The sequence below is a fragment of the Cryobacterium gelidum genome, from assembly GCF_004403985.1.
Lineage (GTDB): Bacteria > Actinomycetota > Actinomycetes > Actinomycetales > Microbacteriaceae > Cryobacterium > Cryobacterium gelidum.
This window is the reverse complement of sequence record NZ_SOHL01000003.1, coordinates 515,918-573,588: the sequence shown is the minus strand read 5'-3', so window position 1 is coordinate 573,588 and position 57,671 is coordinate 515,918. Positions and strand designations below refer to the sequence as shown.

Annotated in this window: 51 protein-coding genes and 1 riboswitch (2 of these 52 running past the window's edge); of the genes, 31 read left to right on the top strand and 20 right to left on the bottom strand. The window is 64.8% G+C overall.

Annotated features, from left to right (window positions below; translation table 11 throughout):
* On the top strand, positions 1-863 hold the 3' portion of the coding sequence (locus E3T50_RS02805; RefSeq protein WP_134550428.1) for an SDR family oxidoreductase. It extends 253 nt beyond the left edge of the window; the window shows 863 of its 1,116 coding nt (coding positions 254-1,116); its start codon lies off the left edge, out of view; it ends in the stop codon at positions 861-863.
* Positions 864-988: 125 nt separating this feature from the next.
* On the opposite strand, the gene E3T50_RS02800 is transcribed toward E3T50_RS02805, so the two are convergent.
* A complete protein-coding gene (locus E3T50_RS02800; protein WP_241990710.1) occupies positions 989-2,254 on the bottom strand; it encodes an MFS transporter in 1,266 nt (421 codons plus the stop codon).
* Between the two features lie 109 nt (positions 2,255-2,363).
* Here E3T50_RS02800 and E3T50_RS02795 point away from each other — a divergent pair, with 109 nt between their 5' ends.
* Positions 2,364-4,028, top strand: a complete 1,665-nt coding sequence (locus E3T50_RS02795) for an ABC-F family ATP-binding cassette domain-containing protein (protein WP_134550427.1) — start codon at positions 2,364-2,366, stop codon at positions 4,026-4,028.
* A 19-nt stretch (positions 4,029-4,047) separates the two neighbouring features.
* Here the strand turns inward: E3T50_RS02795 and E3T50_RS02790 are convergent, their stop codons facing one another.
* Complete coding sequence (locus E3T50_RS02790) at positions 4,048-4,419, bottom strand: LysR family transcriptional regulator (protein ID WP_134550426.1); 372 nt, start codon at positions 4,417-4,419, stop codon at positions 4,048-4,050.
* Between the two features lie 143 nt (positions 4,420-4,562).
* On the opposite strand from E3T50_RS02790, the gene E3T50_RS02785 reads away from it, so the two are divergent.
* From E3T50_RS02785 to gcvP, 5 genes are all read left to right on the top strand, one after another.
* Complete coding sequence (locus tag E3T50_RS02785) at positions 4,563-5,165, top strand: LON peptidase substrate-binding domain-containing protein (protein ID WP_134550425.1); 603 nt, start codon at positions 4,563-4,565, stop codon at positions 5,163-5,165.
* Between the two features lie 83 nt (positions 5,166-5,248).
* Positions 5,249-5,875, top strand: a complete 627-nt coding sequence (locus E3T50_RS02780; RefSeq protein ID WP_174844713.1) for a DNA-3-methyladenine glycosylase I — start codon at positions 5,249-5,251, stop codon at positions 5,873-5,875.
* A 219-nt stretch (positions 5,876-6,094) separates the two neighbouring features.
* A riboswitch (glycine riboswitch) is annotated at positions 6,095-6,190 on the top strand.
* A 184-nt stretch (positions 6,191-6,374) separates the two neighbouring features.
* Positions 6,375-7,523 carry a glycine cleavage system aminomethyltransferase GcvT gene (gcvT, locus tag E3T50_RS02775; protein WP_134550423.1) on the top strand — a complete coding sequence of 383 codons (1,149 nt, stop codon included), beginning with the start codon at positions 6,375-6,377 and terminating at the stop codon, positions 7,521-7,523.
* Between the two features lie 53 nt (positions 7,524-7,576).
* Positions 7,577-7,948 (top strand): glycine cleavage system protein GcvH, encoded by a 372-nt coding sequence (gcvH, locus tag E3T50_RS02770; RefSeq protein ID WP_134550422.1) that lies wholly within the window; start codon positions 7,577-7,579, stop codon positions 7,946-7,948.
* Between the two features lie 8 nt (positions 7,949-7,956).
* Entirely contained in the window at positions 7,957-10,857 is a 2,901-nt protein-coding gene (gene gcvP, locus E3T50_RS02765) for an aminomethyl-transferring glycine dehydrogenase (protein ID WP_134550421.1), read from the top strand.
* Positions 10,858-10,875: 18 nt separating this feature from the next.
* On the opposite strand, the gene E3T50_RS02760 is transcribed toward gcvP, so the two are convergent.
* Positions 10,876-11,667 carry a CPBP family intramembrane glutamic endopeptidase gene (locus tag E3T50_RS02760; RefSeq protein WP_134550420.1) on the bottom strand — a complete coding sequence of 264 codons (792 nt, stop codon included), beginning with the start codon at positions 11,665-11,667 and terminating at the stop codon, positions 10,876-10,878.
* A 325-nt stretch (positions 11,668-11,992) separates the two neighbouring features.
* Here E3T50_RS02760 and E3T50_RS02755 point away from each other — a divergent pair, with 325 nt between their 5' ends.
* The 7 genes from E3T50_RS02755 (at position 11,993) to E3T50_RS02725 (ending at position 22,223) form a co-directional block, all read left to right on the top strand.
* Positions 11,993-13,654: a peptide ABC transporter substrate-binding protein gene (locus tag E3T50_RS02755; protein ID WP_134550419.1), complete on the top strand. Its 1,662-nt coding sequence runs from the start codon at positions 11,993-11,995 to the stop codon at positions 13,652-13,654.
* A gap of 140 nt (positions 13,655-13,794) precedes the next feature.
* Positions 13,795-14,724, top strand: a complete 930-nt coding sequence (locus E3T50_RS02750; protein ID WP_134464132.1) for an ABC transporter permease — start codon at positions 13,795-13,797, stop codon at positions 14,722-14,724.
* Complete coding sequence (locus tag E3T50_RS02745; RefSeq protein ID WP_134550418.1) at positions 14,714-15,667, top strand: ABC transporter permease; 954 nt, start codon at positions 14,714-14,716, stop codon at positions 15,665-15,667. The genes E3T50_RS02750 and E3T50_RS02745 overlap by 11 nt, the downstream gene beginning before the upstream one ends.
* Positions 15,664-17,412: an ABC transporter ATP-binding protein gene (locus tag E3T50_RS02740; protein WP_134550417.1), complete on the top strand. Its 1,749-nt coding sequence runs from the start codon at positions 15,664-15,666 to the stop codon at positions 17,410-17,412. Before E3T50_RS02745 ends, E3T50_RS02740 begins: the two co-directional genes overlap by 4 nt.
* Positions 17,413-17,739: 327 nt before the next feature.
* Positions 17,740-19,527: an ABC transporter family substrate-binding protein gene (locus E3T50_RS02735; RefSeq protein ID WP_134550416.1), complete on the top strand. Its 1,788-nt coding sequence runs from the start codon at positions 17,740-17,742 to the stop codon at positions 19,525-19,527.
* A 116-nt stretch (positions 19,528-19,643) separates the two neighbouring features.
* Complete coding sequence (locus E3T50_RS02730) at positions 19,644-21,176, top strand: ABC transporter permease (RefSeq protein ID WP_134550415.1); 1,533 nt, start codon at positions 19,644-19,646, stop codon at positions 21,174-21,176.
* Positions 21,177-22,223: an ABC transporter permease gene (locus E3T50_RS02725; protein WP_134550414.1), complete on the top strand. Its 1,047-nt coding sequence runs from the start codon at positions 21,177-21,179 to the stop codon at positions 22,221-22,223.
* A gap of 29 nt (positions 22,224-22,252) precedes the next feature.
* On the opposite strand, the gene E3T50_RS02720 is transcribed toward E3T50_RS02725, so the two are convergent.
* A complete protein-coding gene (locus tag E3T50_RS02720; protein ID WP_134550413.1) occupies positions 22,253-22,861 on the bottom strand; it encodes a PH domain-containing protein in 609 nt (202 codons plus the stop codon).
* 68 nt (positions 22,862-22,929) lie between these two features.
* On the opposite strand from E3T50_RS02720, the gene E3T50_RS02715 reads away from it, so the two are divergent.
* The 3 genes from E3T50_RS02715 (at position 22,930) to E3T50_RS02705 (ending at position 27,330) form a co-directional block, all read left to right on the top strand.
* Positions 22,930-24,717 carry a dipeptide ABC transporter ATP-binding protein gene (locus tag E3T50_RS02715; protein ID WP_134550412.1) on the top strand — a complete coding sequence of 596 codons (1,788 nt, stop codon included), beginning with the start codon at positions 22,930-22,932 and terminating at the stop codon, positions 24,715-24,717.
* A 133-nt stretch (positions 24,718-24,850) separates the two neighbouring features.
* Complete coding sequence (gene typA, locus E3T50_RS02710) at positions 24,851-26,761, top strand: translational GTPase TypA (protein WP_134464116.1); 1,911 nt, start codon at positions 24,851-24,853, stop codon at positions 26,759-26,761.
* Positions 26,762-26,865: 104 nt separating this feature from the next.
* Positions 26,866-27,330 carry a hypothetical protein gene (locus tag E3T50_RS02705; protein WP_134550411.1) on the top strand — a complete coding sequence of 155 codons (465 nt, stop codon included), beginning with the start codon at positions 26,866-26,868 and terminating at the stop codon, positions 27,328-27,330.
* Here E3T50_RS02705 and efeB read toward each other — a convergent pair.
* From efeB to efeU, 3 genes are read right to left on the bottom strand one after another with little or no spacing between them, the layout of a single operon-like run.
* Positions 27,327-28,634, bottom strand: a complete 1,308-nt coding sequence (gene efeB / locus E3T50_RS02700) for an iron uptake transporter deferrochelatase/peroxidase subunit (RefSeq protein WP_134550494.1) — start codon at positions 28,632-28,634, stop codon at positions 27,327-27,329. The genes E3T50_RS02705 and efeB overlap by 4 nt on opposite strands.
* A gap of 8 nt (positions 28,635-28,642) precedes the next feature.
* A complete protein-coding gene (gene efeO / locus E3T50_RS02695; protein ID WP_134550410.1) occupies positions 28,643-29,827 on the bottom strand; it encodes an iron uptake system protein EfeO in 1,185 nt (394 codons plus the stop codon).
* Positions 29,828-29,855: 28 nt separating this feature from the next.
* The gene (efeU, locus tag E3T50_RS02690) at positions 29,856-30,725 is read right to left on the bottom strand and encodes an iron uptake transporter permease EfeU (protein ID WP_134550409.1); all 870 of its coding nucleotides are present in this window, start codon (positions 30,723-30,725) and stop codon (positions 29,856-29,858) included.
* 156 nt (positions 30,726-30,881) lie between these two features.
* Between efeU and E3T50_RS02685 the strand changes: the two genes are divergently transcribed.
* The 4 genes from E3T50_RS02685 (at position 30,882) to E3T50_RS02670 (ending at position 34,888) form a co-directional block, all read left to right on the top strand.
* Positions 30,882-31,847 carry a PIG-L deacetylase family protein gene (locus tag E3T50_RS02685; protein WP_241990709.1) on the top strand — a complete coding sequence of 322 codons (966 nt, stop codon included), beginning with the start codon at positions 30,882-30,884 and terminating at the stop codon, positions 31,845-31,847.
* A gap of 86 nt (positions 31,848-31,933) precedes the next feature.
* Entirely contained in the window at positions 31,934-32,257 is a 324-nt protein-coding gene (gene fdxA / locus E3T50_RS02680; protein WP_134464104.1) for a ferredoxin, read from the top strand.
* Between the two features lie 9 nt (positions 32,258-32,266).
* The gene (gene dapC, locus E3T50_RS02675) at positions 32,267-33,367 is read left to right on the top strand and encodes a succinyldiaminopimelate transaminase (protein ID WP_277612654.1); all 1,101 of its coding nucleotides are present in this window, start codon (positions 32,267-32,269) and stop codon (positions 33,365-33,367) included.
* Positions 33,368-33,601: 234 nt separating this feature from the next.
* Positions 33,602-34,888, top strand: a complete 1,287-nt coding sequence (locus E3T50_RS02670) for a citrate synthase (RefSeq protein WP_134550491.1) — start codon at positions 33,602-33,604, stop codon at positions 34,886-34,888.
* A gap of 153 nt (positions 34,889-35,041) precedes the next feature.
* Here the strand turns inward: E3T50_RS02670 and E3T50_RS02665 are convergent, their stop codons facing one another.
* The gene (locus E3T50_RS02665) at positions 35,042-35,770 is read right to left on the bottom strand and encodes a PKD domain-containing protein (protein ID WP_134550408.1); all 729 of its coding nucleotides are present in this window, start codon (positions 35,768-35,770) and stop codon (positions 35,042-35,044) included.
* Positions 35,771-35,898: 128 nt separating this feature from the next.
* A complete protein-coding gene (locus tag E3T50_RS02660; protein ID WP_134550407.1) occupies positions 35,899-36,417 on the bottom strand; it encodes a hypothetical protein in 519 nt (172 codons plus the stop codon).
* A 419-nt stretch (positions 36,418-36,836) separates the two neighbouring features.
* On the opposite strand from E3T50_RS02660, the gene E3T50_RS02655 reads away from it, so the two are divergent.
* Entirely contained in the window at positions 36,837-38,417 is a 1,581-nt protein-coding gene (locus tag E3T50_RS02655; protein ID WP_134550406.1) for an HNH endonuclease signature motif containing protein, read from the top strand.
* A 129-nt stretch (positions 38,418-38,546) separates the two neighbouring features.
* Here the strand turns inward: E3T50_RS02655 and E3T50_RS02650 are convergent, their stop codons facing one another.
* Both E3T50_RS02650 and dapD read right to left on the bottom strand, forming a co-directional pair.
* Positions 38,547-41,186, bottom strand: a complete 2,640-nt coding sequence (locus E3T50_RS02650) for a penicillin acylase family protein (protein WP_134550405.1) — start codon at positions 41,184-41,186, stop codon at positions 38,547-38,549.
* A 95-nt stretch (positions 41,187-41,281) separates the two neighbouring features.
* On the bottom strand, positions 41,282-42,268 hold the full coding sequence (gene dapD, locus E3T50_RS02645) for a 2,3,4,5-tetrahydropyridine-2,6-dicarboxylate N-succinyltransferase (RefSeq protein WP_134550404.1): 987 nt from the start codon (positions 42,266-42,268) through the stop codon (positions 41,282-41,284).
* A 17-nt stretch (positions 42,269-42,285) separates the two neighbouring features.
* Here dapD and dapE point away from each other — a divergent pair, with 17 nt between their 5' ends.
* From dapE to E3T50_RS02630, 3 genes are all read left to right on the top strand, one after another.
* Positions 42,286-43,407 (top strand): succinyl-diaminopimelate desuccinylase, encoded by a 1,122-nt coding sequence (dapE, locus tag E3T50_RS02640; RefSeq protein ID WP_241990708.1) that lies wholly within the window; start codon positions 42,286-42,288, stop codon positions 43,405-43,407.
* A gap of 23 nt (positions 43,408-43,430) precedes the next feature.
* On the top strand, positions 43,431-44,651 hold the full coding sequence (locus tag E3T50_RS02635) for a hypothetical protein (RefSeq protein WP_241990707.1): 1,221 nt from the start codon (positions 43,431-43,433) through the stop codon (positions 44,649-44,651).
* 104 nt (positions 44,652-44,755) lie between these two features.
* Positions 44,756-44,932, top strand: a complete 177-nt coding sequence (locus tag E3T50_RS02630) for a DUF3117 domain-containing protein (protein WP_134464092.1) — start codon at positions 44,756-44,758, stop codon at positions 44,930-44,932.
* Between the two features lie 73 nt (positions 44,933-45,005).
* Here E3T50_RS02630 and E3T50_RS02625 read toward each other — a convergent pair whose 3' ends face one another.
* Positions 45,006-45,638, bottom strand: a complete 633-nt coding sequence (locus E3T50_RS02625; protein WP_134550403.1) for an O-methyltransferase — start codon at positions 45,636-45,638, stop codon at positions 45,006-45,008.
* Between the two features lie 87 nt (positions 45,639-45,725).
* Here E3T50_RS02625 and E3T50_RS02620 point away from each other — a divergent pair, with 87 nt between their 5' ends.
* Complete coding sequence (locus E3T50_RS02620) at positions 45,726-46,115, top strand: sec-independent translocase (protein ID WP_134550402.1); 390 nt, start codon at positions 45,726-45,728, stop codon at positions 46,113-46,115.
* Positions 46,116-46,149: 34 nt separating this feature from the next.
* Positions 46,150-46,971 (top strand): polyphosphate kinase 2, encoded by an 822-nt coding sequence (gene ppk2 / locus E3T50_RS02615; protein ID WP_134550401.1) that lies wholly within the window; start codon positions 46,150-46,152, stop codon positions 46,969-46,971.
* Positions 46,972-46,974: 3 nt separating this feature from the next.
* Here the strand turns inward: ppk2 and E3T50_RS02610 are convergent, their stop codons facing one another.
* Genes E3T50_RS02610 through E3T50_RS02600 form a run of 3 tightly spaced genes read right to left on the bottom strand, consistent with a single transcriptional unit; the run spans position 46,975 to position 50,013 of the window.
* Positions 46,975-48,132, bottom strand: a complete 1,158-nt coding sequence (locus E3T50_RS02610; protein ID WP_134550400.1) for an Mrp/NBP35 family ATP-binding protein — start codon at positions 48,130-48,132, stop codon at positions 46,975-46,977.
* On the bottom strand, positions 48,129-48,695 hold the full coding sequence (locus tag E3T50_RS02605; protein ID WP_134550399.1) for a DUF1003 domain-containing protein: 567 nt from the start codon (positions 48,693-48,695) through the stop codon (positions 48,129-48,131). The genes E3T50_RS02610 and E3T50_RS02605 overlap by 4 nt, the downstream gene beginning before the upstream one ends.
* Entirely contained in the window at positions 48,682-50,013 is a 1,332-nt protein-coding gene (locus tag E3T50_RS02600) for a magnesium transporter MgtE N-terminal domain-containing protein (protein WP_134550398.1), read from the bottom strand. The genes E3T50_RS02605 and E3T50_RS02600 overlap by 14 nt, the downstream gene beginning before the upstream one ends.
* Before the next feature lie 95 nt (positions 50,014-50,108).
* Here E3T50_RS02600 and E3T50_RS02595 point away from each other — a divergent pair, with 95 nt between their 5' ends.
* Positions 50,109-50,639 carry a YflT domain-containing protein gene (locus E3T50_RS02595; protein ID WP_134550397.1) on the top strand — a complete coding sequence of 177 codons (531 nt, stop codon included), beginning with the start codon at positions 50,109-50,111 and terminating at the stop codon, positions 50,637-50,639.
* 16 nt (positions 50,640-50,655) lie between these two features.
* On the opposite strand, the gene E3T50_RS02590 is transcribed toward E3T50_RS02595, so the two are convergent.
* Both E3T50_RS02590 and E3T50_RS02585 read right to left on the bottom strand, forming a co-directional pair.
* Positions 50,656-52,200 carry an aminopeptidase P family protein gene (locus E3T50_RS02590; protein WP_134550396.1) on the bottom strand — a complete coding sequence of 515 codons (1,545 nt, stop codon included), beginning with the start codon at positions 52,198-52,200 and terminating at the stop codon, positions 50,656-50,658.
* Positions 52,201-52,270: 70 nt separating this feature from the next.
* A complete protein-coding gene (locus E3T50_RS02585; RefSeq protein WP_134550395.1) occupies positions 52,271-53,308 on the bottom strand; it encodes an endonuclease/exonuclease/phosphatase family protein in 1,038 nt (345 codons plus the stop codon).
* A gap of 97 nt (positions 53,309-53,405) precedes the next feature.
* Between E3T50_RS02585 and E3T50_RS02580 the strand changes: the two genes are divergently transcribed.
* Positions 53,406-54,275: a PHP domain-containing protein gene (locus E3T50_RS02580; protein WP_134550394.1), complete on the top strand. Its 870-nt coding sequence runs from the start codon at positions 53,406-53,408 to the stop codon at positions 54,273-54,275.
* Positions 54,276-54,465: 190 nt separating this feature from the next.
* Here the strand turns inward: E3T50_RS02580 and E3T50_RS02575 are convergent, their stop codons facing one another.
* Positions 54,466-56,046 (bottom strand): DEAD/DEAH box helicase, encoded by a 1,581-nt coding sequence (locus E3T50_RS02575; protein ID WP_134550393.1) that lies wholly within the window; start codon positions 56,044-56,046, stop codon positions 54,466-54,468.
* A gap of 145 nt (positions 56,047-56,191) precedes the next feature.
* Here E3T50_RS02575 and E3T50_RS02570 point away from each other — a divergent pair, with 145 nt between their 5' ends.
* Complete coding sequence (locus E3T50_RS02570; protein WP_241990706.1) at positions 56,192-56,908, top strand: ferritin-like fold-containing protein; 717 nt, start codon at positions 56,192-56,194, stop codon at positions 56,906-56,908.
* A 28-nt stretch (positions 56,909-56,936) separates the two neighbouring features.
* Here E3T50_RS02570 and E3T50_RS02565 read toward each other — a convergent pair whose 3' ends face one another.
* Together E3T50_RS02565 and E3T50_RS02560 are read right to left on the bottom strand one after the other, a co-directional pair.
* On the bottom strand, positions 56,937-57,239 hold the full coding sequence (locus E3T50_RS02565) for a hypothetical protein (protein WP_134550392.1): 303 nt from the start codon (positions 57,237-57,239) through the stop codon (positions 56,937-56,939).
* Between the two features lie 6 nt (positions 57,240-57,245).
* On the bottom strand, positions 57,246-57,470 hold the full coding sequence (locus E3T50_RS02560) for a DUF3107 domain-containing protein (protein WP_092108379.1): 225 nt from the start codon (positions 57,468-57,470) through the stop codon (positions 57,246-57,248).
* A 95-nt stretch (positions 57,471-57,565) separates the two neighbouring features.
* Here E3T50_RS02560 and E3T50_RS02555 point away from each other — a divergent pair, with 95 nt between their 5' ends.
* Positions 57,566-57,671: the beginning of an ATP-dependent helicase gene (locus E3T50_RS02555; RefSeq protein ID WP_134550391.1), read on the top strand. 3,272 nt of this gene lie beyond the right edge of the window; only the first 106 of its 3,378 coding nucleotides appear in the window; its start codon is at positions 57,566-57,568; its stop codon lies beyond the right edge, outside the window.

Here is a 57,671-nt window from a genome sequence, read left to right as displayed (position 1 = left end):
CCGACAACATCGCGGTGAACGCGGGAATGCTCCGCGACCTTCTCGCTGCTCTGGCGCATACCAAGGTCGAGCACGTTGCACTCCTGACCGGCCTCAAGCATTACCTGGGACCGTTCGAGGCATATGCGGCCGGTGAAATGGCCGACACCCCCTTTCAGGAGGAAGAACCGCGGCTGCCCGTCAACAATTTCTATTACGCGCAGGAAGACGAACTCTGGGCGGCCGCAAGCCGCCAGGGATTTGCCTGGTCGGTGCACCGCGCCCACACGGTGATCGGGTACGCCGTCGGAAACGCCATGAACATGGGCCTCACCCTGGCCGTTCAGGCCACCATTTGCCGTGAACTCGACCGCCCGTTTGTTTTCCCCGGTTCAGAAATGCAGTGGAACGGCCTGACCGATATGACGGATGCCGACCAGCTCGCCGACCACATGGTGTGGGCAAGCACAACGCCCGGCGTCGAAAATGAGGCCTACAACATCGTCAACGGCGACGTGTTTCGGTGGCGGTCCATGTGGCCGCGCATCGCGGCTTACTTTGGTGTGACCCCGGAGGGTTTCAGCGGCGCGCCGCGGCCCCTGGACCTGCAAATGGTGGCCGCTGATGTCGTGTGGCGGTCGATCGCCGATAAATATGACCTTATTGAGCCCGACAGCGCACGCCTGGCGTCATGGTGGCACACCGACGGTGACCTCGGTCGCAATATCGAAGTCCTGACCGACATGAGCAAGAGCCGGGAAGCCGGTTTTCCTGGCTACCGACGTACGGACCGAGCCTTCACCGACCTGTTTGACCGTCTTCGCCGCGAACACCTCATTCCGGGCGCGACGCAGCAAATCGAACCGGCGAAGCGACAGGCTTAGGCTCCCATGAGGGTCCCCATTTCGCGATGGGCGACTTCGCCGGCGACTATTGTCACCGCCGAACAATGCCAGGATGCGCATCTATCGCAACGTTCGGTTTTCGAATTGTTCGGGTGTCAGCCCGGTCAGCGCGCGTGCGTGACGCGCCCCCGACCGACCGACCAGACCACCACGACCGCGACGAGCGCCATGGCAGCGAGGCCGAGCCCGGAGTAGCCGGCCAGAGCCAGTATCGGCCCCGCGAGCGCGCCGCCGAGCGCACCGGCCGCGTTCATGGAGAGGTCAGAGAATCCCTGCAGCGAGGATTGATCTTCTATCTCGACGGCCTCCGAGACGAGCGCCGAACCGGCCACAACGGATGCCGACCAGCCCAGTCCCAGAAAGACCAGGCTCACGGTCATTGTGGCCTGGGATCCGTCGCTGAACCAGGCCACGGTGAGCGCGACCAACAGGAGGACCTGACCGCCGAGAACCACCGGCAGGCGACCGAGCCGGTCGGAGAGTGCGCCGAATACGGGGGACACGGCGTACATGCCAGCCACGTGCAGGCTGATGGTCAGCCCGATGATGGTGAGCGAGGCGCCGTGGTCGCGAAGGTGTACCGGCGCCATCGACATCAGGGCCACCATGGTGGCGTGGCTGAGGGCAATGACCGCCACGGCATACCGGGCCGCCGCATTGCTCCTCAGAATCACCAGGCCGCCGCTGGCTCGGCGGATGCCCGCGCTCGCCGTGCGCGCCGCCAGAGCGGTCAGCAGGGGGTCGGGTCGAAGCCCGAGCGCGTAGACGAACGCGGCGGTGATCGTGGCGGCGAGCGAAAATGCGAAGGCCCCGGTCATCGCCGGCAGTCCGAGGGCGGCGCCGAGCACCTCGCCCGGGCCGAACAGGTTCGGGCCGAGCACAGCGCCGATGGTCGTCGACCAGACGACAATCGACAGGTCGCGGGCGCGAAAGCGTGAGGAGGCGAGGTCGGTGGCCGCGAACCGGGCTTGCAGGTTCGTGGCCGATCCGACACCGAGCAGCATCAGGGCGAGCAGCAGTAGGGCGAAATTGTCGGCCGAGACCGAAGTAATTGCGAGCACGGCGCCGGTGCCGGCCACGAACGAACCAGCGGCAAGTGACACGCGACGCCCGTTCGCCTGTGCCAGGCGGGCGAGCGGCACGGCGACGATCGCGGCCCCGAGGGTGCTCATGGTCGCGGCCATGCCCGACCAGGCGCTCGATCCCGACAGCGCTGCGGCAAGCAGCGCGCCCAGCGACAGGGTCGCTCCCATGCCGATCCCGCCGAGGATCTGCCCGGTGATGAGCACGCGCACAACGCGCTTTTGGAGTTCTGTGTGCCGCACCGGCGCCTGCGGTACAGGCATCGGCGCGGAGGTGTCGTCGTTCATCGTCTAGATCCCCTGGTTAAGGCCTCGGCAGGCCACTGCTGCACCGCCTGAGGCTCACTCTACCGAGCAGCAGGCACGGACCCCGTGCAGTCAATGAGACCATGGAGTAATGACCGGAACACTCGTGGCCAGGGGCCTGGCTGGTGGCTACGCGCACCGCACCCTTTTTGAATCGCTCGATCTCACCGTCACCCCCGGCGACGTTATCGGTGTCGTCGGTGCGAACGGGGCGGGCAAATCCACGCTGCTCAACCTTCTCGCCGGCCTGGGTGTCCCGCAAGCCGGAACCATCACCCGCAGCCCAGCGGATGCCTTCGTCGGCGCTCTCCCGCAGGAGCACGAACGAGTTCCCGGCGAGACCATCGCCGGTTACATTGCCCGGCGCACGGGCTGCGCCGAAGCAACCCGCGAAATGGATACCGCGGCATCCGCTCTCGGAGATGCACTGCCGCACCCAGGGGCACTCGACCCGGCCGAAACCTACTCGACCGCGCTCGAGCGCTGGCTGGCCAGCGGCGCTGCCGACCTCGATGAGCGGCTGCCCGTCGTTCTCGCCGACCTCGGCCTCGCGCTCGGCACCACACTCACCGCCGACAGCCTGATGACGGCGCTCTCCGGAGGCCAGGCCGCGCGCGTCGGGCTCGCTGCCCTGCTGCTCTCCCGCTTCGACATCGTGCTGCTCGACGAGCCCACCAACGACCTCGACCTCGACGGACTCGAACGACTCGAAGCCTTCGTCAGGGGCCTCCGCGGCGGCGTCGTGCTAGTCAGCCACGATCGCGAGTTTCTCGCCCGCTGCGTGACCCGGGTGCTTGAACTCGACCTCGCCCAGGGCTCCAATCGGGTGTTCGGCGGCGGCTACGACTCCTACCTCGAGGAACGCGAAACGGCCAGGCGGCACAATCGGGAGAACTACGACGAGTTCGCCGCCAAGAAGGCCGACCTCGTCGGCCGGGCCAGAACCCAGCGGGAATGGTCGAGTCAGGGCGTGCGCAACGCCATGAAAAAGGCACCAGACAACGACAAGATCCGGCGCAAAGCCTCGGCCGAATCGAGCGAGAAGCAGGCGCAAAAGGTGCGCCAGATGGAAAGCCGCATCGCCCGCCTCGACGAAGTCGACGAGCCCCGCAAGGAGTGGCAGCTCGAATTCACCATCGGGTCAGCCCCACGCTCGAGCGCTGTCGTGGCCACACTGAGCAACGCCGAGTTTCGGCAGGGCGACTTCGTGCTCGGGCCCGTGTCGCTGCAGGTCAACGGCGGCGAACGAATCGGCATCACCGGTCCCAACGGCGCTGGCAAGTCCACCCTGCTGCGCGCCCTGCTCGGTCGTCAAAAAGCGGATGTCGGCAGCGCGCACCTGGGCGCCAGCGTCTCGATCGGAGAAATCGACCAGGCCCGGGCACTTCTGGCGGGCGGGCGGCCCCTGGCCGCAAGTTTCGAGCTGCTCGTTCCCGAGCTTTCTCCCGCCGAGGTGCGCACGCTCCTGGCCAAGTTCGGACTCAAAGCCGATCAGGTAAACCGCCCGGTCGACGGGCTGTCGCCGGGGGAGCGCACCCGGGCCGGACTGGCCCTGCTTCAGGCACGCGGAGTCAACCTGCTCGTGCTCGACGAACCCACCAACCACCTCGACCTTGCCGCTATCGAACAGCTCGAACAGGCGCTCGCCTCCTACGAGGGCACGCTGCTGCTCGTCACCCACGACCGGCGGATGCTCGACAATGTGCACACCGACCGGCACTGGAACGTCGATGCCGGCCAGGTCACCGAGCTCTAGACGCCTGTTTGCAGACCACTCAGCGCGACTGGCGCTTCTTGCCGAGTTTGGGCTGGCCCTTGACCGCGGGAGCGCGGCCCTTGCCTTTATTAGCCTTGGCCTTGCCGCCGCCCGGCCCGCCGCCGGACTTACCGGCACCGCCGCCGGACTGCGGGCCGCGCCCGGTGGCCTGTGCCAGCTCGAGGCGCGCGTCGGCCAGAAAGGCAACGCCGATCTCGGTGAGCGTCGTGCTCTCGGCGGAACGGTCGAACAGGGCGTACCCGAGTTCGGCCTCGACCTGCTTCACCGATGCGCTGAGAGTGTCCCTGGAGACGCCGAGCGCCAGCGCGGCGCGGGCAAAATCGGAAGCCTCAGCGGCGGCCACGAAGTGCCCAAGCAGGGTGATGTCCACGAACAGCCTCTCGTCGGTTTGCGCGGGTTAACCGCTAGACCTTCTAGGCTACGCGTCGAAAACGCCACCACCCACCGAAAACAGCCACCGGCAACACGCGGCGGGGGCTTGGCGCGACGCCGCCGACGTGCTTCGCTGGGTGCATGACGACGATGCCGATGTTCCCCCTGGGATCCGTGCTGTTCCCCTATATGCCTTTGCAACTGCGGGTGTTTGAGGAACGGTACCTCGTCATGCTCGCGCGCGTGCTCGATTCCCCGCCGGCCGAGTTCGGTATCGTGCTGATCGAGCGTGGCCAGGAGGTCGGCGGCGGTGAACGTCGGTTCAGTATCGGCACCGTCGCCCGGATCACCCAACTTGAAGCGCCCGAAAGCTACCTGGGCCTGGTCGTTCAGGGCGAGCGCAGAATCGAGGTGACCGAGTGGATGCCGGAAGACCCGCATCCGCTTGCCACCGTGCGCGAGCTGCCCGACCTGGAATGGGACGACTCCCTGCTGCCCCGCCGGGAACAGGCGGAACGACTCGTGCGTCGCACCCTGTCGCTGGCGAGTGAATTCGCCAACCAGGAGTGGTCGCCCGATGTGGCGCTCTCCGACAATCCCACCGCGGCCGCCTGGCAGCTCGCCGCGATCGCCCCGGTCGGGCCAATCGACCAGATCGCGCTCCTGCGCTCCGACTCGATGGCTGCCCTGCTCGACAACATTATCGAGCTGACCGAGGCTGCGGGTGAGTCTTTGGCCTGGTGAGCAGTTGACTGTGCCGCCGAAAATAACCACCCATGCACGGCTCGGCGACGAACGTCTGCGCGGGCCGGTGTCTAATGGTGCGTATGGAACAACTGCCAGCCTCCGGCGCGATCATCGGTGCCGACGGCCTCACCCGCCCCGCCTGGGCCTCCGTCGACCCGATGTTGCGTGACTACTACGACACGGAGTGGGGCGTGCCCGTGCGCGATGAGCACGGCCTGTTCGAGCGGATCAGCCTCGAGGCATTCCAATCCGGGCTGTCCTGGGCGATCATTTTGCGCAAGCGCCCCGCGTTTCGCGCCGCCTTCGCCGACTTCGACCCCGAGCGGGTCGCCGCCTTCGATGAGGACGATGTTGCCCGGCTGCTGGATGACGAGAAAATCATACGAAACCGCCTCAAGATTCGCGCCACGATCACGAACGCGCGGGCCACTGTCGCCCTCCGCGACAGCGGCGGCCTGGTCGGATTCGTCTGGTCCTTCCAACCGGATGCCACGCCCGCGCCGCTGACACAGTCCGACGTGCCAACCCGCTCTGCGGCATCCGTCGCACTGTCGAAAGCACTGAAGGAAGCCGGCTTCGTCTTCGTTGGACCGACCACGATGTTCGCCCTCATGGAAGCGATCGGCATCATCGACACCCACCTCGTCGACAGCCATCGGCGTGGATCTTCGGGGGTGTGGAGCCAGGCTCCGCGGCATCTCAGCTGAACACCGGCCCGTAGGTGCCGACGATGATCCAGATGAGCAGGTTTGTGTCCATGATTCTGCCGGCTCTTTGCAAAAACAGAGACAATTATCAAACTCCTGCTTCACGAAACATTCAACGAACGCCCAGCTGGCCTGGAGGGTGGACGTGCGTGGGGAAGAAACAGTCCAAGCGGAGCGCTAGGCTGATCGCAGAACGGCGATAACTGAACATCGGGTCATATGGACGATGCGGGAGAGTTCGACGCGAAGGCGTGCGAACACCGAAGGAGCAATCCTCCCCGACAATCTCTCAGGTACTCGTACCGCATCGAACTGACCACTCTGAAAAGTAGATTGGGCACGCTCTGCGTGTTTCACAGTCTCGCCCACGGTGAAAGTCAGTGCGTCCGCGCTGGTGAAGCTCTCAGGCACGAGCGACAGAGGGGGAGTTCCCACGAGGCTCAATCGAGCCTTGCACACAAGCGGCCGCACCTGTACGGCCCTGTCACCCGGAGAACTCATGACCTCGGCCGATTCCAGCACTCCCGCTACCACCGAGCGGTTCTCGCCGCTGCACCAGGCGCACGTCGACGCCGGTGCGAGCTTCACCGATTTCGCCGGCTGGCAGATGCCGGTGCGGTACTCGAGCGATCTCGCCGAGCACCACGCCGTGCGCACCGAAGCCGGTCTGTTCGACCTGTCGCATATGGCCGAGATTCTGGTCGAGGGTCCGGATGCCGCCGCCTACCTCGACTTTGCGCTGGCGGGCAAGCTCTCGGTCATCGAACTGTGGCAGGCGAAGTACAGCCTGCTCCTCGTCGAGGACGGCGGCATCATCGACGACCTCGTCGTCTACCGCCTGGGCGATACGAAGTTTCTCGTTGTCGCCAATGCCGGCAATCGGTTCGCTGCCTTCGACGCGCTGCGCGCCCGGGCGGACGGCTTCACTGTCAGCGTCGTCGACCAGAGCGACGATTACGCCCTCATCGCCGTGCAGGGCCCGAACGCCCTCGCCATTCTTGACAACACCGAGGGCCTGACCGACCTCGGCACCGACCTGCACTTCATGAAGTACTACCGCATCACGGGCGGCTCCTTCCGCGGCCAGCCGCTGCTGGTCGCCCGCACCGGGTACACCGGCGAAGACGGGTTCGAGTTGTACCTCGCGGCCGCGCGAGCCCGAGAGCTGTGGGACGCACTCACGAGCGCCGGCGCGGATAAAGGTCTCGTTCCGGCCGGTCTCGCCAGTCGCGACACCCTCCGGCTCGAAGCTGGCATGCCACTCTACGGCCACGAGCTCACCCTGAACACCTTCCCGGCGCAGGCGGGCCTCGGCCGGGTGGTCAACCTGGGCAAGGAGAACGACTTCGTCGGCCGCGCCGCGAGCGAGGCGGGGCCGGAGGCGGGGGCATCCGTTTTGGTGGGACTGATTGCCACCGGCAAGCGTGCCGGGCGTGCCGGCTACGAGATCTTCCGCAGCATCGATGCAGAGACCCGGGACGGCGTGATCACGAGCGGCGCCCTATCGCCGACCCTCGGCTACCCGATCGCCATGGCCTACGTCACTCCCGACCTCGCTCGCCTCGGCACCGAGGTCTACGTCGACGTGCGGGGCACCCGCATCCCCGCCACCGTCACCTCGCTGCCGTTCTATAAGCGCGTCAAATAGCTCGGCTTTGTCGAAATAGCCCTGAATCCGTTCACCCTGCGAAAGGCAACACCATGACAGACACATCGAAACTGCACTACACCGCCGAGCATGAGTGGATTCTGGTCGACGGCAGCATCGCGACCGTCGGCATCACCGCCTATGCCGCTGAGAAGCTCGGCGACGTGGTCTTCGTCGAACTGCCCGAGGTGGGCAGCACGGTCGCCGGCGGCACGGTCGTCGGTGAGATCGAGTCGACCAAGTCGGTCGGCGAACTGTTTGCGCCGGTCAACGGCACCGTCACCGCCACCAATGACCAGGTGGTCGAGAGCCCGGAGCTCGTCAATAGTGATCCGTTTGGTGAGGGCTGGCTGATCAAGGTTGAATTCGAGACCCTCCCTACGTTGCTCAGCTTTGCCGAGTATTCCGCTTTGATCGGGGAGTGACGCCCACAATGACCCAGGCTTTCGCGCAGCGTCACATCGGAACGGATGTTGACGCCCAGTCCCACATGCTCGCCACGCTCGGCTACGACTCCGTGGACGACCTTGTCTCCGCCGCCATGCCGGCCTCGATTCACGCAGATCTGTTTCGGCAGGACGGCGACAGCGCCCTCCCGCCCGTTGCGACCGAGAACGAGGCCGTCGCCGAACTGCGCGCCCTGGCCAGCCGCAACACGGTCAAACGCTCCATGATCGGTCTCGGCTACTACGACACGTTCACGCCCGCCGTGATCAAACGCAACGTGTTCGAAAACCCCAGCTGGTACACGGCCTATACGCCTTACCAGCCCGAGATCTCGCAGGGCCGGCTCGAAGCCCTCATCAACTTTCAGACCATGATTGCCGATCTCACCGGTCTGACCACGGCCAACGCGTCGATGCTCGACGAGTCGACGGCGGTCGTTGAGGCCATGCTGCTCGCCCTGCGCGCCTCGAAGTCAGGCTCGCGACGATTCATCGTCGATACGGATGCCTTCCCGCAGACCCACGCGCTGCTCGACAATCGCGCCGCCGCGCTCGGTATCGAGCTCGTCCAGGTCGCGCTCAGCGAGCAGACCACGGCCGAAGATCTCGGCGATTATTTCGGCGTCTTCGTGCAGTACCCGTCGGCTTCCGGTCGCATCTGGAACCCGCAAGCGGTCATCGATCTTGCGCACGAGCGTAAGGCGCTCGCCGTGGTAGCCGCCGACCTGCTGGCTCTCACCCTGCTCAAGTCGCCCGGCGACCTCGGCGCCGATGTCGCCGTCGGCACGAGCCAACGCTTCGGCGTGCCGATGGGCTTCGGCGGACCACATGCCGGCTACATGGCCGTGCGCAAGGGTCTCGAACGCCAGCTGCCCGGCCGCCTCGTCGGTGTCAGCGTCGATGCCACCGGACATCCGGCCTACCGCCTTGCCCTGCAGGTGCGTGAACAGCACATTCGCCGTGACAAGGCCACCTCGAACATCTGTACCGCCCAGGTGCTGCTCGCCGTCATGGCCGGCATGTATGCCGTCTATCACGGGCCGAACGGCCTGAGAGCGATCGCCGAACAGGTGCACGAACGAGCAGGGGCCCTCGTTGCCGCCCTGCGCGCGATCGACGTCGAAGTGATCAACGACACGTTCTTCGACACGATCTCGGCCTCCGTCCCGACCAAGGCGGCCGAGATCGTGGCGAAGGCCGCCTTGAGCGGATACAACCTGCGCCAGGTCGACGCGACCACCATCAGCATTTCGGTCGATGAGACCACGACGCTCGCCGACCTGTCGTTCGTCGTCGGTGCGTTCGGCGGCCGGAGCGCGTTCGGGCACGTTGACTTTGACGCCGTGCAGGCCGGACTGCCGACCGACCTCGATCGCGAGAGCACGTTTCTCACCCACCCGGTGTTCAACACGCACCGCTCTGAGACCAGCATGATGCGTTACCTCAAGCGCCTCGCCGACTACGACTATGCGCTTGACCGGGGCATGATCCCGCTCGGCTCCTGCACCATGAAGCTCAACGCGGCGAGCGAAATGGAGGCCGTCAGCTGGCCCGAATTCGCCGGTATCCACCCCTTCGCTCCCGCGGCGGATGTCGAGGGCTACCTGCATCTCGTGCGTCAGCTCGAAACCTGGCTGAGTGATGTCACCGGCTATGACTCCGTCTCGCTGCAGCCCAACGCCGGCAGCCAGGGGGAACTGGCCGGTCTCCTAGCCATCCGCGGGTATCACCTGTCCAACGGGCAGACCGACCGCACGGTCTGCCTGATCCCGTCGAGCGCGCACGGCACCAACGCGGCATCCGCTGTCCTGGCCGGCATGCGCGTCGTCGTCGTGGCCTGCGACGAGCTCGGCAACGTCGACCTGGCGGATCTGCACGCCAAGATCGCCGAGCATGCCGACAACCTCGCCGCGCTCATGATCACCTACCCCTCGACCCACGGGGTCTACGAGCACGAGGTCGCCACCATTTGCGAGGCCGTGCACGCCGCCGGCGGGCAGGTCTACGTCGACGGTGCCAACCTCAATGCGCTGCTCGGGTTCGCCCGCTATGGCGATTTCGGCGGCGATGTCTCCCACCTGAACCTGCACAAGACCTTCTGTATCCCGCACGGCGGCGGTGGGCCCGGTGTCGGCCCGGTCGCAGCCAAGGCACACCTCGCACCGTTCCTGCCCGGGCATCCGCTCGCCCAGAGCGACGAGCACTACCTGCTCGGCAACGCGGGAGCCACCGCGACCGTCGTGCACGCCGGCGGACCGGTCTCGGCGGCGCCCTATGGTAGCCCGAGCATCCTGCCCATCTCGTGGGCGTACGTGCGCATGATGGGAAACGACGGCCTCAAGCAGGCCACCGGGGCAGCCGTGCTCGCCGCCAACTATGTCGCGAAACGCCTCGAAGACAGCTACCCGTTGCTCTACTCGGGCGAGAGCGGCCTGGTCGCACACGAGTGCATCCTCGACCTGCGACCGCTCACCGCGGCCACCGGCGTGACCGTCGACGACGTGGCCAAACGCCTCGTCGACTACGGCTTCCACTCGCCGACCATGAGCTTTCCGGTCGCCGGCACGCTCATGGTCGAACCCACCGAGAGCGAAGACCTCGGCGAAATCGACCGTTTCATCGACGCCATGATCGCGATCAAGGCCGAAGCGGATGCCGTAGCCGCCGGCCGCTGGCCCGCCGACGACAACCCGTTGCACAACGCTCCGCACACCGCGCAGTCGGTGATCGAGGGGGAGTGGGAGCACCCGTACGACCGGGCCACAGCGGTCTATCCTCTCGCGAGCCTGGTGCGGGGCAAGTACTGGCCACCGGTGCGCCGCATCGACAACGCCTACGGCGACCGTAACCTGGTCTGCGCCTGCCCACCGCCCGAAGCATTCGAGTAGGAGCTCGCCACCGCCACGTTAGCTGGCCGGGGCAAGCAGCCCCGGCCACCAGGCCAGCGCGAGCGGGTAGCCGACGAACGAGAGAATGTCGAGCAGCCAGTGGGTCACCACGAGCGGCATGGTGCGCCCCCACCGGGTGTAGCACCAACCGAACACGACGCCCATGGCGACGTTACCGAAGAACGGCCCAACGCCCTGGTACAGGTGATAGCTGCCGCGCAGTGTGGCCGAACTCAGGATGATGATCCAGGGTGACCAACCAAGCTTACGCAGGCGGGTGAACAGGTAGCCGACCACGATGATTTCCTCGACCAGCGCGGCCTTCAGCGCGGCTAAGACCAGAATCGGTATGGTCCACCAGAACGTGTCGAGCGGCGAGGGCACCACAGCCACGGTGAAACCCAACGCGCGCCCCGCCAGGTACAGCGCAAGGCCCGGAATTCCGATGATCAGCAGCAGTCCGAACCCGCCCAGCACATCCTTATCCGGTCGGGTCAGGTCGAAGCCAAGTCGGGTGAACGGGTTCTGCCCGGGCCGCCAGAGCAGGAACATCACCAGAGCCACCGCTGCGAGCCCGAACGCAATGCCGAGAAACTGGTAGGTGAAGTCGAGCCACTCGCGCGGCGACTGCGAGCCGTTCAGCGTCGCCGACTGATCGACGAGCGGCGTCGTATCGGTCAGCCTTGCCACGATCGAGACGATCGAGTACACCGCCGACGCCCCGAGCGACAGGGCGAGAACAATGCCGATCTCCCAATAGTTCCGGGAACGGTCGAGCCGGGAACGAGGCAACAGGGATGCTTGCGGCATGGCTCTATCCTGCCACCCCGTCATCCCCCGGCGTCCGCTTCACGATCACAGAGGGTGCACCACCTTTTCGGGGTCACCCCGCAGCATATGTGCAAAAGCAGACTCCTTGACGCTCAATAGTTGCCGAATAGATTGCGCGTCGATAACATTCTTCGCCCCATTACCCATTCTGGGCATATAACAAACTAGGGTCGTAGCAACCCCCCCAATCTTGAGTTGGTTCCTTTGCGGCCAAAATTGGGTTGACTCTACTGGCGCGCGACACGATCAAGAGCCGTGTCGGGCCCCCTTTTGTGCATTGGAGCAAAAATTGAAAATCAGGAGAATGGGCATTGTCGCCATCGCTCTCGCGTCTACCGGAGCTCTCGCGCTCTCGGGCTGCGCCGGTGGGAACGCCGGGCCCGCGGTCAGTGACAGCGCCATCATCACGGTGAACGGCAACGAGCCCCAGAATTCGCTGATCCCGACTAACACGACAGAGACCGGTGGCGGCAAGATCGTCACCTCGATCTTCGCCGGACTCGTCTCGTACACGGCAACCGGTGCAATCGAGAACGAGGTCGCAAAGTCGATCGAGTCCGACGACGCCACCACCTGGACGGTCACCCTCGAAGACGGCTGGACCTTTACCAACGATGAGCCCGTCACGGCGTCTTCCTTCGTCGACGCGTGGAACTACGGCGCACTGTACGAAAACGCACAGAGCACGTCGTACTTCTTCGACGACATCGTCGGTTATTCCGACGTGCAGAACACCAAGGATGACCCCACCGGGGCCGTCGATGAGAACGGCGACGTGCTGCAGGTCCCTGACCCACTCACCCCGTCGATGTCCGGCCTGACGGTCGTCGACGACACGACCTTCACGGTCGAGCTCGCTTCAGCGGAAGCAGACTGGCCGTTGCGCCTCGGCTACTCCGGCTTCTCGCCGCTACCAGCTGTTGCGTTTGAGGACATGACTGCCTTCGGTGAGAATCCGATCGGAAACGGTCCGTACATGCTGGCCGCCGAAGGCGCTTGGGAGCACGACGTTCAGATCGCCTTGGTAACCAACCCCTCCTATGACGGTGTTCGCAAGCCGGTCAACGGCGGCGTGAGCATCGTCTTCTACGGCACTCAGGAGGGTGCGTACGCAGCCGTGCAGGGTGGTGACCTCGATGTGCTTGACCAGGTTCCCGACTCCGCGTTCGAAACGTATGTGTCCGACTTTCCGGACACAAACGTAAACCAGCCGGCCGCGATTTTCCAAGCGTTCAACATGCCGTATTACCTTGAGCACTGGAGTGGTGCAGAGGGCGAGCTTCGCCGCGCAGCGATCTCCATGTCGATCAACCGTCAGGAGATCACTGACGTCATTTTCCAAGGCACTCGTACCCCGGCTACCGACTTCACGTCGCCCGTCATTGACGGTTACTCCGACCAGCTGGCCGGCGCCGAAGTTCTTGAGTTCAATGAAAAAGAGGCCAAGGCCAAGTGGGCAGAAGCCGACGCCATCTCGCCATACACCGGCACGTTCGACCTCGCCTACAACGCCGATGGTGGACACGCGGCTTGGGTTGATGCCGTGGTGAACAGCATCAAGAACACTCTCGAAATCGACGCGGTTGGCAAGCCGTACCCGACCTTCGCTTTGGCGCTGGATGACCGCTCCAATGCAGCGCTGACCGGTGCCACCCGCGCCGGCTGGCAGGCCGACTACCCCTCGCTGTACAACTTCCTCGCGCCGCTGTACCAGACCGGTGCCGGCTCGAACTACGAGTTATATACCAGCCCAGAGTTCGATGGTCTCTTGAAGGAGGGTGCAGCAGCCGAAAACGTTGAGGACGCCACTGCCAAGTACCAGGAAGCCCAAGAGGTTCTGCTCAAGGACCTGCCGACCATTCCGCTGTGGTACTCCAACGCCACGGGCGTCTGGTCTGAGAACGTCGACAACGTGGAATTCGGTTGGGACTCCGTCCCGCTCTACCACAACATCACAAAGGGCTAATATTCACCAGCTCGGTTCAGCACTGCCTGGACTTGATTAGTGCGTGAGGTGCCCGGGGCGGTATAGCCCGGGCACCTCACTGCTTAGATTTATTTAGTGATTGAGATGTTTATGTTCCTCTGTTTCAACGAGGGAACCTGATGCTTTGGTACACCGGCAAGCGTCTGCTCCAGATGATCCCCGTGTTCTTTGGCGCCACGTTCCTGATCTATTTCATGGTGTTCTCCCTTCCTGGTGACCCCATCGCGGCACTATACGGTGACCGGCCCCCTTCCCCTGGTGTCATCGCCCAATTGAGGGCCGAATACAACCTCGACAAGTCCCTAATCGAGCAGTACCTGATCTACATCGGTGGTTTCTTCCAAGGCGACCTCGGCACGACCTTCTCCGGACGCTCGGTGTCCTCTGTCATGGCTTCCGCCTTCCCAATTACGGCACGTCTGGCCATGCTCGCCCTTGCCTTCGAAGCGTTTTTCGGCATTCTGGTGGGCTTGGTGGCCGGTCTGCGCAAGGGAAAGCTGTTTGATGCCAGCGCACTTGTGGTCAGTCTCCTCCTGATTAGCGTGCCCACCTTCGTGATCGGTTTCGTGCTGCAGTTCGTCTTCGGCATCCAACTGGGCTGGGCCCGCACCACGGTCAGCGGCGCGGCACCCCTGGACGAACTGATTCTGCCCGCGCTGGTGCTGGCATCCGTCTCATTCGCCTACATTGTTCGCCTCACCCGGGCAAGCGTTTCGGATAATCTCAATGCCGATTTTGTGCGCACCGCTACGGCGAAAGGCTTGTCCGGCCGTCGTGTGGTGACCGTGCATGTGCTTCGAAATTCCCTCGTGCCCGTCGTGACTTTTCTCGGTGTCGATATCGGCTCTCTCATGGTCGGTGCCATTGTTACCGAGGGCATCTTCAACATCAACGGGGTCGGTGGCACCGTTTATGACGCCATAAAACTGGGCGAGGGACCGACGGTCGTGTCGTTCATCGCCGTTATGGTTGTCATTTTCGTGGTGGCTAACCTGCTCGTCGATCTGCTTTACGCAGCCCTGGACCCGAGGATTCGTTATGCCAAGTAGTACCCCCAACAATCGTCAGGCCCACGTCGTGGCGGCACTGGACGAGACTCCGGTTGCTGCCATCGATCAGGTGAACGAGACGCAGAAGGCCCGCAGTACCTGGACGGACGCGTGGGAATCGATGCGTCGACGTCCCTCGTTTTGGATCTCCTCGTCGCTGATTCTCCTGATCGTTCTGGTGGCCTTGGTGCCGACGCTGTTCACACAAGCGCCGCCGAACAGTAATTGTTTGCTGGCCGACAGCAACGGCGGTGCTGAGGCCGGACATCCACTCGGATTCACCCGGCAGGGCTGCGATACGTATGCCCGCATCATATTTGGCACTCGGGCATCCGTTACGGTTGGCCTGCTGGCCACGTTCCTGGTAACCCTCGTCGGCGTCGTGATCGGTGCGTTGGCCGGATACTACGGCGGCGTACTCGACGCGATCGTGTCGCGAATCGGCGATATTTTCTTTGCCGTCCCGACCGTGCTTGGCGCCATCGTGTTGCTGTCGGTGTTGCCGGAGCGCACTCCGGTCACGATTGCGCTGGTCATGTCGATTTTCGCCTGGCCGCAGATCGCACGAATCATGCGTGGAGCTGTGCTAACGGCTCGAAATTCGGATTACGTGACGGCGTCCATCGCGCTCGGCGTGTCGAAGTTTAAGATTCTGCTTCGACACGTTGTGCCGAACTCGATCGCACCGGTGATCGTGATCGCGACGGTTTCGCTGGGCACGTTCATTGTCGCCGAAGCCACGCTGTCGTTCCTCGGAATCGGCCTCGGCTCGGACATAATGTCCTGGGGTAACGACATTGGCAACGCCCAGACCTCCATCCGTACTGCCCCGCAGGTCCTGCTCTATCCAGCCGCAGCCCTGTCGGTGACCGTGCTGGCCTTCCTCATGCTGGGTGACGTCGTTGGCGACGCGCTCGATCCGAAGGCGAGGGCACGCCGATGACCGAGTTAGTGACCGAAACCGTGAATCAGACCGTGCCGAGTTCAAATGACCCACTACTTGACATTCGCGATCTTGAGGTCGGATTCCAGACGCAGTACGGCGTAGTTCCGGCTGTGCGTGGCGTAAGCCTGACTCTCTATGCCGGCCAAACGCTCGCCATCGTTGGGGAGTCAGGTTCTGGCAAGACCACTACAGCGCAGGCGATCATTAATCTGCTCGCCGGCACGGGCAAGGTCACCGCGGGCGAGATTCTGTTCGAGGGTCGCGATCTGACTAGGCTGTCGGCCAAGGAGATGCAGGGTGTGCGCGGAAGCCTGATCGGTTATGTGCCGCAGGATCCGATGAGCAACCTGAATCCCGTCTGGAACATCGGTTTCCAGGTTGAGGAAGCCATCAAGGCCAACAGCCCCTTGCGCGGAAAAGAAGCGCGTGCGCGCACCATCGAAGTGCTGCAGGAAGCTGGCCTCGCCGATGCCGCCGACCGGCTCAAGCAGTACCCGCACCAGTTCTCCGGCGGTATGCGCCAGCGCGTGCTCATCGGCATCGGGCTGTCCGCCCGGCCGAAGCTGCTCATCGCCGACGAGCCCACCAGCGCGCTTGATGTCACCGTGCAACGCCAGATTCTCGATCACCTCGCCACCCTCACCCGGGACTACGGCACGAGCGTTCTGTTCATCACCCACGACCTCGGCCTCGCCGCCGAACGGGCCGAACAGCTCGTGGTGATGTACAAGGGCAAGGTTGTCGAATCGGGGCCGTCGCAGGAAATCCTGGCCAACCCGCAGCACCCATACACGCAGCGCCTCGTGGCGGCCGCTCCGAGCCTTGCGTCGCGGCGCATTCAGGCCAAGAAGAATCAGGATGCCCCGGCGCCCGAAATCTTTTCGGCCGGCGGCACGGACACTGCGCTCATTACGCGGGCCACCGAACGTGAACTAGCGGCGTCGGGCAAAGACCTCATCTCCGTCGAGGGCATCACCAAGATGTACCGCATCCGTAAATCCGGTCTGAAGTATGACGAACTCCTCGCCGTGAATGACGTGTCGTTCGGCGTGAAGAAGGGCACGACCACAGCGATCGTGGGGGAATCCGGCTCCGGCAAATCCACCGTGGCCAAGCTCATCCTGCAGTTGGAGAGCACCACCAGCGGGCGGATCGAATTCGAGGGACGCGACGTCGCTGGCTTGAAGGGGCGTGAGCTTCTGAATTTTCGGCGCCGAGTGCAGCCGGTCTTCCAGGACCCGTATGGTTCGCTCGACCCCCAGTACAACGTGGGCAACACCATCGCGGAACCCCTGCTCGCGCACAACGTGGGGTCGCGAAAGGAACGGCAGAAGCGGGTCTTGGAGTTGCTTGACCAGGTGTCCCTGCCGGCCGCAACGCAGTTTCGCTATCCGAGCGAGCTGTCCGGCGGTCAGCGCCAGCGCATCGCGATTGCACGCGCCTTGGCGTTGAAACCCGACGTGCTCGTGCTGGATGAAGCCGTGTCTGCCTTGGATGTCCTTGTGCAGGGGCAGATTCTGAACCTGTTGACCGAGTTGCAGACGGAGCTGGGCCTGACCTATCTGTTCATTACCCACGACCTCGCGGTCGTGCGGTTGGTCGCTGACAATGTCTGCGTCATGCAGAGGGGGCGCATCGTGGAGGCGGCGTCGACCGATGAGGTGTTCAACAACCCGCGAGAGCTGTACACACAGGAGCTGCTCGCGGCGATCCCCGGAGCCAACTTCGCGTTCGGGCGGTAGATCAACCTTCTGCGCAGCTCAGGCCCGACCGGGGAATCATTCCTGTCGGGCCTGTGGTTTCCCTCGTGGCACTCACGGGAGCCAGCGACGTCACGCGCTGTACATATGTCGCCGTGGTGGCGGCAACCCAACGGGCCTTCACATTGCGGGGTTCAGACGCAGCTTTTGTGCACAATGCCACCCACGGACGACAAAAAATGGTCCTATTTCATAACAGTTCGGTCATTTGATTGGCAAAGTTAGGGATTCTCTCTAGGGTCGTATCAAACCACGATCGACTCGCGGCCCCTCGCCGTGCACCGACGATCACTTCGCCCAGGAGGAATCTTGTCCATCAGAGGAAAACTGTTCAGGAAGAGCCTTAGTGGGGTCGCCGTTCTTGGCGTCGCAGCCCTAGCCCTGACCGCATGCACCACATCCGGCAGTACCGACACCAACACGGATGCCGCGGCCAGCGGCGGCACCGTCACGGTTGCCGTGGTCAACGACTTCACGTCTTTTAACGGTCAGACTCCACAGTCCAATCTCGATACCAATGGACAGGTCGGTTACCTCATGGGTAACTACGCATCGGCCTTCTCCTACATCGATAACGAATTCAATATCGTACGTGAAGAAAAGTTCGGCACCTTCGAGAAGACCAGTGACGACCCGCAGACCGTCACATACACGCTGAATCCCGAGAACAAGTGGTCAGACGGAGAGCCCGTGACCGCCGATGACATGGTGCTCGCCTGGGCTATCGGAGCCGGCTACTATAACGACTCGACCGTCGACGAGTCCACCGGCGAAGTCGCCACTGGCACCACGTATTTTGAAATCGCGGCCAGCACTGCCGGCCTCGATACCACAGCATTTCCCGAGGTCAGCGAGGACAATCTGTCGATGACCCTGGTCTACGACACGCCCTACGTCGACTGGGAGCTGGTCAACCCGATCGCTCAACCCGCCCACATCGTGGCCAAAAAGGCCGGGCTCGGCTCGGCCACCGAACTGACCGCACTGCTCAAGGGCCTACCCAAGGGAGATCCGGCAGCCCCGGCCGAGCCCGATGCCACGTTGAAGGCGGCGGCGGACTTCGTGAACACCGGCTACGACGTGACCGCGTTCCCGACCGACCCCGACCTCCTCGTGTCGAGCGGTCCCATGGTGCCGACGGGCTGGACTCCCGGCCAGTCGTTCACGATGGAGCGCAACAAGTTCTATGTCGGTGGCATGCTGCCGAAGATCGACAAGCTCATCCTGCGCGTCATCCCAGACGCGAACGCCCAGGTGACGGCGCTGCAAAACGGTGAAGTCGACATCATCAACCCGCAGGCATCCGCTGATACGCTCACCGCCCTGGAGAACACCGGCGCCGACGTACTCGCTGGTGATCAGGTCTCGTATGACCATCTCGACCTGCGTTTCGATCAGCCGGTCTTCGCTGATCTCAGCGTGCGCCAGGCGTTCCTCAAGACGGTCCCTCGGCAGCAGATTCTCGACTCCATCGTGACCCCGGTCAACCCCGATGCCAAGATTCTGGACTCTCAGATCTGGGTTCCGGCCAACGCGCCCTATGACGATTCGGCCGCGAACAATGGTTCGAGCGACTACGCCGAGGTCGATATCGAAGGCGCCAAGACGCTGCTCGCCGGCGCCACCCCCTCGGTGCGCATTCTCTACAACACCAACAACCCCAACCGAGTCGATGAGTTCCAGGCGATTCAGGAATCGGCCGCGAAGGCCGGAATCACCGTTGTGGACGCGGGTTCACCCGACTGGAGTTCTCTGCTAGAGGGTGGCGACTATGATGCTTCCATCTTCGGCTGGATCAGCCCCGGCGTCGGCTCCACCGGCATCGCGCAGATCTTCTCGACCGACGGCGGCGGAAACTACAACCAGTACGAGGGAACCAACGACGACGCCATCCTCACCCAGACGACCCTCGATCCCGATGAACTGATCGCCATCGAGAAGCGCATGGACAAGCAGATGTTCACGGATGCTTACGGACTGCCGCTGTTCCAGCTGCCCGGCGTGTTCGGTGTCTCCAAGCGCGTGAGCGGTGTGGAGTACATGGGCAACCAGACCGGTCCGTTCTGGAACTTCTGGGACTGGTCCGTCACTAAGTAGATAGTTCGCTCTCAGTTGGGCTCCTGGGTTCGCCCAGGAGCCCAACTCGCGGATCGGCGACAGTTCGTTGGTACCCCGGCACTTTTGCCAAACCCCTACAGTGAGGTAGCCCAGGCATGGTGAGTTTTATCCTGAGACGAATTCTCGTTTCCATCCTCATCCTGATCGCCGCATCGTTTCTGATGTACGTTATGGTCGGCTATTCGGCGCAGCCGCTCCAAGATCTTGAAGGCAGCAACTCTCCCAACAAGCAGCAGCTGATCGATGCCCGCGTTGCACTTCTCGACCTCGACGTGCCGCCGCCGCTTCGCTGGGTGCTCTGGCTCGGCGGCGTCGCCAAGTGCGCGATTCCCTTTGCCAACGCCTGCGACCTCGGGTCGACGATCTCGAACGCCCAGGTCATCGATATTCTTCCGAACGCTTTGGCCGCCACCGTGCAGCTGGTCACGTTCGCCCTCGTGCTCGCCATTTTGCTCGGCGTCACGATTGGTATCATCACCGCTCTGCGTCAGTACAGCGGCCTCGACAACACCGTCACCTTCGTCAGCTTCTTCCTATACTCGTTGCCCGTATTCCTGGTCGCCGTGCTCCTGAAAGAGTTCATCGCCATCGGCTTCAACGATTTTCTCCGTGATCCTGTGATCGGCACCGGAGCACTGGTGGTGATCGGCCTCGTCGTCGGTGCCATCTGGCAGTCATTGCTCGGCGGTGACCGCCGACGTCGACTGGTGGTTTTCCTGGTGTCGGGGCTGGCCACGTCCGGGGTGCTGCTCCTGATGAGCGCGACGGGCTGGTTTATGAATCCGGGCCTGGGGCCGATCCCGGTCATCCTGCTGGTCGCGGCGATCGCCCTCGGTGCAGCGACCCTGCTGGCCGGACTGCGCAACCGTCGGGCGCTGATTACCGCCGGTATCAACGCCGCGGCCGCCATTGCGGCGTATTTTGTGCTCCAGCCCCTATTCGACGTTTCGAGCGCCGGAACGCTATTCATTCTCGCACTCGCCACGATCGCGGTCGGGCTGATCAGCGGCTTTTTGGCGGGTGGCTACGATCGCGGCCAGAATATGCGGGTCGGTCTCGTCACCGCGCTCTTCTCCGGCGCGGTCGTGCTGGTTGACCGGTTCATGCAGTCCTGGGGTGCCCTCCTGACGGCGACGAACGGGCGCCCGATCGCCACCGTGGGTTCCAAGACTCCGGGACTGTCCGGGGACGTGTGGCTCGCCGGCCTCGACACGTTTGTCCACCTCACCCTGCCAATTATTGCCCTCCTGCTGATCTCCTTCGCCGGGTACACCCGGTACTCCCGCGCCGGCATGCTCGAGGTGCTCAGCCTCGACTACATCCGTACTGCGCGCGCCAAGGGGCTTCCGGAGCGCACGGTGGTCGTTCGGCACGCGTTCCGCAACATGCTGATTCCGCTGACCACTCTCGTCGCCTTTGATGTGGGAGCCCTGCTCGGTGGCGCAATCATCACCGAACGGATCTTCGCCATTCCCGGCATGGGCAGCCTGTTCAACGCCGGCCTGTCCCGGGGAGACCTCAATCCGGTCATGGGCTATTTCCTCATCGTCGCCGCCATGGCGATCACGTTCAATTTTCTGGCCGATATGGCCTATGCCGGGCTCGACCCGAGAGTGAGGATCCGCTAGATGTCCACACCAATTGGTTCGGGATCCACCCCGTCACCCACTGAAATCCCTGCCGACGAACTCGCCGCGGCGAGTTCGGTACCCGAGAGCCAGGGCCGCCTCATTTGGCGCCGATTTATTGGCAACAAGGTGGCCGTGGCCTCGATCGTCGTTCTTCTCGTCATCATCCTGTTCTCCTTCTCTGCCATCGGTATCGGTCCCATTCCCGGCTGGTGGAAGTTCGGGTTCAAAGAACTCAACCCGCAGGTGAACGGGGGCGACCCCACGCTGTCGCTCGTGCCGCAGTTTCTCGGTGGCGACGGCATGTCAATGGGCGAGCATCCGTTCGGCCAGGACCGCATCGGCAAGGACTACTTCGCCATGACCATGCGGGGCATTCAAAACTCCGCGCTCGTGATGGTGGTTCTCGGCCTCATCGCGACCGTTGTCGGCGTGGTGGTCGGGGCGGTTGCCGGGTACTACCGCGGCATGGTCGATGCCGTGTTGATGCGCATCACGGACGTTTTCATCGTGATTCCCGCGCTCGTCATCGGTTCGGTCGTCGGCCAATGGTTCGGCAGCCTCGGCGCCCCGGTTCTAGCGATCATGCTCGGGTTCTTCTCCTGGATGGGCATCGCTCGGCTGGTGCGCGGCGAATTCCTGTCGTTACGCGAACGCGAGTTCGTCGAGGCGGCCCGGGTAGCCGGGGCGTCGGACGCGCGCATCATCTTCAAGCACATCCTGCCCAATGCCATGGGCGTGGTCATCGTGTCGGCGACGCTCATCATGGCCTCGGCCATTCTGCTCGAGACGGCGCTGAGCTTTCTCGGCTACGGCATCCGCTCTCCCGACGTGTCGCTCGGCCTGCTGATCAGCTCCAACCAATCGGCGTTCCAGACTCGGCCGTGGCTGTTCTGGTGGCCCGGAGCGTTCATCGTGTCGCTCGCGCTGCTGGTCAACTTCGTCGGCGACGGTTTGCGCGATGCTTTCGACCCGCGCCACCGCAGGTTCAAGCTCAGCAAGATGCGCGAGACCCGACCCGAACCGGAATTGGACAGCCAGCCATGACGCCGGTCACGTGCCCGCCGGTGCTGTGCTCAGGCCAGAAGAAGAGCCACAAGAGATGCCGCAGCACCGGCCACAAGCACGCCGGCACGACCCCACGCCCACACGGCCGACACGGGTGTCTGCGCCGCGAGGCCGCCGTCTACCCGGCCGCTGCGCTGCAGGGCGTCCCAGCGAGAGCGCACCAGTTGCGCCGCCTCACCGGACTCGCTATCCGGCAGGTCGCCGGGTCGGGGTTGCCCGGTCAGGTACGGCACCGGGTCGGTGGTCTTACGACGTCCGGCGCTGGTCAAGCTTCGGCCGGGGGCGGGAGCGCAGTGCACAGCGAACTTACGCCCCGGCGTGTACAGGGTGAGCGCGAACTTGGTGTCGACGTGCACGAGCGCCGCCCACGGCACCACAATGGTGCGCAGGGGATTGCGAATGGTCACGCCGGCGTCGTCGACCTGCAGGCTGGGGTGCCAGAGCACCTCCCAGACGAACAGCATCACGAACAGGGCCGGAATGACCAGCCAGCGGTTCGACGCGGTCGGCAGCAGGAACAGGCTCAGCGCACTCAGCGCGGCAATCCCGGCAAAGACAGCAGCGATGATGCGGTTGAACCGCGAGTAGAAAAAATTCGGGTCGGAAGCGACGGACATGCAGCCATGCTGCCAGATTTTTGCCGCAACCACCGCGCGAGCAGCAATATCAACGAAAGCAGGACTTCATGACCGAACAGGTGACGACCACATACTCCGGCCCGGTACTGCAAGTTACCGACCTCACCGTGCACTTCGGCGTGGACAACGTCTGGGTGCCGGCCGCGCTCAAACTGAACTACTCGATCGAGCGTGGCAAGGTGCTCGCCATCGTCGGCGAGTCCGGCTCGGGCAAGAGTGCCAGCTCCATGGCCGTTCTCGACCTGCTCCCGGAGAACAGCCGCATCTCCGGCAGCGTCAAGCTCAGCGGCCGGGAACTGATGGGGTTGAAGCCCGCGCAGATGCACAAGGTGCGTGGTGGCCAGATCGCCATGATCTTCCAGGAGCCGATGACGGCGCTCAACCCGGTCTATACGATCGGCTTCCAGATCATTGAGACCCTGCGGGCCCACTTCGGTATGTCGCCCTCGCAGGCCAAGACGCGCGCCTTGGAGTTGCTCGACATGGTCGAGTTGCCAGATCCGCTGAAGGCCTTCAACTCCTACCCGCACCAGTTGAGCGGCGGGCAACGCCAGCGTGCCATGATCGCCCAGTCCATCTCCTGCGACCCGCAACTGCTCATCGCCGACGAGCCCACGACTGCACTCGACGTGACCGTGCAGGCCGAGATACTCGACCTGCTGCGCAGCCTGCGCGATCGCCTCGACAGCGCCATCCTGCTGATCACGCACGACATGGGTGTCGTCGCCGACCTCGCCGATGACATCGCCGTCATGCGACGGGGCGTCATCGTCGAACGCGGCACGGTCGACCAGATTTTCAACGCACCCAGGCACCCGTACACCATCGCCCTGCTCCAGGCCGTTCCGCACCTCGGCCAGCGCGGCGACGCAGCCATCGACATGACTGCGGCGCTCGCTATCGGCACCGACATCGTGGTCGACGCCGTGCTCGCCGCTCGCATCGAGGTCAACGAGCGGCTGGCGAATGAGGCGGCCACGGCAGCCCGGCGCGACAGCCGCGAAGTGGTCGTCAGGTTCGATGATGTCGTCATCGAATATCCCAAACACGGTCGAGTCGCAGCATTCCGTGCGGTCGACAAGGTCGACCTGTTCGTGCGCCAGGGAGAGGTGCTCGGACTCGTGGGGGAGTCGGGCTCCGGTAAAACCACCCTCGGACGCGCCGCCATCGGTCTCCTGCCCATCACCGAAGGCACGCTGCACGTGGCCGGCCAGGACATCTCCAAGGCCGGCCGCGACGAGATTCACCGACTGCACAAGAGTGTCGGAATCGTTTTTCAGGACCCGTCTTCTTCGCTCAACCCGCGGATGCCGATCGGCGACAGCATCGGGGAACCGCTCAAGCTCGCCAAGGGTTTGAAGGGCGCGGCCCTGAGCGCCGAGGTGGAGCGGTTGCTCGACAGTGTTGAACTGCCTCGCTCCTACCGCAGCCGCTTTCCGCACGAACTCTCCGGTGGGCAGAAGCAGCGTGTCGGCATTGCCCGTGCGCTCTCCCTCGAACCGAAAGTGCTCATCGCTGATGAGCCGACCAGCGCGCTCGACGTCTCGGTGCAGGCCCGGGTACTGCTGCTGATTCAGTCGCTGCAGCAGCAGATGAATTTCGCCTGTCTGTTCATCACCCACGACCTCGCCGTCATCGACGTGCTCGCCGACCGCATCGCGGTGATGCACCACGGCCGCATCGTGGAAACCGGCACGCGGGATGAGATTTTGCGCTACCCGAAAGACCCGTATACCCAGCGTCTGCTCGCGGCCGTGCCGATCCCCGATCCGACCGAACAGCGTGCCCGCCGCGAGTTGCGACGCGAGTTGCTGGCCGCCGGAAACGAGGTCTAGCCGGGTTCGCCCCACCAGCCGGGGTCAAATCGTACGGTAGGATTGAACCTTGGGTCACATTATGACCTCCGGTATCCATTCTTCGTCGCGCGCGAGACTCTGCGGCACTCATTCTTCGTAAGGATCTATTTTTATGGCGATTGCTACACGCAATAACCTCCGAAATGTTGCAATCGTTGCTCACGTTGACCACGGTAAGACGACGCTGGTTGACGCGATGCTCAAGCAGACCGACTCCTTCGCGGACCACTCCCACGTTGAAGAGCGCGCGATGGACTCGAACGAACTCGAGCGCGAAAAGGGCATCACGATTCTCGCCAAGAACACGGCGGTTTCGTACAAGGGCATCCACGCCACCGACGGTCCCATCACCATCAACGTGATCGACACCCCGGGCCACGCTGACTTCGGTGGCGAGGTCGAGCGCGGACTGTCCATGGTCGACGGCGTCGTTCTCCTCGTTGACGCGAGTGAGGGCCCGCTGCCGCAGACCCGTTTCGTGCTCCGCAAGGCGCTCGAGGCCAAGCTGCCCGTCATCCTCCTGGTCAACAAGACCGACCGTCCCGACGCGCGCATCGACGAGGTCGTGGCCGAGAGCCAGGACCTCCTTATCGGCCTCGCGAGCGACATGGCCGACGACTTCCCCGACCTCGACCTCGACGCCGTGCTCGACGTGCCCGTCGTCTACGCCTCCGGTCGTAACGGCGCCGCCAGCTGGAACAAGCCTGAAGACGGCACACTGCCCGATAACGACGACCTCGAGCCGTTGTTCGATGCGATCCTCAAGCACATCCCGGCACCGACCTACGATGACACGCACCCGCTTCAGGCGCACGTCACCAACCTCGACGCCTCGCCGTTCCTTGGCCGTCTCGCGCTGCTGCGCATCTTCCAGGGCACCATCAAGAAGGGCCAGACCGTGGCCTGGGTGCAGCAGGACGGCACCGTCAGCAACGTGAAGATCACCGAGCTGCTCATCACCAAGGCGCTGGACCGCTACCCGACCGAGAGCGCCGGCCCCGGTGACATCGTGGCTGTAGCCGGTATCGAGAACATCACCATTGGTGAGACCCTCGCCGACCCCGACGACGTGCGCCCCCTGCCGACCATCACGGTTGACGACCCGGCCATCTCGATGACCATCGGCACCAACACCTCGCCGCTCATGGGCAAGGTCAAGGGCCACAAGCTCACCGCCCGCATGGTCAAGGACCGCCTCGACCGCGAGCTCGTCGGTAACGTCTCGCTCAAGGTCGTCGACATTGGACGTCCCGACGCCTGGGAGGTGCAGGGCCGTGGAGAACTGGCCCTCGCCATCCTCGTGGAGCAGATGCGTCGTGAGGGCTTCGAGCTCACCGTCGGCAAGCCGCAGGTCGTTGTGCGTCGCATTGACGGCAAGGTGCACGAGCCCTACGAGCACCTCACCATTGACGCGCCGGAAGAATACCTCGGCGCCATCACGCAGCTGCTCGCCGCCCGCAAGGGTCGCATGGAGAACATGGCCAACCACGGCACCGGCTGGGTTCGCATGGAATTCATCGTTCCGTCGCGCGGCCTGATCGGCTTCCGCACGCAGTTCCTCACCGACACGCGCGGTACCGGTATCGCCAACGCCATCCTGCACGGCTACGAGCCCTGGGCCGGAACGATCAGCACCCGTACCAACGGTTCGATCGTCGCCGACCGTTCCGGTGCAGTCACCCCGTTCGCGATCATCAACCTGCAGGAACGCATGTCGTTCTTCGTGCAGCCGACCTCCGAGGTCTACGAAGGCATGGTCATCGGCGAGAACTCGCGGGCCGACGACATGGACGTGAACATCACCAAGGAAAAGAAACTGACCAACATGCGTCAGTCCAGCTCCGACACGTTCGAGTCGATGACGCCGCCCAAGCAGCTTTCGCTCGAGCAGTGCCTCGAATTCGCTCGTGAAGACGAGTGCGTCGAGGTCACCCCGGCCGCCGTGCGTATTCGCAAGGTGGAGCTCACGGCAGCCGCTCGCTCGCGCCAGGTTTCACGCGTGAAGAAGCAGGACGCCAACTAGTCCGTTTCGCCCGCGAGAGCGTAAAAAGTGCCGCTTTGACCACGTCGAAGCGGCACTTTTTGTGCCTCGCGGTGTACACATTCGCACAACTTGAAAGGCTTCACATGACGACCAGCAGACTGACACGACGAATTGTTCTCGCCCTCGTAGTCGCCGCAGCCGGACTACCCCTCGTGGCGGGCTGCTCCGTGGGCGACACCGTGCGCGACAGCGTGAATGGTGCCGTGAACGGAGCCGTGCAGGACGCGACGGGCGGTGACGTCAGCCTCGGAGGCCAGCTTCCCGCAGACTGGCCGGCCGAAATTCCCGTGCTCGACGGAGAGGTTCTCTTCGCGACCGGTGGTGTCGGGGAGAGCGGGGTCGGTGGCTGGGTAGTGACCGTCAATGCCACGTCAACGACTCCCTTGGACGATGCACGGACTCAGCTGCAGGCGGCCGGCTTCACCGAAGTGGTGGCCGGAGTCGACACGGAGGTGGTCACGATGGCGAACGAGAACTTTGGTGTCGTCGTGGCCGGCAATCCCGACGGCGTGCTCTACACGGTCACCCCGGTGCCCGCGCTCGGTTAAGCGAACAGGGGTGCTCCGACGTAGCTTCCCTCAGGGGTGCCCGCCGGAACCGCGAACAGGGCGCTGCCGACATGGCGAATGTACTCGTTGAGCGCGTCGTGCTTGGCGAGGTTCAGCTGCACAGCAGCGAATTGGGCCGGCGACCGCTGGAAGCTGATAAAGAACAACCCAGCTTCCAGTCGCCCCAGCTCATCGTTGCCGTCGACGAAATTGTAGCCGCGACGCAATAATTTGGTGCCGTTATTCTGAGCTGGATGCGCCAGTCGCACGTGCGCAGCAGCGCCGATCAGTGGCTGGTCTGCCCGGCCGGCCAGCGCGAAGTCGGGCTCACTGAACTCCGTGCCACCCGAAAGCGGTGCGCCAGCGCCCTTGGTGCGTCCGAACACGGCTTCCTGCTCGCTCAGAATGGAGCGGTCCCAGGTCTCGATGGTCATGCGGATGCGCCGCGCCACCAGGTAGGAGCCGCCGGCCAACCAGGCCGGGCCGTCGGCCGCCGACACCCAGACCTGGGCGGTGACGACATCGGGTTCTTCAGCCTTGATGTTGGCGGTGCCGTCCTTGAAACCGAACAGGTTGCGCGGGGTGGCCTGGCTCGTTGACGTCGACGAGGTGCGTCCGAAACCGAGCTGGGACCAGCGCAGGGCGGCCCGCCCGAATGCGATCCGCGACAGGTTGCGAATCGCGTGCACGGCGACCTGGGGGTCGTTGGAACAGGCTTGGATGCACAGGTCGCCGTCGCTGCGGCCGACATCGAGGTCGTCGCCGGGAAAGTGCGGCAACGACGTCAGCTCGGCCGGTCGGCGTCGTACAAGTCCGAAGCGATCGACGCCATCCGCTGTTTCAAACAGTGTCGGGCCAAAGCCGAACGTAATCGTCAGGCCCGCGGTGGGTAGACCCTGCGCCTCACCGGTGTCTTCCGGCGGGGAGTCGTACGGGCCGGAGACCGCGCCATACTCGCCGACGTCCCGGCCGGCGCTCATCGAAGCGGCTGCGATGGTCCAGTCCTGCAGTAGCTCGATCAATTCGGCCCGCGTGGTGCCGGCCGAGACGTCAAACGCGGCGAAGTGCAGGCGATCCTGGGCAGGCGTGACGATGCCAGCCTGGTGCCGGCCGTAAAACGGGTACTCAGCAGAACCGGATGCCATCTCCGGCGTCGCCGACGCGGCCAGCGCCGCCCGGTCCCCGGCCACCCCCATCCCGATTCCGGCGACGCTTGCCCCGGCTAGGCCGAGCAGCCCGCGCCGAGACAGGCCGCGGGCCGGCACGGCCAGATCGGCGGACTCGGCCCGCTTACTACCCGTCACACCGTGCGTCACAGCACGAGCGCGGCGGTGAGTCGATTCAGCGGCTCGCCGAGTGCGTTGACCTGGTCGGCGAGGGCGCGAATCGCGCCCGGATCGAGGTCGGTGTACAGGGTGAACCCGTCGCCGACGCGCTGCGCGTCCAGCATCGTCTGCAGGGCGGCGAACTCGCCGTCGAGCGACGCGGCCAGGTCGGCATCCGTTTGCAGAAGAATCGGGCGCACGCCGTCGTAAAGCTTCTGGGCACCGTCAACGTTGGCCTGGAAGTCCCAGAGATCGGTGTGTGACCAGATCTCTTCCTCTCCGGTGACCTTGCCCGTCGCGACCTCGTCGAGCAGGCCGATCGCTCCGTTGGTCTGCTGCGACAGGGTGAAGTTCAAACCCTGCACCTTCTCGTGCAGGGTGGCGGTGTCGGCGACGAGCAGCCCGGTGAGGGCCGCCCGCTTCTGTGTGCTGTACGCCTCGAAGCCGGCTTCGGCGTCAGCGGGCCAGAGGTCCTTCTCGATCGCGTGCCAGCCGGTCCAGTCCTGGCCCTCTTCGAGATCGGCTTCGCGCAGGTCGAGCTTCGGGTCGAGGTCCCCGAACGATTCGGCGATGGTTTCCACCCGCTCCCAGTGCACCCGGGTGGGGGCATAGAAGCTGCGTGCAGCGCCGAAGTCTCCAGCCAGATAGGCCGCGGCGAACGTGTCGGTGCCGGTGACAAGCTGGTCGATCTGGTCGCTCACGTAGGAGGCGTAGTTGCTGTTGGCGGTGTCGATTTGGGCCGCCAGGTCGACGTTGAGGGTGGCCGCGGCATCCGTTTTGGTCGCGGTGAACTCAGCCTTGCCGACGCCGTCTCCGGACATGCCGGGCTTGCAAGCGGTGAAGTAGCTGCCGGCGTCGAGCTGCACGACGAGGTCGCGGCTGAGGCCAGGGCCGATGTTCTCGGCCTCGCCGACGATGCGCTTGCCGTCAGCAGCCAGCAGATAGAACTCCGTGACCTGGTCACCGGAATTGGTGACAGTGAAGCGGATGCTGCCGGCCGGCGCCTCGTTCGCCGATACCGCGCAGGCCGTCTGGCTGCTGTCGACGGTGAACGCCGTGTGCGTGGCAGCCGGGTCGTTAGCGACACATCCTGTGAGCAGACCAACACCGAGCACGCTGGCACTGAGCAGGCTGACACCAAGCAAACTGGTAGAACGAAAAGCACGAGGCATGAAAATCCTTCGACAGTGAAACGAAAAGTTACCGCACCGCGACGGGCGTGGGGGCCGGCGCGTAGGACGCAGCCGGGGCCGGGCGCCCACTCGTGCGGCCCCGGCGGCTCGTGGTGATGAAGAGGGTCAGGGTGGGCACGGCGTAGGCAAGCCAGGCGAACATCTCGAGCCACGTGGTGGCGGGGGAGAAGTTCAGGGTGCCCTTGAGCAGGGTGCCATACCAGCTGTCCGGCGGCACGGCAGCACTCACGTTGAAGGCGAGTGCATTCAGGCCGGGCAGGATGCCGGCTTCCTGCAGGTCGTGCACGCCGTAGGAGAGCACGCCGGCGGCGACGACGATGAGGATGGCACCGGTGTACGTGAAGAACTTCGACAGGTTGATCTTGAGCATGCCGGCGTAAATCAGAGCGCCAAGGCCGATCGCGGTCACGATGCCGAGAAATGCTCCGAGCAGGGGCATGGTCGTGGCACCGGTGGCCTGCACGGCAGCCCAGAGGAACAGGGCAGTCTCGATGCCCTCGCGGCCCACAGCGAGGAACGCGACGAGTACGAGACCGAGGCCGGCGCCCACGAGGTGCTTGTCGATGTTGCCCTGGAGGTGCCCCTTGAGGTCGCGGGCGGTGCGCAACATCCAGAACACCATCCAGGTCACCAGCCCGGTCGCAGCGATTGACAGCACGCCGCCAATGGTCTCTCGCGCGGTGAACGACAGGCCGTAGGTGCCGTAGGTGAGCAGGGCGCCGATGCTGAGGGCCAGGAGTACGGCCAGGCCGACACCGAGCCAGATGCGCGGCAGCACGTCTCGCCGGTTGATCTTCACGACGTAGGCGATGAGGATCGTTACGATCAGGGCGGCCTCAAGGCCTTCGCGCAGGCCGATCAGGTAGTTTGCGAGCACAGGGTTCCTTGTAAGTTCGGGCGAAATATTTGGTAAGGCTAACCTTACCCTTCCGACTCTAGCCTGAACGTCGCGGGCGTGTCTAGTTATGATTTGACTCGGGAAGAAATGTTGCCCAGCGATAAACAGCCAGCAGAGCAGAACGGTGCGTGATCCATGGTCATGTCCGGCAGCGGCGAGCGAATCGTGTTCGTGCACGCCCATCCTGGTGATGAGTCCGCTCTGACCGGTGGCACCATTGCCCGGCTCCGCTCCGAGGGGTCGCGGGTTCTCGTGCTGTACGCCGCAGCGCTGGCCGAGGCGGATGCCGCGGCCACGTCCGCAGCGCTGGCTGAACTGGGGGCGCGCAGCTGGCATCGATTGCCGCAGGGTTCCGTTGGCGGGCCTGAACTGGCGCAGGCCCTGCGCAGCGCTATCGACGATCTCGGCGCGACAGCCGTGGTCGTCGGCGCTGTCGATGATGCTCTGCGCGAGGTCGCCACGGCCACCGCGCACGACGCCGGCCTGCCCGTCTTCCTGGCCCGCACGGTGCGGCAAGCACCCGGACAGCGTCTCATCGCGATTGACGTGGGCGACCATCTCGACCAGAAGGTGCGGGCGCTCGGGCATTTTCCGGCACGCTGGAGCCTCTCAGGGCACGCGCGCACCCTCGCCGGCGGCAGCACTGACATCATCACCGACACCGAAACGTTCCTGCGAGCGGATGCCCCGCGCCCAGCCCTCGCTCCGCCGGCCCCTCGGCCCGCTCGCCTGAACCTCACGAACAGGTCGCTGGCCGGCCTCGTCGGCCTGCTGCTGGGTATCCTCTTCGGTGTGCTGGGAACCATCGCGCATCAGGCGACCCTGACACTGTTCGGCGTGGCGCTTCCGATCGGCCTGACGATCGCCTTCGTCGGGATCGGCGCCCTGCTGCTCGGGCTGCGCCTCGTCGTGGGAGATCGATTCGTGGTCGGCCTGGCCGCGGCAGGGTTACTCCTGACCATTTTTGTGCTGTCACTGCGCGGTTCCGGAGGGTCGGTTCTCGTGCCGGCTGGCCTGCCAGGAACCCTGTGGACCGTCGTTCCGGCGCTGATCGCGGCTTTCGTGCTGGCCTGGCCGAAACTGCCGCCGCGCCGCCGATAACCGAGCACTTTCTCACACGGAGAGGGGCGTCGACCGGGGGGGGGGCGTAGAATCAAGAGTCCGCTCTCGAAGGGAATCCTCAGCCTGTGACGTATGTGATCGCTCTGCCCTGCGTCGATGTGAAAGATCGTGCTTGCATCGACGAATGCCCGGTGGACTGCATTTATGAGGGTGAACGCTCCCTCTATATCCATCCGGACGAGTGCGTCGACTGCGGAGCCTGCGAACCGGTCTGCCCGGTCGAGGCCATCTACTACGAAGACGACCTGCCCGAACAGTGGGCCGACTATTACAAGGCCAACGTCGAATTCTTCGACGACATCGGCTCCCCGGGCGGAGCCGCCAAGGTCGGCGTGCTCGCCAAGGACCACCCCGTCATCTCCGCGCTGCCGCCGCAGGTTCAGCACTAAGCAATTTTCGTGCTGAAGCAGCTGCCGGATTACCCCTGGGATCAGATGGTCCCTTTTGCCACCCAGGCACGCCAGCACGCCGACGGAATCGTCGATCTGTCGATCGGTTCGCCCGTCGATGCCACGCCCGACGTAGTGCAGCGGGCGCTGCGCTCGGCAACGGATGCCCACGCCTACCCGCAGACCGTCGGTACTCCCGCATTGCAGCGGGCGATCATCGCGTGGTATGCCCGACGCCGCGGTGTCGACGGCCTGCAACCGCAGAACGTGTTGCCCACGATCGGTTCCAAGGAACTCGTCGCGCTCATGCCGTTCATGCTCGGCCTCGGCGAGGGTGACACGATCGTGCATCCGCGGGCCGCCTACCCGACCTACGCAATCGGCGCCGCCATCGCCGGAGCCACGGCCGTAGCCTCCGATGATCCGGCCGAGTGGCCCGAATCAACCAAGCTGATCTGGCTCAACAGCCCGGGCAACCCCGACGGTCGGGTACTGCCGGTCGAGGCACTCCGCGCTGCGGTCGCCCGTGCTCGAGAACTCGACGCCGTCATCGTCAGCGACGAATGTTATGCCGAACTCGGCTGGGATGCCCCGTGGAACACTGAGCCGATCCCGAGCATCCTCGATCCTCGGGTGATCGAGGGAGATCGGCGCAACGTAGTCGCGATCTACTCGCTGAGCAAGCAGTCCAACATGGCCGGCTACCGCGCGGCGTTCGCCGCCGGGTGCAGCGGTGTGCTCGAGCGTCTACTGACCGTGCGCAAGCACGCCGGGCTCATGCTGCCGGCACCGCTCCAAGCCGCCATGATCGCCGCTCTCGGAGACGACCAGCACGTCGCCTTGCAGAAGGAGCACTACCGAGCCCGCCGAGAAACCCTGCGGCCGGCTTTGGAACAGGCCGGCTTTCATATAGATCGGAGCGAAGCCGGGCTCTACCTCTGGGCGACGGAGGGGCGACCCGCGTGGGAATCCATCGGGCGGCTGGCGGCCCGAGGTATCCTGGCCGGTCCCGGTCCGTTCTACGGCGATGTCTACCCGGAGCACGTGCGCTTCTCGCTCACCGCCACCGACGAGCGAATCGCCGCCGCCGCCGCACGTCTGCATTCCTGACGGCTCCCCCCGAGTAGGTGCTCGATATTGTGGACTATCACCAACGAACCGCCCGAAGACTTAGCTGATGCAACAGTAGGCGGTCGGGCAGATTAGGCTGTGATCGCGACAGAGTCGGCCACAGCAGTTTCACCACTGGCTAACTCAGTGACGCGTCGCCACATTTCATCCGGCAGCGATACCTGAGGAGGCTCCGTGACCGACGTCGCGCAGCACACAACACCCGGCGAACCGATGAGCGCTGACCCCAACAAGGTCACCCTCACCTTCCCCGGCGGGAGCGCAGAATTTCCGATCCTGACCAGCGTGGACGGCGTGTCGAGCATTGACATCTCCACCCTCACTAAGAAGACCGGCCTCACCACGCTGGACTACGGTTTTGTCAACACAGCGGCGACCCGCTCCGCGATCACCTACATCGACGGCGATGCTGGCATCCTGCGCTACCGCGGATATCCGATCGAACAGATCGCACAGAACTCGAACTTTCTCGAGACCGCTTGGCTGCTGATTTACGGTGAGCTGCCGAGCGCGAGCGAACTCGCCAACTTTGACGATCGCATCCGCCACCACACGCTGTTGCACGAAGACATGCGCCGCTTCTTCGATTCCCTGCCGCACAAGGCACACCCGATGAGCGTGCTCGCCTCCGGCGTCTCGGCCCTGTCGACGTTCTACCAGGACTCGCTCGACCCGAAAGACCCGGAGCAGGTCGAGATTTCGACCATTCGCCTGTTGGCCAAGCTGCCGGTCATGGCCGCCTACGCGCACAAGAAGAGCATCGGCCAAGCTTTTCTCTACCCCGACAACTCCCTGAGCTTCGTCGACAACTTTCTCAAGCTCAACTTCGGCAACATGGCCGAGCCCTACGAGATCAACCCGGTCGTGAGCAAGGCGCTCGAGCGCCTGCTCATGCTGCACGAGGACCACGAGCAGAACGCCTCCACCTCGACCGTGCGTTTGGTCGGCTCGACCGAGGCCAACCTGTTTGCGTCGGTCTCGTCCGGCATCAACGCCCTGTTCGGGCCGCTGCACGGCGGCGCCAACGAGGCCGTGCTGTCGATGCTCGGCGAGATCCAGGCATCCGGTCAGGGCGTTGGAAAGTACGTCGAACGTGTCAAGAACAAGGAGCAGGGTGTGAAGCTCATGGGCTTCGGCCACCGGGTGTACAAGAATTATGACCCGCGCGCCACGCTGGTCAAGGAAAGCGCCCACGAGGTGCTCGCCGCCCTCGGCGTCAAGGACGACCTGCTTGACATCGCGCAGGAACTCGAGCACATCGCGCTCAACGACGATTACTTCAAGGAACGTCGCCTGTATCCCAACGTCGACTTCTACACCGGCGTCATCTATAAGGCGATGGGCTTTCCAACGCGTATGTTCACAGTGCTCTTCGCGATCGGCCGCTTGCCCGGCTGGGTCGCGCACTGGCGTGAGATGAATGAGGATCCGGCCACGAAGATCGGCCGCCCGCAGCAGCTCTATGTGGGCTCTCAAGCCCGCGACTACCCGCGCCCCTAGAAGAAGTCGGTCGGCGAAAGTCTGCCGCTGCGGATGGCAGGGTAGCGGTCGCTCTGGCCGATGATGGGCCGGGTTGGCGTCTCGCCGCTCGTGCACCTGCGCGATGTCACCTTTAGCCGGATGAACAGGCGCGGCGTTGGAGTGCTGACGACGTCAGCAGCCGGGGCCCCGGGGATTAGCCCGGCAATCTTCGGCGACGAGCACGGTGGATTCCCGCGCTGCGACCACCGTGAACGGTGTCGACGGCACGGTGACGATGCCTTCGACGGGGCGCCAGTCTTGGTCGCCGAAGGTGTAATCGGCTCTGTAATCGACGGTGAGCACGACCGTGAACGTGCCCTTCGCTGTGTAGACGTGGCTGGTGTCGGTCGCTGAGAATTCGGCGAGGCCGAGGTCCTTCCAGCTCGCCCCGCCGTCGGCGGACGCTGAGGTGCTGCCGTCGCCGTAGTTCCAGCGGTAGCCGATCGGTGTGAACATGACTTGGGCCGATTCGCCGAGCAGAAGTCCTTGACTTATTTGAGCGGATGCCGTGGCCCAGAAGTTCGCGGCCAACCCGACGATCGCCCAGCCGCCAGGCTCCATGCCCGCGGGCGCGGCGTACGCCGGAAAATTCTGCAGGTCGGAGACGCGCACGATCGTGGCGGGGGAGCACTCGGCGCAGGGCGCTGCGGCTACGCCGTTCCGGGCCAGCGGTAGGAATGAGCCGTTGCCGCAGGGGATTGTGGTGACACCAGGTTTCGCCGGGTCGCCGTGCGCGCACTCCTTGGGTGCTGTGGACGTGCCCGACCCGCTGCGCCCGCGTTGGGCCCGGTTCGAGTCACCCTTTCCGCCGGATCTGGTAGTTGTATCCGCCGTCAGATCGACGCCTCCGCCGTTAGTCACCCCGCCTGTATCCGGACTTTCGGGGCAGGTTCCCATGCGTCGCTCATCGGGAGTGCAAATTTCCCCGGCCGCGTTAGACGCTAAAACAGGATTGAAACTCATCGTGAGGGTCATGATTGCACCGACGATCAGCAGAAGTTCGAACCGGACCATATTGGCGACTCCGAAATCAAGAGTTGGTGTGATTTTTCCTTTGGGGCGACAAAGACGACGACCATCGGGGATCGCAATTGACGATCCGGTTTAGTTTGCGATGCCCCGGAGGTGTCAACCATCCCGCTACCGCTGAGGTCGAGGCAGAGATAGGCGCGAATTTCCCAAGAACCGTCGGGCAGAGCGTTGGAAGATTGGATGACCATCGAGTCAAATGTGGTTGTGCCTGTGAACGACCAGCCGTTTTCCTTCATCTTTTCTCGCGCTTTAACGACCCCGACCGTTTCAGAGCTGGTCGTCAGCGACAGATAGTTATTCCATGAATCAGATCCGATAGCACCGGCGGCGTCACCCGCTGTGAGGTAGTTTGCGTACGCGGACTTGGCGGCGGCCAGCGCCTCGTCGTTCGAGGCGAAGACCGGGGGAGCCTCGGTCGGCGCGGCCGTTGCCACCGCGACCGGCTCTGCCGTGTTGCTCGGGGCGGGAGCGGCCACGCATCCACTCAGTGTGCCGACGGCGAAGAACAGCGCTGCAGCAGTGCGCACGACTCCGTGCGCGGGGCGGCGTAGCGGTGGATTTTGCATGCGGTCACCATAGACCGGATTGGTACAACACCGTCGGATCTATCCACAGGCTGGTGTCCGGGCTTGAACCACGCTATGAGGCCGACAGGTCTCGATACACCGCTGTGTTGACGCCCCGGGCTGAGGGCCAAACGCCTCGCGGCCAGCACCGCCCTGAGGGTCGTGGTGGCTGCCGCACTGGCGTCGATGCATGGCAGGCGTGGAATGGTCGTCCAGGAAAGACGACAAAAACATTTTTTTGGGTATTCTTTTGGCTCATTTGCTCGATTTAGTGCTTGTAACCGTGATTTTTCCTCGGGAATGTCGGTGGTCGGGTGTTGGGTTGAATCATGAGCAACGTGGCAGTGGAACTTACCCGGGCGGCGACCGCTGTCGCCGCGTTGGGTGGATCCAGTGCCGAGTTCGCTGGCTTGTCCGATGCGGAGGTGCTTGCGGCGCGTGGTCCGATCGCAGACCTGCTGCGGTTGAGCAGCACGGCGGCGGCGTTGCTGGCGGGCACGATCGCAGAGCGGTCTCGGCCGCAGCTGGGCCAGTCGGGGATGGCGGCGCGGCACGGGTTTGGCACCCCCACCCTGATGGTGCAGCACGCTACTGGTCTCAGCCGTATCGAGGCTGGCCGGCTGCTGACCGTCGGGGTACTGATGCGTGACACCGAAACCGCTGAACGCCAAGCTGCCGAGCCCCGCCCGGCAATGCCAGCGGTCCCGGTAACCAGTTCGGTGCCTGGAATCCCGTTGGCACCGCCGGTGCCACCGCCGCTGGCACCGGTGGTGGTGCCGTGGCAGGCGCCAATTGTGCACGCGATCGCCGCCGGCACCTTCTCGCCCGGCGTCGGAGATGCGCTGCTTCGAGGTTTGGGCACGCTGGATCAGGCGGTGACGGCCGAGAAACTTGCGGCGGCGCTGCGGGTGTTGGTGGTGGCGGCGGCGGCGGGGATGAATACCGAGCAAGCCTTCAAGCGGGCGCGGCGGGTACGTGACGACCTTGATGCCGCAGGCATTCTGGCGCGAGAGAAGCAGGCCCGCGATGACACGACCTGGTCGCTGTGGCGGCGTGCCGACGGCATGGTGACCCTGCACGCGCTGCTGCCGCCGGAGCAGGGCGAGACGTGGTTGGCCACGTACGACGCGCTGACCAGCCCGCGGCGCGGCGGCGTGCGGTTCGTCGACCCGGAACGGGCCGTGTGGGCGCAGAGCGTGAAGGACGACCCGCGCACCGTAGATCAGATCGCCGCGGACTCCTTCACTCAGCTGCTCAAGCTCGGCGCCGACGCCGACCCGAACACCCTCTTTGGTGGACGCCGCCCGGTCGTTCGCGTCATCGTCACCGAACGCGACCGCCCCGCCACTGCCCCGGCCACCCTTCCTGCACCCACCGCGTCCTTCGGCTATCTCGAGGGAAATCCGGCGCCGGTGTCGGGGGAGACGATCTCCCGGCACCTGTGTGACACGGGCTACCTCGGAATCCTGTTCGACCAAGCGGGGCAGCCACTCAACGTAGGCCGCGACCAGCGCCTCTTCACCGCCGACCAACGCCAGGGCCTCGCGGTGCGCGACGGCGGATGCCGCTGGCCCGGCTGCGAACAACCCCCGTCGTGGACTGAGGCTCACCACATCGAGAATTGGCAAGCCGATCAGGGACTGTCCAACATCGACCAGGCGATGCTGCTCTGCGCTCCGCACCATTTATTGCTCCATAACCGACACTGGAAGATCCTTCTCAGAGACGGCCTGTATTGGTTACAACCCCCGGTTGAGATCGACCCCGACCAAACATTGATCGCACTCTCCAGCAAGAACCCGCTCATGCACGAGCCGTTCCGGCTTGACGCACCGCCGGGAGCAACGCTCCAACTCGACCTGGCGTCGGTGGACCTGCCCGGGGCTGGCTGGCACCGCCGACAACCGTGAGTCACGCACTGGCGGTCTCGATGGGCTCGACCGGCGATCTGGACACTACCCGAGACCGGGTCACGCGATCGACGACGACCACGCGCAGTACTTGGGGCCGCGCAATGCTCTGTCTCGATTCCTGGCTGCCTACAAGGCCGGTTGGAGGGTCAGGGTGTTGCTCGCGTCGTTGTTGATGGCGGCCGGGGTGAACAGCCACGGGCGGGTCTCGTGATCACGCCAGAGCGGTGCCTGGTCGGTGTAGTTGGTGTGAAAGGCGTGACCGGATGCCCCGGTGAGGTTGATCCAAGTGGAATCGTCGAAGTTTTCAAGGCTGATCACCTGTCGCATCGATGGCACCCAGTCCACCTCGTAGCCCTGGGCGGCATCCCAGCCGACCGCGTTCACGACAGCGGAACCGCCAGCGAGCTCGTACGGCCCACGGTTGAACAGCCACTCCAACGGTGTGATCCCCGATTCGCCGAAACTGGCGTTCTTGAGCTCGAGCGTGTGGATGCTGCCCCACTGCCAGGCGGCCGGGTTCGAGCCCATCAGGTCGGCAGCTTCAGCTGCGGCATCCGTCATCACCCGCCGCAGCATGCTCTCCTGGCCGACGGTGCCGTTGGCGCGGTTCGACCACCAGGGGGAGGCTGGTTGATCGAGAAGGCGCGTGACGACGGCGAACGCCCGGTCACCGCCGGTGAGAGCGGCTTCTTCATCGATCTTGCCGGTGAACATGTCTTGCAGCAGCGTGCGCCAGATCACGTTGAAGTAGGCGGCCGCCGCACTGTCGGCGTCGACCTGGTAATCCCACCCGTCGAGAAGCTTCTGCGCCTCGGCGGCGTCGCCGGTGAGCCGCACCTGTTGCAGGGCAGGAACGAGAGCTGCGGCCAGGGCACTGTAGTTGTCAGCTTGAATCTCACTCATCAACCGGCCCGTCAGCGGGGTTTTCGCGGCGATGAGTTCTTGCAATCGAGCCGTGATTTGGTTGGCCCGGTAGCCCAGATCCCAATCGGCGGTCAATAAATAGGGGTAGCTCGGGTCGGTGGCGGCGTTATTGGCCGTGACGATGTATCCGCTCGGCGGATTGAACGTGCTCGGCAGGGCGTCGGACGGAATAAATCCGGTCCAGGCGTACTGGCTGGTCCAGCCCGGCACCGGCAGGGTGCCGTTGCCGCTGGCCCGAATGGGAATAAGCCCGGGCGCCTGGTAGCCGATATTGCCGTCGACGTCGGCATAGGTCAGGTTCTGCGCCGGCACCTCGAACAGGGAGGCCGCGGCGCGAAAACTGGTCCAGTCGGTCGCCTGGTTGAGGGCGAAGATGGCGGATGCCGTTCGTCCCGGAGTCAGCGCTGTCCACTGCAGTGACAGCTCATATGTGGTTGTATCTGCTCCGGTCGAATCAGCGCCGGCCTCGGCGACCGGCGCGGGAGCTGGCAGCCCAGCGGCTTCGGGAAAGTCACTGGCGATTTTCGGGTACGCGGTGCCCTCGAAGCCGCTCAAGAGCGGACCGTGCTCGGTCGAACGAATCTCAATTTTCACATCGTCGCCGCCGGCGACGGAGATCTTCTCGTCTCGCAGCAGCAACGGTTTCTTCACGCCGTCGAATTCGTAGCTGTCGCCGGAAATCTTCTCGATATACAGGTCGGCGACGTCGGGGCCGAGGTTGGTGAAGCCCCAGGCGATGCGCTCATTGTGTCCGATGATCACACCGGGCATGCCCGAGAAGCTGTACCCGGCCACGTCGAACGGGCAGTCAGTGGTGATCGATTGACAGCGCAGCCCGACCTGGTACCAGACCGAGGGCAGCGCCGGTCCGAGGTGCGGGTCGTTGGCCAGCAGGGGCATGCCGGTGTCGGTCAGAGCGCCGGAGACCACCCAGGAATTGGAGCCGATCTCGCCGCCGGCCGGCCCGAGAAGTTCGGGCACCGACCCGAGATGGGCGCGCAGTTCAGTGAGAGCCTCGGCGTAGGAGTCGACCGAAGCTGGTGCGAGCGCGGCGGGGACATCCGTTGATTCAGCGCTTGGGTCGACCGCTTCCGACGCCCCGGCCGATGGCACCGTGACGGCCTGGCTGCCGGTGATGGTGGGGTGCTGGCCGGCCGGATAATCGGGATGCAGCTCACTCACCTCGGCGGGGGTGAGCGTCGTCGACAGCAGAGCCCGGTCGATCTCGTCGTCGAGGTTGGAACGCAGGTCCCAGGCCATGGCCTTCAACCATGCTACCGAGTCGGCCGGGGTCCATGGTTCGACCTCATATCCGGGGTTCTGCAGGCCCAGAACGGCGTACTCGAGTGACAGGTCGGCGCCCTGATGGGTGTCGAGGTAGGCGTTCACGCCGTCGGCGTAGGACTGGTAGTAGCTCAGGGTCACCGGGTCAAGCAGGGCCACTTCCTGCTCGGCGACGGCTCGCCAGCCGAGGGTGCGCACGAACGTGTCGGTGCCGACCTGGCTTTCTCCGAACAGTTCCGACAGACGTCCGCTCGTAACGTGCCGGCGAAAGTCCATCTCCCAGAAGCGGTCCTGCGCATGCACGTAGCCCTCGGCGAGAAACAGGTCGGCCGCGGTCTGCGCCGTGATCTGGGGAATTCCGGCGTCGTCGCGCGTCACGGTCACCGCGCTCGACAATCCCGTGATGTCGACGCTGCCGGCCAGGGCCGGAAATGACCTGGTCACCGTCCACACGCCGAACCCTGCAGTGACCAAGACCAGGGTGGCTACGACCCCGAGCGCTACCACCAATCGCCGAACACGGCGGTGCCCCTTGCTGCGCGGTGCGTCGGTGCCCACAGCGCTCCCTCGTGTGTTGGGTGAATCGCGCGGCTACAGGCTGCCGCTATTCGGATGCTAGCGGAACCCACCGGCATCCGCTCAGCCGGCAGGCCTCAGGCGTGCAGCGCGGCGTTCAGGGTGATGCCGCTACCGGTGCGGGCGAGCACCTCGACGGCACCGGAGAGGGAGTTGCGGCGAAACAGCAGGTTGGGCACGCCGGAGAGCTCGACCGCTTTCACCGTCGGGCGGGTGCCATCCGTGCGCACCGGTTCGCCGACCAGAACAACCTTGGTGCCAGCCGTGACGTAGAGCCCGGCCTCGACCACACTGTCGGCACCGATCGCGATGCCGACACCGGAATTGGCACCGAGCAGGGCACGGGCACCGATCGAGATGCGCTGGGTACCACCACCAGACAGGGTGCCCATAATGGATGCTCCGCCACCGATATCAGCGCCGTCACCGACCACGACACCCTGTGAGATACGGCCCTCGACCATGGAGGAGCCGAGGGTTCCGGCGTTGAAGTTGACGAAGCCCTCGTGCATGACGGTGGTACCGGGGGCAAGGTGGGCGCCGAGCCGCACACGGGAGGCATCCGCTATTCTCACGCCGGCCGGCACGACGTAGTTCAGCAGCGGCGGGAATTTGTCGACGCCGCTCGCCTGAATACCGGCGCGCTGCAGGCTCGGGCGCAGCCGGCCGAAATCGTCTGGCAGCATCGGGCCGGCATTGGTCCAGACCACGGTGGGCAGGTGCGCGAAGATGCCGTCGAGGTTGATGCTGTTGGGCCGAACGAGCAGGTGGGAGAGCAGGTGCAGCCGCAGGTAGGCATCCGAGGTGCTCGCCGGTGCCGTGTCGAGCGTGATTTCGACCGTGACGGCTTCGAGGCGAACCGCGCGGCGGGCATCGTCGCCGGCGGCTTCACTGAGCGCGGCCGGAACAATCCAGCGATCGCGGCCGGTCGGCAGGGAGCCGAGTGCCGGAGAGGGAAACCAGGTGTCGAGCACGGTGCCGTCGGCGGCGACGGTCGCGAGACCATACCCCCAGGCCTGGGTCGACGAGCTGGGCAGGGCGTTTTCGGAAACAACGGAGGGCATACCTCTAGATTAGTAGGGTGACTTCTACGACTTCGGCTCCGTCCACCCCCGCGAAACTCACCGTGCTGGACCTCACGGCTACGTCGATCGAACTGACCAGGCAAATCTGCGATATCGAGTCGGTCTCGGGCCAGGAGACCGCCCTCGCCGACGCGATCGTCGCCGCCCTCGACGGTTTCGACCACCTCGAGATCATTCGCGACGGCGACACGGTCGTGGCCCGCACCAACCTGGGCCGCTCGCAGCGCGTGGTCATCGCGGGCCACATCGACACCGTGCCGCTCAACAACAACCTGCCCACCCGGTTCGAGACCATCGACGGCACCGAGTACCTCTGGGGCCGCGGCACGGTCGACATGAAGGCCGGCGTGGCCGTGCAGCTGAAGCTCGCCGCCGAACTGAGCAATCCCGGAGTCGACGTGACCTGGATGTGGTACGACCACGAAGAGGTCTCCGATGAGCTCAACGGCCTCGGCCGGCTGGCCCGCAACAGGCCCGACCTGTTCGTGGGCGACTTTGCCATTCTGGGGGAGCCGACCAAGAGCCAGGTCGAGGGCGGCTGCAACGGCAACCTGCGCGTCGAGATTCGTACCTTCGGCCTGCGCTCGCACTCGGCGCGCAGTTGGGTCGGCGAGAACGCCGTTCATAAGGCCGCGCCCATTCTGAACATTCTGGCCCAGTACCAGGCCCGCGAGGTCGAGGTCGAAGGCCTCGTCTATCGTGAAGGCCTCAACGCGGTCGGCATCACCGGTGGAGTCGCCGGCAACATCATCCCCGACGAGTGCATGGTGCACGTCAACTACCGATTCGCCCCGAGCCGCAGCGGCGACGAAGCCGTCGCCCACCTGAGCGAGGTGTTCGCCGGCTACGACCTGACCGTCGTGGACCGCGCCGAAGGCGCCCGGCCTGGCCTCGACGCCCCGCTCGCCCGTGAATTCTTGAACGCCGTCGGCGGCGTTGCTACGCCCAAATACGGCTGGACCGACGTCGCCCGCTTCTCGGCCCTCGGCGTTCCGGCCGTCAACTACGGTCCAGGCGATCCGCTCAAGGCGCACGCTGACGACGAACGCGTAGCCGTGGCCGAGATCACGGCCTGCGAAAACGGTCTGCGCGCGTGGCTGAGCGCATCCGTTCGATAACCCCGCACAGAATGACCGAGCGGATGCTGCGCCCTCGACGGTCGCCCGCCCGCCGGCTGCCGGCCGTCTGGCACGCCCGCTACCGGCTGACCCCGTGGTGGGGCAAGGTCGTCGTGGTGTGGGCCCTGTCGCGCCTGATCACGACGAGCCTCGTACTCGTGTTGGCGAGCGTGCAAGGTCCGAACGCCTGGACCGGTGCGAGCCCGAAATACACCGATTTCGCGACCATGTGGGACGGTCGCTGGTACAACATCGTTGCGGCGGTCGGGTATCCGAGCGTGCTGCCGATCACCGAAACCGGGCAAATCGGTGAGAATGCCTGGGCTTTCATGCCCGGTTACCCGGTGCTTGCCAGGCTGCTGATGGAAGTGACGAACTTTCCGTGGGCGCCGGTGGCCGTGTTCGTATCGGTTGCTTTCAGCCTCGGCACCGCGCTGTTGTTCTACCGCCTGATGGCGCGGGTGCAGCCGTCGAACACGGCCCTGTTCGCGGTCGTGTTGTTCTGCGTCGCCCCGCTGTCGCCGATTCTGCAGTTCGCCTACGCGGAATCGATGTACCTGTTCTTTCTGACCCTCGCGCTTTACCTGCTGCTCGAACGTCGTTACCGGATGCTCTACCCCGCCATCGCGGTGATGGCCCTGACCCGGCCGAGCGGGCTCGCATTCGCCCTGGCCCTTGGCCTGCACGTGATCTACCGTTTCGTCACGCGATCCCGCGACTCGTTTCCTGTGCGAGAGCGGATGCTGGCGGCATCCGTCGCCGTGTTCAGCGCGCTGATGGGGCTGGCCTGGCCCGTCGCCGCCTGGGCGGCCACCGGCGACGTGATGGCGTACACCGATACTGAGCTGGCCTGGCGCGCACCGTATATCGGGTACCAGGAGCTCGTGCCATTCACCGCCTGGTTTCAAAGCGGGGTGTGGTGGCTCGGCAGCCCGTGGGGCATCGTCGTGGTCACCGCCCTCATTCTGGCCTTCGCCCTGCTCCTGTTCACGCCGGCCGTACGCCGGCTCGGCATAGATCTGCGGTTGTGGCTGGCCAGCTACGGTCTGTACCTGCTCGCGGTGTTCTTTCCGCAATCCAGTACGTTTCGGCTTCTCATGCCGATGTTTTCGCTGCTCGGCGCGGCCGCGCTGCCACGCAGCCGGGTCTACCGGGTGGCGATCGTTGTGCTTTTCGTGGCCGGCCAATGGGGCTGGCTGCTGATCTGCTGGGGCGTGGACGGGTATGACTGGACCCCGCCCTAACCTCAGCCGGAACGCCCCGATCTGACACTCAGTCCGACCCGAATTTACGTCTCGGGCCGAGATGGTCGATAATGGGGGTACAAAGACGAATGGAAGGGGAGTTCATGGCGGCCATGAAGCCACGGACCGGAGACGGTCCAATGGAGGCGGTAAAAGAGGGGCGCTTGATCATCGTGCGTGTACCGCTCGAAGGTGGGGGTCGGCTCGTTGTCTCAGTCAACGACGCCGAGGCCAAGGAACTTCACGACGCACTCGCCGGAGTTGTCGCCGTGGCAAAGTAGCCTCGGGTTCCGATGAATGAAACAAGAACGGCCGCGCGGGTGACTGCGCGGCCGTTCGGTCGTTCCGACCGGATTAGGCGCGCAGTCTAGTGATCTGCAGCAGCCCGTCGCCGACGGGGGAGAGGGCACTGATCACGGCGCTCGATGCGGCAATCTCGGTCAGCAGGGTACGAAACCCGGTTGCGACATCGTCGCGCTGGGCCGGATCGGCGACTCGGCCACGCCACAGGGCATGTGCGACGAGCACGGTTCCGCCCGGACGAGCCAGGCGCAGGCCGTGTTCAACATATTCGATGACCGACTGCGGGTCGGCGTCAATGAACACAATGTCGTAGGAATTCTCATTCATGCGCGGCAGAACCTCACCAGCCTTGCCGGTGATCAGGCGCACCCGGTTGGCTGGAATCTTGGCCTCGGTGAAGTTTGCCTTCGCATGCTGCAGATGGTCGACCTCGGTATCGATCGACGTCAGGGTAGCCCCCGGGGCCCCGGTCAGCAGCCAGATCCCCGAGACTCCGGCCCCCGTGCCGACCTCGAGGATGCTGCGCGCCCCCGTCGCGGCGGCCACAACGGCCGATTGCGCCCCGACGGAGGGCGCGATCGGGTCGATCCCGAGTTCGAGGGATTGCTGGCGCGCTCGGGCGATGGCTTCGGACTCCACGACACAGTCGTCGGAGAATTTCCAGTTCAGTTCAATGTCAGACACAGATAACTCCAGTAGATGATTAGGTCAAGACTAGGGCCGCGGCGCGTGTGGTCTGTGGATGCCTCGCCGTACGGCTACTCTAAGGACATGTTTGGGCTGACGTTCGAGAAGATTCTTCTGATCGGGATCATCGCTGTCTTCCTGCTGGGGCCGGACAAATTGCCGCACTATGCGGCACAGCTGGGTCGCCTGGTGCGCCAGCTGCGCGATATGGCCAACGGGGCCAAGGATCGCATGCGCGACGAAATGGGCCCGGAATTCGACGATCTGGACTGGAAAAAACTGGACCCGCGCCAGTATGACCCGCGCCGCATCATTCGCGAAGCCCTCGCCGACGAGGACCCGTTTAAAGAGCAGTCTGCAACAATTTCTCGCGCCGAGCCCAACCCCGAGGGCGCCTACCTGAAACGCAAGCGTGCCCGGGATGCGGCCCTGACCGCACTCGAGCCGGCTCCATTCGATTCTGAGGCCACGTAGCCGGTCCAGCAGCGCCGAGGAGAAAGAGACGTCGATGTCTCCGTTGAAGAAACCCAAACGCGTCAAGAAGAGTGTCTACGAGGCCGAACTCGCCCGCCTGCAGGCCGAACTGGTCACGATGCAACAGTGGGTGAAGGCCTCCGGTGCCCGGGTCGTGGTGATTTTCGAGGGCCGCGATGCCGCAGGCAAGGGCTCGGCGATCAAACGCATCACCGAATATCTCAACCCGCGTGTCGCTCGCATCGTGGCCCTGCCGATGCCCACCGACCGTCAGCGCGGCCAGTGGTACTTTCAGCGCTACATCGAGCACCTGCCGTCGACCGGTGAAATCGTGCTGATGGACCGCTCCTGGTACAACCGCGCCGGCGTGGAACGGGTCATGGGCTACTGCACTTCCGATGAATACCGCCGGTTTCTGCACCAGGCACCGTTGTTCGAGCGGATGCTGGTGGAAGACGGGATTCTGGTGGTCAAGTACTGGTTTTCGGTTTCTGACCTGGAGCAGGAACGGCGGTTTCGCTCGCGCCTGAACGACCCGATGCGGCGCTGGAAGCTCTCCGAAACGGACGTGCTCTCGATCACCAAATGGAGTGATTACTCCAAGGCCAAAGATGAGATGTTCGTGCACACCGACATCGCCGAGGCACCCTGGTGGGTGGTCGAGAGTGAGGACAAAAGAGCGTCACGGCTGAACGTGATCAGCCATCTGCTCTCGCTCATTCCCTACGAGAAGACCGACCCACCCAGGGTGCGCATTCCGCCGCGCCCGCCGGACTCTGACTATGAGCGGCCGCCGCGCGAGGAGAACCACCAGGTGCCCGACCATGCAGCGACGCTGAGCAAGCCGCAGGACTAAGCGCTAGCGGGGCCTGAGACTCAGGCTGAGGCCGGCCAAGCCCCTGGCGCGCGTCTTCATGCTGCGGGCCAACCCCAGAATGGCACGGGCGGCGGGATCGTCGGGAGCGCCGAGCACGACCGGCAGGCCGACGTCCCCGCCGGTACGCAACGGCAGGCTGAGGGGAACCTGCGCGAGCACCGGCACCGGGGCGGGCTGCCCGATGGACAGTCGTCTGGCGACCTCGGCGCCGCCGCCCGAGCCGAACAGCTCGAGCAGGCTTCCGTCGGGCTGCATCATCGCCGCCATATTTTCGATCACGCCGTAGACGCTCTGGCCGGTCTGCCTGGCCACGATACCGCTGCGTTCGGCCACATCGGCCGCGGCAGCCTGCGGGGTGGTGACAACGATGACCTCGGCGTGGGGCAACAGCTGGCCGACCGTGATGGCGACGTCGCCGGTACCCGGCGGCAGGTCGAGCAGCAGCACGTCCAGATCACCGAAGTAGACGTCGGTGAGAAACTGCTTGATGGTGCGGTGCAACATCGGGCCGCGCCAGGCGACCGCGGCCGACGCGTTGTCGATGAACATGCCGATCGAGATGACCTTCACATTGTGCGCGATCGGCGGCAAGATCATGTCACCGACCTGGGTCGGCTTCACCGCGAGCCCGTCGTGCACCAGGCCGAGCAGGCCGGGAATGCTGAAGCCGTGTACGTCGGCGTCGACGATGCCCACGCGCAGGCCCTCGCCGGCTAGCGCCACGGCCAAATTGGCGGTGACGGTGGACTTGCCGACGCCACCCTTACCACTCGTGATCGCGTACACCCGGGTGAGCGACTCCGGGCCGAACTGCACGCTGCGTTCCAGCTGGCCGCCGCGCAGCTTCTCGGTGAGCGCGGTGCGTTGCTCGCGCGTCATGATCGCCACCTCGACGCTCGCCCGGCCGGCCCCCGACACCGACTCGGTCGCGGCCAGAACATCGCTCTCGATGCGTTGCGCGGCCGGACATCCGGCAATGGTCAAGCGGATGCCAACGGTCACCTGTCCCGTCTCGCTCACCGTCACGTCCGACACCATGTCGAGATCGGTGATGGGCTTGCGAATCTCCGGGTCGGTCACCCCGGCCAACGCCGTGAAGACCCGCGAGCGGATGCTGTCGCTCAGTGGAGCAGGAATCATGCGCGTGGGCGGCTTTCCGTGCTGCTGCTGTCAGGGACGTCGTCAGGTTGACTGCGCTCGTCACTGCGCTCGTCCAAATGCTCGAGCAACGCTCGCAATTCTCCGCGAATGAAGTCCTTCGAGGCCATGTCCTTGATGGCAATGCGCAGCGCCACGACCTCACGGGCGAGGTACTCGGTGTCGGCGAGAGTGCGTTCGGCCCGCTGCCGGTCCTGCTCGAACTGCACCCGGTCGCGGTCGTCTTGCCGGTTCTGCGCGAGCAGAATCATCGGCGCGGCGTAGGAAGCCTGCATCGAGAGCACGAGAGTCAGCGCGATGAAGCCGAGCGCAACCGAGTCGAACCGCCACGCCTCCGGGGCGAGGGTGTTCCAGGAGATCCAGGCGACGGCGAACAGGGTGAGCCCGAGCAAAAACCAGGGGGTCCCCATGCCGCGGGCGATGGCCTCGGTGAAGCGGCCGAAGCTGTCCCGGCTGTGGCCATTGCGGCCAAGACCCACGAGGTTGCCGGTGCGTAGGCCCTTGGGCGCATCCAGGCGCAGGTCGGCGCGGTTATTGCGGGCCACGAGTCGTCCTTTGCGCTCCGGGCAGCGGAATGCTGCCGGTTCTCAATTCGCTGCGAGCGGTGGCGCGGCGGCGCACATCATCATTGCCGTCGTGGCTGCGCCAGTCGTCGGGCAGCAGGTAGTCGAGCACGTCATCAATCGTCACCACCCCGACCAGTCGGTAATTCTCATCGACCACCGGCACCGAGACCAGGTCATAGCTCGCGAGGATCCGGCTGACTTCAGCGGCCGAGGTGTCCGCGGTTACCGGGTCCAGGCCGGCGTCGAGCAGCGTGCCGAGGCGTTCGTGGGGCGGGTAGCGCAGCATCCGCTGAAAATGCACCATGCCCAGAAAACGACCGGTGGGTGCTTCGTAAGGGGGCAGGGTGACGCAGATCGCCGCGCCAAGGGCCGGTGCCAGGTCGTGACGACGGATACGCGCGAGCCCTTCAGCGACGGTGGCGTCGGCCGAGACGATGATCGGCTCGGTCGTCATGAGCCCACCGGCGGTGTCGGGGGCGTAGGAGAGCAGGAAACGTACGTCTTCGGCCTCTTCGGGCTCCATCAGGTCGAGCAGTTGCTCGCCGCGTTCTTCGGGCAGCTGGGCGATGAGGTCGGCCGCGTCGTCTGGCTGCATCTGGTCGAGCACGTCGGCGGCGCGGGCGTCACCGAGGCTGGTGAGAATGCCGACCTGATCGGATTCGGGCATCTCCTCGAGCACGTCGGCGAGGCGATCGTCGGGCAGCTCACCGGCCACCTCGAACATGCGCTCGCGCGGCAGGTCGAGCAAGGTATTGGCCAGGTCGGCCGGCTTGAGATCAGAATAGGTCGCAATGAGGTGCTCGGCGGATTGCGCCTGCCCCTCGGTTTTTTTCTCGCGGACCTCGGCCCAGGTGGCGAAGTTCGTGACGCCCTTGACGAAGGGCGAGGCGCTGGTCTTGGGCCGGCGTACAAACAGCTGGCTGACGGCCCAGTCGGCTTCTGTGCCTTCCTTGATCGCGACGTCTTCGATGGTCGCCTCGCCGGAGCCGTCGGTGAAGAGCACTTTGCGGCCGAGCAATTCGGCGATGACGCGCACTTCACCGCCGCGCTGTTCATAGCGGCGCACGTTGATCAGGCCGGTCGTGATGATCTGGCCGCTGCCGATGCTGGTGACCCGGTTGATCGACACGAACACGCGTCTCTTGCCGGGGATCTCCACGATCAGACCGACGACGCTGGGCGGGTCGTTTTTTCGGTACACCACCAGAACATCGCGCACCTTGCCCACGCGGTCGCCCGCGGGGTCGAAAACGATGCACCCGGCCAGTCGGGCAACAAAAACTCTGGTGGCACTCACACTATAAATGTAGGCCACTGGCCCGACAATGATGGCCCGGCGCGAACGGTTCGTCATTCAGACACACAGTCAGGCCGACGTGGAAGAATGTGCTTATGAGCAACCAGAGTCTTTTTTCCCGCCGGCGCCCGGTGCTGCCTCCCGTGCTGCCGCGCGGTGAAGTGCTCGGCAGCTACAGCACGTACGCTGACGCGCAGGGCGCGGTCGACGCACTCGCTAAAGCCGACTTTCCCGTGAAAGAGCTCTCGATCGTGGGCAACGACCTCAAGAGTGTTGAGCGGGTGACCGGCAAACTCACCTACGGCCGAGTGGCTCTTGCGGGCGCAGGATCCGGTGCCTGGCTGGGAATATTTTTCGGAATTCTGTTTTTTTTGTTCTCACCGACCGGGTCGAGCCTGCCGTTTGTGTTTGCCGCCCTCATCATGGGCGCCGGGTTCGGCATGCTGCTGGGCATAGCCAGCTACGCCATCAACCGGCGGCGGCGTGACTTCACGTCGACCATGCAGGTCATCGCGACCAACTATCAGGTCATCGTCGATGCCGAGCTGGTCCACCGGGCCCGCAATCTGCTCTCCGGCTCTCCCTCCGCACCTGAAGTCCCGGAAGCCACTACGCCCCCCGTGTAGTCACGCGCGAGCAGGTTCAGCGCTGGGCGGCCGCTATCCAGGCCTCGACCTCGCTGGCGGTGCGCGGGATGGCTGCGGAGAGGTTCTCGGCCCCGGTCTCTGTCACCAGGATGTCATCTTCGATGCGCACGCCGATGCCGCGAAACGCGGCGGGAACGGTGAGGTCGTCTGGCTGAAAGTACAGTCCGGGTTCAATGGTGAAGACCATGCCCGGTTCGAGCACTCCGTCCATGTACATGTCGCGGCGTGCCTGCGCGCAATCGTGCACGTCGATGCCGAGGTGGTGGCTGGTGCCGTGCACCATGTATCGGCGGTGCTGGCCGTTCTCCGGCTGCAGGGCCTCTTCGGCGGTGACCGGAAGCATGCCCCACTCGGCGGTGCGCCGAGCGATGACGTTCATCGCGGCGGCGTGCACATCACGAAAGACAGCGCCGGGGCGAGCGACGGAAAAGGCGGCATCCGCTGCCTCACGCACGGTTTCGTAAACCAGCCGCTGTACTTCGCTGTAGACGCCGTTGACCGGCAGGGTGCGGGTGATGTCGGCGGTGTAGTAGCTGTCGAGTTCCACGCCGGCGTCGATGAGGATGAGGTCGCCGGGGGCGACGACGCCGTCGTTGCGGGTCCAGTGCAAAATGCAGGCGTGCGGGCCGGAGGCAGCGATGGTGTCGTAGCCGACCGTGTTTCCGTCGCTGCGGGCCCGGGTGTTGAACACGCCCTCGACCAGGCGTTCCCCGCGGGCGTGCACGCTCGATCGCGGCAGGTCGGCGATGACATCGTCGAATCCGCGGGCGGTGGCCGCGACGGCGACGCGCATCTGTTCGATCTCCCAGGCGTCCTTCACGAGGCGCAGCTCGGAGAGATCGCGGGCCAGGGCCCCGTCGGGCTCATGCTCGGCGTTGATCTCGATGCTGAACGCGGAATCGGAGGCGTTGCTGCCGAGCACACGTTCCGCGGCGAAGCGCAGGCGGGCCTCGTCAACTCGTTCGGTGAAGGTCGGGTCAGCCTCGCGCAGCACGAGGGTTGCACTGTCGGCACAGCGCAGCACATCGGCGAGGTCGGCGATGCCGCGCACACCGAGTGCGAGGTCGCTGGCAACCTGCGCGATCGAGGGGCGTGGGCCGATCCAGAATTCGCCGATGTCGGGGTTGGCGTAGAACTCGTCGGAGTCGCGGCCGGCCCGTTCCCGAAAGTACAGGGTCGCGTCGTGGCCGCCGGCGGCGGTTGGTTCGAGCACGAGCACGGCACCGGGTTCGCTGTCGCTGCCCCAACCGGTGAGGTGGGCGAAGGCGGAGTGGGCGCGGAAGGCGTAGTCGGTGTCGTTGGAGCGTTGCTTCAACCGGCCCGCTGGAATGATCAGGCGCTGTCCGGGATACTGTGCGGATAGGCGCGCGCGGCGCGCGGCAGCGAAGGGCGCCTGCTCGCGGGCCGGGGGCAGAACGTCGGTGCGTTCGGCCCATCCGCTGCCGATGAACGATTTGAAGCCGGATGAGCCCGGTGTCGTTGAGCGGTTCTCGTTCGAGCGCGCGGCGGGGGTGAATGCGGAAGCAGTGGTATCAGCCATTCCTCCATTCTGGCACCGCACTCTGGACGGATGTTGATCCGGCGCCTGCCGATCCTGCGCCGGACCGGCGCTACGGAGCCGGTGTGAGTGTGGTCACGATCGGCCGGTGGTCGCTGCCGGCGTCATCGAGCGTCTCGATCACCCGCAGCGTGGCCACCTGCCAGTTCGGGGTGACCATGACGTGGTCGATGGGGCTGCCGAGCAGGGCGGGAATGCTGGTGGGCCAGGTGCCGACGGATGCCGCACCGGCCGACAGCGCGGCATCCACGCAGTTGCCGAGCACAGCGCCGGTGCCCCCGCCTGCCCGGTCGGCCATGTGGTCGAGCGTGGCATTGAAGTCGCCCGCCATGATCACGCTGTCGCCCTGACACTGGGTGGCGAGCCAGTCGAGATCGCTGCGCCAGTTCGACATCTCGTATTGAATGGGGGAGACGGCGTGCACCGCGACGATGGTCGGGCCGCTGCCATCGGTCGGTTCGGCCACGACGGTCGGCAGCACGTTGGTGTTGCCGGGTGGGCCGGACCCCGCTGCATTGCTCACGACGTAGTCACCGAGGTCGGGGCTGATCAGCACGGTCGTAGAACGAGCCTTGGAGACCCGATCGAAAGCGAGCGTGTGCACCCACATCGGCCGTCCAGCCTCGCGCATCCCCTCGGCAATCAGGATGCCGGTTTCTTCCGTGGTTTCGGGCAGAGTGACGACGTCGGCGTTCTGCGCAACGGCGAGGTCGGCGATGACCGCGGCGCCGGGAACATCACCGAGCGTGTTCCAGCTCAATACGGTAATGGAGCTGACACCCGCTTCGGTGCTGACCTGAGCGGTGCCGGCATTGAATCCACGGGAGGCCAGGATGCCGACATTGGCCACCCCGAAGAGAGCGAGCAACACCATGGCCATGCCCAGGGTTGGGCGTAACGGGCGAAGGAACCGAAGCAGCCCGAGCAGAACGAGGCCGACGACCGCGCCGATCACGGCGATGGCACGAAAAGACACAAGGTGGGCCACGACCCAGCTGTTGTGCAGGCCGAACGCCTGCGGCCAGGTGCAGACCAGCAGGAAAGCGGCCGCGCCGACCAGAAGAAGCGCCCGAAGGAGTCGAGGGAACATTGAATTGAACCCTAGATCAGAATTCTGGGGAATCCCCCGTCGGCCCGGGCCCGACGCCGCGGCCATGGGCCGGAGGGCGGCCAACTAGCATGGGGGCATGGCAGTCGCGCGGCAATTCCATGGTCCGATCGACCTGCACGCACATTCGAGCGTGTCGGACGGCACCGAGACCCCCGCCGAACTCGTGCGGGCCGCTGCCGCTGCCGGCCTCGGCACCATCGCGCTGACCGACCACGACTCGACGGCCGGTTGGCCCGAAGCATCCGCTGCAGCGGAAGTTGAACACATGACACTTATTCCCGGAATGGAATTTAGCACCCGGGTGCAGTACGCCAGTGTGCATCTTTTGGCATATCTCTTCGACCCGGCCGATTCGGCCCTGCTCGCCGAATTGACCCGCGTGCGTGCCGCACGTTTCACCCGGGCCGAACAGATGGTTGCCCGCATCGGAGCGGACTATGACCTGAGCTGGGACGACGTGCTCGCCCAGACCACTCCGGAGGCGACCGTTGGCCGGCCGCACATCGCCGACGCCCTCGTCGCCCGCGGTCACGCCCTCAATCGCAGCGCCGCCTTCGCGGGCATCCTCCACTGGAAGGCCGGCTACTACCAGCCGCACTATGCCCCCGATCCGTTGCGGGCGATCCAACTCGTGCGAGCCGCCGGGGGAGTGCCGGTCATCGCCCACCCTGCCACCCGCGGGATCGACGATATTGTGGCGGAATCTCGGTTGAAGACCCTGGTCGAAGCCGGACTGTTCGGCCTCGAATTGGCGCACCGCGAGAACAAGCCCGAACCCACGGCACGGCTGTATGAGCTGGCTGCCAAGTTCGGGCTGGTCGTCACTGGCTCGAGTGATTACCACGGCACCGGCAAACCCAACCGGCTCGGCGAGAACACGACCGCCCCCGAGGTGCTCGAGCGCATCATCGCCGAGGGCCGCGGTTCGGCTCCCATCTACGGCTGATCTTTCGGCAGCGAATGCCGCGGCGTCGCCAGTTTCAGCGCCCGGTGGAACGGCGGCGCGTGAAACTAACGCATACGAAACAACGGCGCCGCGAACGAGTGTGGGGGAAACAGGAACGCCCGGCCCCGGGGCTGCCACGGCCGAAACGGCGACAGCCCAAGAGCCGGGCACGGATGGTTCTGTTTCGTTGTTAGATGGTGCTGCCGGACTGCGGAGAGCGACGACGCGTGCGGCTGCGACGCAGCGGCGCGCTGTTGCCGTCGTGGTGCTCGGCTCCGCCGCCATCGTGGGTGCCGGCAGCGGAGGTTGCGGCCGGGGCGTCCGGGTTGGTGCTGGAGCCAACGCGGGTGCGCGACCGAGTGGGCCGACTCGCCTCGTCGGCACCGGAAGCTACTGGGCTTGTCGCCGGGCGGTCTGAGCTGCGCGCGGAATCGCCATGGCCGGAACCGCGACCTCCCTCAGAACGACCAGAGCGTGCAGCGCCGGAACGACCCGAGTCGGAACGACTGCCGGCGCCGGAGCGTGCCCCGCCGGAACGACCGGCGCCGCCGGTGCGCGCATCACCAGCGGCGACATCCTTCACCGGGGTTGCCCGCAGGCGGCCCTTGGAGCCGGCTGGGATGTTCAGATCGGTGTAGAGGTGCGGCGACGACGAGTAGGTTTCCATCGGTTCCGGCTGGCCGAAGTCGAGGGCCTTATTGATCAGCGACCACTTGTGCAGGTCATCCCAGTCGACGAAGGTCACGGCGATGCCGTTCTTGCCGGCGCGACCGGTGCGGCCGACGCGGTGCAGGTACGCCTTCTCGTCTTCGGGAATGGTGTGGTTGATCACGTGGGTGACGTCTTCAACGTCGATGCCGCGAGCTGCGACATCCGTTGCGATCAGAATTTCCTTCTTACCGCTCTTGAAACTCGCCATGGCACGTTCGCGCTGCTCCTGATTCAGGTCGCCGTGCACGGCCGTGGCGTTGAAGCCACGATCGCCGAGTTCCTCGACGAGCTTCGCGGCGGCGCGCTTGGTGCGGGTGAAGATGATGGTCTTGCCGCGGCCCTCCGCCATGAGGATGCGGCCGATGACTTCGTCCTTGTCCATGTTGTGGGCGCGGTAGACGAGGTGCTCGATGTTGGCCTGCATCAGGCCCTCATCGGGGTCGGTCGCGCGAATGTGAATCGGACGGTTCATGAAGCGTCGGGCCAGGGCCACGATCGGTCCGGGCATCGTCGCCGAGAACAGCATGGTGTGGCGGGTCGACGGGGTCTGCGCGAAGAGCTTCTCGATGTCGGAGAGAAAACCGAGGTCGAGCATCTTGTCTGCTTCGTCGAGCACCATTTCGCGCACGTTGGCGAGAGTGAGCAGGCGCTGGCTGGCGAGGTCGAGCAGGCGGCCGGGAGTTCCGACGACAATCTGCGCGCCGGCCTTGAGCTGTTCGATCTGGCCCTCATAGGCCTTGCCACCGTAAATGGAAACGATCTTGGTGTTGCGGCCCGTCGCGGCGAGCTCGAGGTCTTCCGAGACCTGCACGCACAGTTCTCGGGTCGGAACGACGATGAGCGCCTGAACGCCGGGCTCGGGGTCGAGGCCGAGGCGCTGGATGACCGGAAGGCCGAAACCAAAGGTCTTGCCGGTGCCGGTCTTAGCCTGACCGATGATGTCCTGGCCGGCCAGGGCGAGGGGGATGGTCTGGGTCTGGATGGGGAACGGTTCGAGGATGCCCTTGGCAGCAAGGGAGTCGACCATGTCCTGGTCAATATTAAGTTCGGAGAAAGTCACGAATGTATGCCTGTCATTAACTGGAAGCGAAGTGCGCCCGTTTTTGCGTCTCGGGCAGCGGCCACCGATCCTTGCCGGCGACGTAATTCCACCTTACTGCCCCGTCTGTACCGCGGCCACAGGCGCGCTGTCCTAAGCTAAGCCCGTGGTCACGTGGTCCGGTCGGCGCCCGCAGCGCACTGAAGCTCCGCGGCTTTCCGCCCGCGGGGTGCTCCAGCCAACCGAAAAAATGGACATCAGTTCGCTCGCTCCCGGAGTGCGGCATTTTCTCGGCCAAGCCGCGTACCGCGAGCTCGGCGAGTTTGAAAGTCTGGCACGGGCCTTAGCCACCGCGCCGAACCTCGCCGTGAAGGAGGGACTCAGCACGGCCGCCGGTCGAGCGCTGAGCAAGCATCACGGCCTGATTACCGAGATTCGACGCCGCGGGCACGAGCCGGCCACCGAGATGGCCCCGTTCGTCGTGGCCCTCGATGGGTTTCGCCGCGAAACCAGCGGCGCCGAGTGGCACGAGCTGCTCCTGAGCTGCTACCTCTGCGGTGGTTTGCTCGACGATTTCTTTATTCGCCTGTCGGATGGCCTGCCGCGCGACATCGGGCCCCGAGTGGCGCAGCTGCTCGGTGAAGATTCCGGCACCGGTGTGCTGATACAGGAATTACAAACCGCCATCGAGAACGACGTGGCGCTTGGCTCACGGCTGGCCATGTGGGGCCGCCGACTCGTCGGTGACACCCTGCTCGTGGCCCGGTCGGCCATGCCGGCCGCCGACCCTGCCGAGGGTGCCGAGGCGCGCATCGAACCGGTCTTCACCGAGCTCATCGCAGCGCACACCCGCCGCATGGACGGCCTCGGCCTCACCGCCTAGCCGTTCGCCCAGCGAACCGGCCGAAGTCCTAGGCGGCGGACGCTGCGTTGGCGAGCCGTTGCAGCATCCGCTGGTCGCCGTGAATGCGTCGCCGACTGATCACAAGATTGAGCACGACGGATACGACGACAGTCCCCACGAGGGACACCCACCAGATCCACCCATTGGCCCAATTCAAGCCAAGCCAGGTCAGCGCGACCCAGAGAGCGGATGCCGCAACGGTTCCGATCGCCGGAACCAGCACCGAACCCTGGGTGGACCGACCGGGGAGAAAATACCGCGCGGCGAGGCCGATGACCGCGCCGAGCAGCGCGACGAACAGAAGCTCCATGGCTGGTTAGGCGACGAAACCGACGCGGCGCGATTCTTCGCTGCCGAGTTCGACGTAGGCGAGGCCCACCGTGGGAACGATGTACACCCGCCCCTTGCTGTCACTGAGCTTCAGATAGCCGGTCTGACCGGAGAGGGCCGCCGCAACGGTCTCCTCAATCTCGGTCGCTGGCTGCGAAGTCTCAAAACCGATCTCCCGCGGAGAGTTGAAAATACCAATGCGAATATCCACCGAACTGCCTTTCGTAGCCTTGCGCCCAGAGTACGACAGAACGCAGCGCCGCCCTGACCGAGTTCACTGTCGGCGCAACCCGTTACCGTTGAATTGTGACCACTCCGCGCATCAACCACCGGCTCGACGCCGCCCAGCAGGCCGTTCTCGACCTTCCAGACGGGGTGAGTGCCGCGGTGATCGGCGCTCCCGGCTCCGGCA

Coding starts and splice junctions, on each gene's coding strand:
- E3T50_RS02800 (WP_241990710.1), bottom strand. CDS start 2,254: ATGAACGACGACACCTCCGCGCCGATGCCTGTACCGCAGGCGCCGGTG.
- E3T50_RS02795 (WP_134550427.1), top strand. CDS start 2,364: ATGACCGGAACACTCGTGGCCAGGGGCCTGGCTGGTGGCTACGCGCAC.
- E3T50_RS02785 (WP_134550425.1), top strand. CDS start 4,563: ATGACGACGATGCCGATGTTCCCCCTGGGATCCGTGCTGTTCCCCTAT.
- E3T50_RS02780 (WP_174844713.1), top strand. CDS start 5,249: ATGGAACAACTGCCAGCCTCCGGCGCGATCATCGGTGCCGACGGCCTC.
- gcvT (WP_134550423.1), top strand. CDS start 6,375: ATGACCTCGGCCGATTCCAGCACTCCCGCTACCACCGAGCGGTTCTCG.
- gcvH (WP_134550422.1), top strand. CDS start 7,577: ATGACAGACACATCGAAACTGCACTACACCGCCGAGCATGAGTGGATT.
- gcvP (WP_134550421.1), top strand. CDS start 7,957: ATGACCCAGGCTTTCGCGCAGCGTCACATCGGAACGGATGTTGACGCC.
- E3T50_RS02760 (WP_134550420.1), bottom strand. CDS start 11,667: ATGCCGCAAGCATCCCTGTTGCCTCGTTCCCGGCTCGACCGTTCCCGG.
- E3T50_RS02755 (WP_134550419.1), top strand. CDS start 11,993: ATGGGCATTGTCGCCATCGCTCTCGCGTCTACCGGAGCTCTCGCGCTC.
- E3T50_RS02750 (WP_134464132.1), top strand. CDS start 13,795: ATGCTTTGGTACACCGGCAAGCGTCTGCTCCAGATGATCCCCGTGTTC.
- E3T50_RS02745 (WP_134550418.1), top strand. CDS start 14,714: ATGCCAAGTAGTACCCCCAACAATCGTCAGGCCCACGTCGTGGCGGCA.
- E3T50_RS02740 (WP_134550417.1), top strand. CDS start 15,664: ATGACCGAGTTAGTGACCGAAACCGTGAATCAGACCGTGCCGAGTTCA.
- E3T50_RS02730 (WP_134550415.1), top strand. CDS start 19,644: ATGGTGAGTTTTATCCTGAGACGAATTCTCGTTTCCATCCTCATCCTG.
- E3T50_RS02725 (WP_134550414.1), top strand. CDS start 21,177: ATGTCCACACCAATTGGTTCGGGATCCACCCCGTCACCCACTGAAATC.
- E3T50_RS02720 (WP_134550413.1), bottom strand. CDS start 22,861: ATGTCCGTCGCTTCCGACCCGAATTTTTTCTACTCGCGGTTCAACCGC.
- E3T50_RS02715 (WP_134550412.1), top strand. CDS start 22,930: ATGACCGAACAGGTGACGACCACATACTCCGGCCCGGTACTGCAAGTT.
- typA (WP_134464116.1), top strand. CDS start 24,851: ATGGCGATTGCTACACGCAATAACCTCCGAAATGTTGCAATCGTTGCT.
- E3T50_RS02705 (WP_134550411.1), top strand. CDS start 26,866: ATGACGACCAGCAGACTGACACGACGAATTGTTCTCGCCCTCGTAGTC.
- efeO (WP_134550410.1), bottom strand. CDS start 29,827: ATGCCTCGTGCTTTTCGTTCTACCAGTTTGCTTGGTGTCAGCCTGCTC.
- E3T50_RS02685 (WP_241990709.1), top strand. CDS start 30,882: ATGGTCATGTCCGGCAGCGGCGAGCGAATCGTGTTCGTGCACGCCCAT.
- E3T50_RS02670 (WP_134550491.1), top strand. CDS start 33,602: ATGAGCGCTGACCCCAACAAGGTCACCCTCACCTTCCCCGGCGGGAGC.
- E3T50_RS02655 (WP_134550406.1), top strand. CDS start 36,837: ATGAGCAACGTGGCAGTGGAACTTACCCGGGCGGCGACCGCTGTCGCC.
- dapD (WP_134550404.1), bottom strand. CDS start 42,268: ATGCCCTCCGTTGTTTCCGAAAACGCCCTGCCCAGCTCGTCGACCCAG.
- E3T50_RS02635 (WP_241990707.1), top strand. CDS start 43,431: ATGCTGCGCCCTCGACGGTCGCCCGCCCGCCGGCTGCCGGCCGTCTGG.
- E3T50_RS02630 (WP_134464092.1), top strand. CDS start 44,756: ATGGCGGCCATGAAGCCACGGACCGGAGACGGTCCAATGGAGGCGGTA.
- E3T50_RS02620 (WP_134550402.1), top strand. CDS start 45,726: ATGTTTGGGCTGACGTTCGAGAAGATTCTTCTGATCGGGATCATCGCT.
- ppk2 (WP_134550401.1), top strand. CDS start 46,150: ATGTCTCCGTTGAAGAAACCCAAACGCGTCAAGAAGAGTGTCTACGAG.
- E3T50_RS02610 (WP_134550400.1), bottom strand. CDS start 48,132: ATGATTCCTGCTCCACTGAGCGACAGCATCCGCTCGCGGGTCTTCACG.
- E3T50_RS02595 (WP_134550397.1), top strand. CDS start 50,109: ATGAGCAACCAGAGTCTTTTTTCCCGCCGGCGCCCGGTGCTGCCTCCC.
- E3T50_RS02590 (WP_134550396.1), bottom strand. CDS start 52,200: ATGGCTGATACCACTGCTTCCGCATTCACCCCCGCCGCGCGCTCGAAC.
- E3T50_RS02585 (WP_134550395.1), bottom strand. CDS start 53,308: ATGTTCCCTCGACTCCTTCGGGCGCTTCTTCTGGTCGGCGCGGCCGCT.
- E3T50_RS02580 (WP_134550394.1), top strand. CDS start 53,406: ATGGCAGTCGCGCGGCAATTCCATGGTCCGATCGACCTGCACGCACAT.
- E3T50_RS02565 (WP_134550392.1), bottom strand. CDS start 57,239: ATGGAGCTTCTGTTCGTCGCGCTGCTCGGCGCGGTCATCGGCCTCGCC.